The 53931-nt window shown below is 63.8% G+C and carries 59 protein-coding genes (2 of these 59 cut by a window edge); 30 read left to right on the top strand and 29 right to left on the bottom strand.

Translation table 11 applies throughout. The annotated features are described in order from the left end of the window. Window positions 1–209 carry the final stretch of an ABC transporter ATP-binding protein gene (locus FJ950_RS04230; protein ID WP_140615266.1) on the top strand. The gene continues 514 nt to the left of window position 1, outside the view, so the window shows 209 of its 723 coding nt (coding positions 515–723); the start codon falls outside the window, past its left edge; it ends in the stop codon at window positions 207–209. Here FJ950_RS04230 and FJ950_RS04225 read toward each other — a convergent pair whose 3' ends face one another. After that, complete coding sequence (locus FJ950_RS04225; RefSeq protein WP_181171071.1) at window positions 210–1592, bottom strand: sodium:proton antiporter; 1383 nt, start codon at window positions 1590–1592, stop codon at window positions 210–212. A gap of 66 nt (window positions 1593–1658) precedes the next feature. Beyond that, on the bottom strand, window positions 1659–2273 hold the full coding sequence (gene pncA, locus FJ950_RS04220) for a bifunctional nicotinamidase/pyrazinamidase (protein WP_140615262.1): 615 nt from the start codon (window positions 2271–2273) through the stop codon (window positions 1659–1661). A gap of 362 nt (window positions 2274–2635) precedes the next feature. Here pncA and FJ950_RS04215 point away from each other — a divergent pair, with 362 nt between their 5' ends. From FJ950_RS04215 to FJ950_RS04190, 6 genes are read left to right on the top strand one after another with little or no spacing between them, the layout of a single operon-like run. Then, window positions 2636–3490, top strand: coding sequence for a xanthine dehydrogenase family protein subunit M (locus FJ950_RS04215; RefSeq protein ID WP_140615445.1), 855 nt, complete (start codon window positions 2636–2638; stop codon window positions 3488–3490). Further along, window positions 3487–6240, top strand: coding sequence for a molybdopterin-dependent oxidoreductase (locus FJ950_RS04210; RefSeq protein WP_140615260.1), 2754 nt, complete (start codon window positions 3487–3489; stop codon window positions 6238–6240). The genes FJ950_RS04215 and FJ950_RS04210 overlap by 4 nt, the downstream gene beginning before the upstream one ends. Then, entirely contained in the window at window positions 6237–7778 is a 1542-nt protein-coding gene (locus FJ950_RS04205; protein ID WP_140615258.1) for a 6-hydroxynicotinate reductase, read from the top strand. Before FJ950_RS04210 ends, FJ950_RS04205 begins: the two co-directional genes overlap by 4 nt. Next, window positions 7778–8662, top strand: a complete 885-nt coding sequence (locus tag FJ950_RS04200; RefSeq protein ID WP_140615256.1) for a UPF0280 family protein — start codon at window positions 7778–7780, stop codon at window positions 8660–8662. The genes FJ950_RS04205 and FJ950_RS04200 overlap by 1 nt, the downstream gene beginning before the upstream one ends. Next, window positions 8655–9239, top strand: a complete 585-nt coding sequence (locus FJ950_RS04195; protein WP_140615254.1) for an amino acid synthesis family protein — start codon at window positions 8655–8657, stop codon at window positions 9237–9239. The genes FJ950_RS04200 and FJ950_RS04195 overlap by 8 nt, the downstream gene beginning before the upstream one ends. Continuing rightward, window positions 9236–9697 carry a MarR family transcriptional regulator gene (locus FJ950_RS04190; protein ID WP_023781829.1) on the top strand — a complete coding sequence of 154 codons (462 nt, stop codon included), beginning with the start codon at window positions 9236–9238 and terminating at the stop codon, window positions 9695–9697. The genes FJ950_RS04195 and FJ950_RS04190 overlap by 4 nt, the downstream gene beginning before the upstream one ends. A gap of 116 nt (window positions 9698–9813) precedes the next feature. On the opposite strand, the gene FJ950_RS04185 is transcribed toward FJ950_RS04190, so the two are convergent. From FJ950_RS04185 to FJ950_RS04175, 3 genes are read right to left on the bottom strand one after another with little or no spacing between them, the layout of a single operon-like run. Next, a complete protein-coding gene (locus tag FJ950_RS04185; RefSeq protein ID WP_015314453.1) occupies window positions 9814–10782 on the bottom strand; it encodes a substrate-binding domain-containing protein in 969 nt (322 codons plus the stop codon). Next, window positions 10779–12092, bottom strand: coding sequence for an ABC transporter permease (locus tag FJ950_RS04180; RefSeq protein WP_140615252.1), 1314 nt, complete (start codon window positions 12090–12092; stop codon window positions 10779–10781). The genes FJ950_RS04185 and FJ950_RS04180 overlap by 4 nt, the downstream gene beginning before the upstream one ends. Beyond that, window positions 12089–13675 carry a sugar ABC transporter ATP-binding protein gene (locus FJ950_RS04175; RefSeq protein ID WP_140615250.1) on the bottom strand — a complete coding sequence of 529 codons (1587 nt, stop codon included), beginning with the start codon at window positions 13673–13675 and terminating at the stop codon, window positions 12089–12091. Before FJ950_RS04175 ends, FJ950_RS04180 begins: the two co-directional genes overlap by 4 nt. 221 nt (window positions 13676–13896) lie before the next feature. On the opposite strand from FJ950_RS04175, the gene FJ950_RS04170 reads away from it, so the two are divergent. After that, window positions 13897–14916 (top strand): LacI family DNA-binding transcriptional regulator, encoded by a 1020-nt coding sequence (locus tag FJ950_RS04170; RefSeq protein ID WP_015314450.1) that lies wholly within the window; start codon window positions 13897–13899, stop codon window positions 14914–14916. A gap of 47 nt (window positions 14917–14963) precedes the next feature. On the opposite strand, the gene FJ950_RS04165 is transcribed toward FJ950_RS04170, so the two are convergent. The 5 genes from FJ950_RS04165 to FJ950_RS04140 form a co-directional block, all read right to left on the bottom strand. Next, window positions 14964–15758: an inositol monophosphatase family protein gene (locus tag FJ950_RS04165; RefSeq protein ID WP_140615248.1), complete on the bottom strand. Its 795-nt coding sequence runs from the start codon at window positions 15756–15758 to the stop codon at window positions 14964–14966. Between the two features lie 77 nt (window positions 15759–15835). Next, window positions 15836–16837 (bottom strand): LLM class flavin-dependent oxidoreductase, encoded by a 1002-nt coding sequence (locus FJ950_RS04160; protein ID WP_140615246.1) that lies wholly within the window; start codon window positions 16835–16837, stop codon window positions 15836–15838. Beyond that, a complete protein-coding gene (locus FJ950_RS04155) occupies window positions 16834–17667 on the bottom strand; it encodes an arylamine N-acetyltransferase (protein ID WP_140615244.1) in 834 nt (277 codons plus the stop codon). The genes FJ950_RS04160 and FJ950_RS04155 overlap by 4 nt, the downstream gene beginning before the upstream one ends. Before the next feature lie 70 nt (window positions 17668–17737). Then, the gene (locus FJ950_RS04150; protein ID WP_015314446.1) at window positions 17738–18907 is read right to left on the bottom strand and encodes an AI-2E family transporter; all 1170 of its coding nucleotides are present in this window, start codon (window positions 18905–18907) and stop codon (window positions 17738–17740) included. 393 nt (window positions 18908–19300) lie between these two features. Then, complete coding sequence (locus FJ950_RS04140; RefSeq protein ID WP_140615242.1) at window positions 19301–20362, bottom strand: LLM class flavin-dependent oxidoreductase; 1062 nt, start codon at window positions 20360–20362, stop codon at window positions 19301–19303. A gap of 339 nt (window positions 20363–20701) precedes the next feature. Between FJ950_RS04140 and FJ950_RS04135 the strand changes: the two genes are divergently transcribed. Beyond that, a complete protein-coding gene (locus tag FJ950_RS04135) occupies window positions 20702–21130 on the top strand; it encodes a DUF6481 family protein (protein WP_015314444.1) in 429 nt (142 codons plus the stop codon). Window positions 21131–21286: 156 nt separating this feature from the next. On the opposite strand, the gene sugE is transcribed toward FJ950_RS04135, so the two are convergent. Both sugE and FJ950_RS30050 read right to left on the bottom strand, forming a co-directional pair. Continuing rightward, window positions 21287–21601 (bottom strand): quaternary ammonium compound efflux SMR transporter SugE, encoded by a 315-nt coding sequence (gene sugE, locus FJ950_RS04130; protein WP_140615240.1) that lies wholly within the window; start codon window positions 21599–21601, stop codon window positions 21287–21289. 197 nt (window positions 21602–21798) lie between these two features. Then, on the bottom strand, window positions 21799–21924 hold the full coding sequence (locus FJ950_RS30050; protein ID WP_015314442.1) for a hypothetical protein: 126 nt from the start codon (window positions 21922–21924) through the stop codon (window positions 21799–21801). 211 nt (window positions 21925–22135) lie between these two features. On the opposite strand from FJ950_RS30050, the gene FJ950_RS04120 reads away from it, so the two are divergent. The 3 genes from FJ950_RS04120 to FJ950_RS04110 all read left to right on the top strand — a co-directional run bounded on the left by FJ950_RS04120 (window position 22136) and on the right by FJ950_RS04110 (window position 24545). Then, the gene (locus FJ950_RS04120; RefSeq protein ID WP_140615238.1) at window positions 22136–22945 is read left to right on the top strand and encodes a transglutaminase family protein; all 810 of its coding nucleotides are present in this window, start codon (window positions 22136–22138) and stop codon (window positions 22943–22945) included. 118 nt (window positions 22946–23063) lie between these two features. After that, window positions 23064–24017, top strand: coding sequence for a cation diffusion facilitator family transporter (locus FJ950_RS04115; protein ID WP_140615236.1), 954 nt, complete (start codon window positions 23064–23066; stop codon window positions 24015–24017). Window positions 24018–24140: 123 nt separating this feature from the next. Beyond that, on the top strand, window positions 24141–24545 hold the full coding sequence (locus tag FJ950_RS04110) for a GFA family protein (protein ID WP_140615234.1): 405 nt from the start codon (window positions 24141–24143) through the stop codon (window positions 24543–24545). Window positions 24546–24548: 3 nt separating this feature from the next. On the opposite strand, the gene FJ950_RS04105 is transcribed toward FJ950_RS04110, so the two are convergent. After that, on the bottom strand, window positions 24549–25805 hold the full coding sequence (locus tag FJ950_RS04105; RefSeq protein ID WP_015314438.1) for a DNA recombination protein RmuC: 1257 nt from the start codon (window positions 25803–25805) through the stop codon (window positions 24549–24551). A gap of 103 nt (window positions 25806–25908) precedes the next feature. On the opposite strand from FJ950_RS04105, the gene def reads away from it, so the two are divergent. Genes def through truA form a run of 4 tightly spaced genes read left to right on the top strand, consistent with a single transcriptional unit; the run spans window position 25909 to window position 28675 of the window. Continuing rightward, a complete protein-coding gene (gene def / locus FJ950_RS04100) occupies window positions 25909–26439 on the top strand; it encodes a peptide deformylase (protein ID WP_015314437.1) in 531 nt (176 codons plus the stop codon). A gap of 4 nt (window positions 26440–26443) precedes the next feature. Next, window positions 26444–27397 carry a methionyl-tRNA formyltransferase gene (fmt, locus tag FJ950_RS04095; RefSeq protein WP_140615232.1) on the top strand — a complete coding sequence of 318 codons (954 nt, stop codon included), beginning with the start codon at window positions 26444–26446 and terminating at the stop codon, window positions 27395–27397. After that, the gene (locus FJ950_RS04090) at window positions 27394–27900 is read left to right on the top strand and encodes an N-acetyltransferase (protein ID WP_015314435.1); all 507 of its coding nucleotides are present in this window, start codon (window positions 27394–27396) and stop codon (window positions 27898–27900) included. The genes fmt and FJ950_RS04090 overlap by 4 nt, the downstream gene beginning before the upstream one ends. A 22-nt stretch (window positions 27901–27922) precedes the next feature. Then, window positions 27923–28675, top strand: a complete 753-nt coding sequence (gene truA, locus FJ950_RS04085; RefSeq protein WP_140615230.1) for a tRNA pseudouridine(38-40) synthase TruA — start codon at window positions 27923–27925, stop codon at window positions 28673–28675. A 31-nt stretch (window positions 28676–28706) separates the two neighbouring features. Here truA and FJ950_RS04080 read toward each other — a convergent pair whose 3' ends face one another. Further along, window positions 28707–29339 carry a transporter gene (locus FJ950_RS04080; RefSeq protein ID WP_140615228.1) on the bottom strand — a complete coding sequence of 211 codons (633 nt, stop codon included), beginning with the start codon at window positions 29337–29339 and terminating at the stop codon, window positions 28707–28709. A gap of 5 nt (window positions 29340–29344) precedes the next feature. Further along, a complete protein-coding gene (gene dapE / locus FJ950_RS04075; protein WP_140615226.1) occupies window positions 29345–30538 on the bottom strand; it encodes a succinyl-diaminopimelate desuccinylase in 1194 nt (397 codons plus the stop codon). Between the two features lie 125 nt (window positions 30539–30663). Between dapE and FJ950_RS04070 the strand changes: the two genes are divergently transcribed. After that, entirely contained in the window at window positions 30664–31707 is a 1044-nt protein-coding gene (locus FJ950_RS04070; protein WP_140615224.1) for a 2-dehydropantoate 2-reductase, read from the top strand. Here the strand turns inward: FJ950_RS04070 and FJ950_RS04065 are convergent. From FJ950_RS04065 to dapD, 4 genes are all read right to left on the bottom strand, one after another. Then, window positions 31607–32383 (bottom strand): hypothetical protein, encoded by a 777-nt coding sequence (locus FJ950_RS04065; protein WP_140615222.1) that lies wholly within the window; start codon window positions 32381–32383, stop codon window positions 31607–31609. The two genes, FJ950_RS04070 and FJ950_RS04065, sit on opposite strands and share 101 nt — an antisense overlap. 69 nt (window positions 32384–32452) lie before the next feature. Next, a complete protein-coding gene (locus FJ950_RS04060; RefSeq protein ID WP_027143826.1) occupies window positions 32453–32836 on the bottom strand; it encodes a DUF805 domain-containing protein in 384 nt (127 codons plus the stop codon). Continuing rightward, window positions 32829–33191: a DUF805 domain-containing protein gene (locus tag FJ950_RS04055; RefSeq protein WP_140615220.1), complete on the bottom strand. Its 363-nt coding sequence runs from the start codon at window positions 33189–33191 to the stop codon at window positions 32829–32831. Before FJ950_RS04055 ends, FJ950_RS04060 begins: the two co-directional genes overlap by 8 nt. Window positions 33192–33262: 71 nt before the next feature. Continuing rightward, a complete protein-coding gene (gene dapD / locus FJ950_RS04050; RefSeq protein ID WP_015314427.1) occupies window positions 33263–34117 on the bottom strand; it encodes a 2,3,4,5-tetrahydropyridine-2,6-dicarboxylate N-succinyltransferase in 855 nt (284 codons plus the stop codon). Window positions 34118–34259: 142 nt separating this feature from the next. Between dapD and FJ950_RS04045 the strand changes: the two genes are divergently transcribed. Continuing rightward, a complete protein-coding gene (locus FJ950_RS04045) occupies window positions 34260–35108 on the top strand; it encodes an LOG family protein (RefSeq protein ID WP_140615218.1) in 849 nt (282 codons plus the stop codon). A gap of 84 nt (window positions 35109–35192) precedes the next feature. Here FJ950_RS04045 and FJ950_RS04040 read toward each other — a convergent pair whose 3' ends face one another. Beyond that, the gene (locus FJ950_RS04040; RefSeq protein WP_015314425.1) at window positions 35193–35897 is read right to left on the bottom strand and encodes a pyrimidine 5'-nucleotidase; all 705 of its coding nucleotides are present in this window, start codon (window positions 35895–35897) and stop codon (window positions 35193–35195) included. Window positions 35898–36060: 163 nt separating this feature from the next. On the opposite strand from FJ950_RS04040, the gene FJ950_RS04035 reads away from it, so the two are divergent. The 3 genes from FJ950_RS04035 (at window position 36061) to FJ950_RS04025 (ending at window position 38628) form a co-directional block, all read left to right on the top strand. Further along, a complete protein-coding gene (locus FJ950_RS04035) occupies window positions 36061–36822 on the top strand; it encodes a GGDEF domain-containing protein (RefSeq protein ID WP_140615443.1) in 762 nt (253 codons plus the stop codon). Window positions 36823–37006: 184 nt separating this feature from the next. Beyond that, entirely contained in the window at window positions 37007–37192 is a 186-nt protein-coding gene (locus FJ950_RS04030; RefSeq protein ID WP_140615216.1) for a hypothetical protein, read from the top strand. After that, window positions 37189–38628, top strand: a complete 1440-nt coding sequence (locus FJ950_RS04025; protein ID WP_140615214.1) for a GMC family oxidoreductase — start codon at window positions 37189–37191, stop codon at window positions 38626–38628. The genes FJ950_RS04030 and FJ950_RS04025 overlap by 4 nt, the downstream gene beginning before the upstream one ends. Before the next feature lie 64 nt (window positions 38629–38692). Here FJ950_RS04025 and FJ950_RS29445 read toward each other — a convergent pair whose 3' ends face one another. After that, window positions 38693–38860 carry a hypothetical protein gene (locus FJ950_RS29445; RefSeq protein WP_015314421.1) on the bottom strand — a complete coding sequence of 56 codons (168 nt, stop codon included), beginning with the start codon at window positions 38858–38860 and terminating at the stop codon, window positions 38693–38695. Between the two features lie 94 nt (window positions 38861–38954). Here FJ950_RS29445 and FJ950_RS04020 point away from each other — a divergent pair, with 94 nt between their 5' ends. Continuing rightward, window positions 38955–39446, top strand: coding sequence for a MarR family transcriptional regulator (locus tag FJ950_RS04020; protein WP_140615212.1), 492 nt, complete (start codon window positions 38955–38957; stop codon window positions 39444–39446). A gap of 17 nt (window positions 39447–39463) precedes the next feature. Here the strand turns inward: FJ950_RS04020 and FJ950_RS04015 are convergent, their stop codons facing one another. The 3 genes from FJ950_RS04015 to FJ950_RS04005 form a co-directional block, all read right to left on the bottom strand. Continuing rightward, window positions 39464–40432, bottom strand: coding sequence for an amino acid ABC transporter permease (locus FJ950_RS04015; protein WP_015314419.1), 969 nt, complete (start codon window positions 40430–40432; stop codon window positions 39464–39466). Then, on the bottom strand, window positions 40429–41733 hold the full coding sequence (locus FJ950_RS04010) for an FAD-binding oxidoreductase (protein ID WP_140615210.1): 1305 nt from the start codon (window positions 41731–41733) through the stop codon (window positions 40429–40431). Before FJ950_RS04010 ends, FJ950_RS04015 begins: the two co-directional genes overlap by 4 nt. A gap of 79 nt (window positions 41734–41812) precedes the next feature. Continuing rightward, on the bottom strand, window positions 41813–42577 hold the full coding sequence (locus FJ950_RS04005; protein ID WP_083883137.1) for a transporter substrate-binding domain-containing protein: 765 nt from the start codon (window positions 42575–42577) through the stop codon (window positions 41813–41815). A gap of 419 nt (window positions 42578–42996) precedes the next feature. Here FJ950_RS04005 and FJ950_RS04000 point away from each other — a divergent pair, with 419 nt between their 5' ends. After that, window positions 42997–43443 carry an Lrp/AsnC family transcriptional regulator gene (locus FJ950_RS04000; protein WP_210161497.1) on the top strand — a complete coding sequence of 149 codons (447 nt, stop codon included), beginning with the start codon at window positions 42997–42999 and terminating at the stop codon, window positions 43441–43443. 135 nt (window positions 43444–43578) lie between these two features. Here FJ950_RS04000 and FJ950_RS03995 read toward each other — a convergent pair whose 3' ends face one another. Next, window positions 43579–44211 (bottom strand): TetR/AcrR family transcriptional regulator, encoded by a 633-nt coding sequence (locus tag FJ950_RS03995; RefSeq protein ID WP_015314415.1) that lies wholly within the window; start codon window positions 44209–44211, stop codon window positions 43579–43581. Window positions 44212–44315: 104 nt separating this feature from the next. Here FJ950_RS03995 and FJ950_RS03990 point away from each other — a divergent pair, with 104 nt between their 5' ends. Continuing rightward, on the top strand, window positions 44316–44720 hold the full coding sequence (locus tag FJ950_RS03990; RefSeq protein ID WP_015314414.1) for a VOC family protein: 405 nt from the start codon (window positions 44316–44318) through the stop codon (window positions 44718–44720). 66 nt (window positions 44721–44786) lie between these two features. Here the strand turns inward: FJ950_RS03990 and phhA are convergent, their stop codons facing one another. Continuing rightward, on the bottom strand, window positions 44787–45623 hold the full coding sequence (phhA, locus tag FJ950_RS03985) for a phenylalanine 4-monooxygenase (RefSeq protein ID WP_140615206.1): 837 nt from the start codon (window positions 45621–45623) through the stop codon (window positions 44787–44789). Between the two features lie 134 nt (window positions 45624–45757). Between phhA and FJ950_RS03980 the strand changes: the two genes are divergently transcribed. Both FJ950_RS03980 and bchE read left to right on the top strand, forming a co-directional pair. After that, window positions 45758–46234 (top strand): Lrp/AsnC family transcriptional regulator, encoded by a 477-nt coding sequence (locus FJ950_RS03980; RefSeq protein WP_140615204.1) that lies wholly within the window; start codon window positions 45758–45760, stop codon window positions 46232–46234. Window positions 46235–46343: 109 nt separating this feature from the next. After that, window positions 46344–47909: a magnesium-protoporphyrin IX monomethyl ester anaerobic oxidative cyclase gene (bchE, locus tag FJ950_RS03975; RefSeq protein ID WP_140615202.1), complete on the top strand. Its 1566-nt coding sequence runs from the start codon at window positions 46344–46346 to the stop codon at window positions 47907–47909. A gap of 9 nt (window positions 47910–47918) precedes the next feature. Here the strand turns inward: bchE and argB are convergent, their stop codons facing one another. From argB to FJ950_RS03960, 3 genes are all read right to left on the bottom strand, one after another. Then, window positions 47919–48812 (bottom strand): acetylglutamate kinase, encoded by an 894-nt coding sequence (gene argB, locus FJ950_RS03970; RefSeq protein ID WP_023772298.1) that lies wholly within the window; start codon window positions 48810–48812, stop codon window positions 47919–47921. Window positions 48813–48966: 154 nt separating this feature from the next. After that, complete coding sequence (locus FJ950_RS03965) at window positions 48967–50466, bottom strand: amidase (protein WP_140615200.1); 1500 nt, start codon at window positions 50464–50466, stop codon at window positions 48967–48969. Window positions 50467–50566: 100 nt separating this feature from the next. Beyond that, entirely contained in the window at window positions 50567–50998 is a 432-nt protein-coding gene (locus tag FJ950_RS03960; RefSeq protein WP_140615197.1) for an SgcJ/EcaC family oxidoreductase, read from the bottom strand. Between the two features lie 181 nt (window positions 50999–51179). On the opposite strand from FJ950_RS03960, the gene FJ950_RS03955 reads away from it, so the two are divergent. The 4 genes from FJ950_RS03955 to msrB form a co-directional block, all read left to right on the top strand. Further along, the gene (locus FJ950_RS03955; protein ID WP_140615195.1) at window positions 51180–51719 is read left to right on the top strand and encodes a sigma-70 family RNA polymerase sigma factor; all 540 of its coding nucleotides are present in this window, start codon (window positions 51180–51182) and stop codon (window positions 51717–51719) included. Continuing rightward, window positions 51716–52438, top strand: coding sequence for an anti-sigma factor (locus tag FJ950_RS03950; RefSeq protein ID WP_140615439.1), 723 nt, complete (start codon window positions 51716–51718; stop codon window positions 52436–52438). The genes FJ950_RS03955 and FJ950_RS03950 overlap by 4 nt, the downstream gene beginning before the upstream one ends. Before the next feature lie 222 nt (window positions 52439–52660). Continuing rightward, window positions 52661–53218 carry a fasciclin domain-containing protein gene (locus FJ950_RS03945; protein WP_140615193.1) on the top strand — a complete coding sequence of 186 codons (558 nt, stop codon included), beginning with the start codon at window positions 52661–52663 and terminating at the stop codon, window positions 53216–53218. Window positions 53219–53443: 225 nt separating this feature from the next. Continuing rightward, a protein-coding gene (msrB, locus tag FJ950_RS03940; protein ID WP_015314404.1) for a peptide-methionine (R)-S-oxide reductase MsrB crosses the window boundary here: on the top strand, window positions 53444–53931 show its 5' portion. 16 nt of this gene lie beyond the right edge of the window; 488 of the gene's 504 nt are visible here — the first part of the coding sequence; it begins with the start codon at window positions 53444–53446; its stop codon lies beyond the right edge, outside the window.

Genomic DNA, 53931 nt, shown 5'->3' with positions numbered 1-53931 from the left:
CGTCGATGATCGCCAGGATCCGCGACACGGTGTCGAAGCTGCGCGAGATGAATGTTTCCACCATCCTGGTCGAGCAGCGGGTCGATGCCGTGCTGTCGGTCGCCGATCGTGTCTGCTTCATCGAAAACGGCCGCAACCGCGAGACGGTCGATGTCGAGGCCCTGCGCGTCGACCCCTCGGCGGTCCGGCGCTATGTCGGCGTGGGCTGATCAACCGAAAAACAGAAAACCCGCGACCAAGAAGGTCGGTACCAGCACCAGCCCGGACCACAGCATGTACCCAAAGAAGCCCGGCATCTTGACGCCGCGATGTCTGGCAATCGCATAGACCATGAAGTTGGGTGCGTTGCCGATATAGGTGTTGGCGCCCATGAACACGGCGCCGGCCGAGATTGCGGCAAGCGTCGAGGCGAACTCCGTCATCAGGTGGCGAGGATCGCCGCCCGCCAGCTCGAAAAACACCAGGTAGGTCGGTGCATTGTCGAGGAAGGACGACAATGCACCGGTCAGCCAGAAATAGGCGAGGTCGTTGGGCGTGCCTTGCGCCGAGGTGACGAGCGCGACCAGCGGCGCCAGCGCACCGTTGTGGCCGGCCCTCAAAATGGCGACGACCGGGACGATGCAGATGAAGATGCCGGCGAACAGTTTGGCCACTTCCGCGATCGGACCCCAGTTGAAGCCGTTCGCCTCGCGGTGGCTCTTGTAGGAGAGCGGAAGCGATAGCAGGGCCAGCGCGAGGATGATCGCGTCGCGGACCAGGTTCTGCAGTTCGAGACCGACGCCGAACACGGAAAAACTCACGCCCGGCTTCCACGCCGCCGACAGCAGGATGGCCCCGATCACGCCGGCCAGCAGCGGGAGGTTGGCCAGGCCGCGCAGGCGCACCTTCGTATCGGGTGTCGGATCCTTGATCTTCGGTGCGCCGGCCTCGCGCCGGTGCAGGATGAGGTCGATCGCCAGGAACGCCGCCAGCACGACGACGCCAACGAACAGCGTCTCCCGGTAGAGGTTGGTGGTCGTCCAGAAGAAATCGACACCGCGCAGGAAGCCGACGAACAGCGGGGGGTCGCCGAGCGGCGTCAGCGAGCCGCCAATGTTGGACACAAGGAAAATGAAGAAGATGACGACATGGGCATTGAAAGGCCTGTTGTCGTTGGCGCGCAGGATCGGCCGGATCAGTATCATCGAGGCGCCGGTCGTTCCGATCACCGAGGCCAGCAGCGCCCCGACGATCAGCAGCCCGGCATTGACCAGCGGCGTGCCGTGGATGTTGCCGGCAAGCAGGATGCCGCCTGAAATCGTGTAGAGCGCAAACAGCAGGACAATGAACGACATGTATTCGGTGAGCAGCGCGTGCAGCACCGCCTCGGTCGCCGCGGGAGCACCGAAGGCAATCGCGAGCGGCACGATCACCAGCGCCGCCCACAAGGCCGCGATCTTGCCGTAGTGATGTTCCCAGACATGGTGGAACAGCAGCGGACCGGTCGCGATCGACAACAGCAGCCCGGCAAACGGCAAGGCCCACCACAGCGACATGGCGCCGCCAGGCAGGCCGTGCTCTTCGGCCGCGAAGGCCTGTGCCGGAAACAGCATCGCGACGATGATCGCGCCGCCCGCCCCGGTCGCTATCGGCAAGTATCCCCTTCTACCCCCCACGAGTCAGCCCGAAGTGCGATCTTCGAGCGTCACGCCGGCATCGCGCATCTTCGCCAGCATTGTCTCGAGCGATCCGTTGAGATCGATGCCACGGCAGGCATCGAGCCTGACCGTGGTTCTAAACCCTTGTTTGACCGCATCCAGCGCCGAGAAGGCGACGCAGAAATCCGTCGCCAGGCCGACCAGGGTCAGTGTGTCGATGCCGCGCTCCCGCAGATAGCCGGCGAGCCCCGTGGGCGTCGCGTGATCATTCTCGAAGAAGGCGGAATAGCTGTCGATGGCGGAGCGAAAGCCTTTGCGGATGACGAGTTCGGCCTTGGTCCAGGCAAGTCCGGAATGGAAATCCGAGCCGAGACTGCCCTGGATGCAATGGTCCGGCCACAGCGTCTGCGGACCATAGGGCATCTCGATCGTCGAATAGGACTGCGACCCCGGATGGCTGGAGGCGAAGCTGGAATGGCCGGCGGGGTGCCAGTCCTGTGTCAGCACGACATGGTCTGTTCGCCGGATCATGTCATTGACCAGCGGCACGATCTCGTCGCCGCCGGCAACGGCCAGCGCGCCGCCCGGGCAAAAGTCGTTCTGCAGGTCGATGACAACGAGCGCTTCGTCGGCCATGGGCTTCCTTCCTGTCAGGCTGGGGTCGGGCTCCGAACGAGGCACCCGGCGAAAGAAAAAGCCGCTGGCGCGACTGGAGGAGAAACTTGACCAGATGGCGGTCCGCGTCAACCTCCAGCGGCATAACAAATGCGTGGCGATGCCAGCCGGACGTATGCCGGCGCAAACTCTGGCTTTGACAATTTCCGCCGTCTTGATATCATTTGCATACGAATGAATTTACCGGTCGGAGCCGGTAAAGACTTTCCTTGGGCAAGCGCCTCGGGAGGGCCAGTTTCGGGCAAAGCCCATTTTATCGGGAAGCCCCACCTTATCGGGAAGCCGACCTTATTGGGAAGGCCCACCTTATTGGGAAGGAAAGCGTGATCCGTTACGCGAAACCCACCACGGTCGACGAAGCGCTCGCGCTGCTTGGCGGGGGCGTCTGGCGTATCCTTGCGGGCGGTACGGATTTCTATCCGGTGCAGGGCAGCAAACCATTTCGTGACAATGTCCTCGACATCAACGGCCTGACAGCGCTGCGCGGCATCGCCGAGACCGGCAGCCACTGGATCATCGGCGCGCGCACGACATGGACCGACATCATCCGCCATCCCTTGCCACCGGCCTTCGAGGCGCTGAAACAGGCCGCGCGGGAAGTGGGTTCACCACAAATCCAGAACGTCGCCTCGGTCGCCGGCAATCTCTGCAACGCCTCGCCGGCCGCCGACGGTGTGCCGGGGCTGCTGGTCCTTGATGCCGAGGTCGAGCTGCGCTCGGCGGCGGCGACGCGCCGTCTGCCCTTGTCGGCGTTCATCCTCGGCAATCGCCGTACGGCCTTGCGGCCTGGCGAGATGCTGACGGCCATCCACGTGCCGAAGCCCGCCGGCACATCGGCCTTCGTCAAGCTCGGGGCGCGGCGCTATCTCGTTATTTCCATTGCCATGGTGGCGGTGCGTCTGGTTGCCGAGAATGGCACCGTCGCGCAGGCGGCCGTCGCCGTCGGCTCGTGTTCCGCCGTGGCGAGGCGGCTTGCCGGTGTCGAGGCGGCGCTGCGCGGGCTTCCCCTGGACGCCGGGCTTGTTGCCGCGGTCAGGTCTGCGCCGATGGCTGAGCTGCAGCCGATCGCCGACGTGCGCGGCAGCGCCGAATACAGGCTCGACGCGGTGCGCGAAATCGTTGCGCGCGCCGCCCTTGAGGCCGCGGGCAAGCCCACGGACGACAAGGTGGCCGCATGAGCATGGAACGCGCCGATATCGCCTTCGCGGTCAATGGCGCCGCCGTCTCGGTCAACGTGCCACCGCTGCGCCGGCTGTCCTCGGTGCTGCGTGACGAATTGCGGCTGACCGGAACAAAGGTCGGCTGCGACGCCGGCGACTGCGGCGCCTGCACGGTGTTGGTCGACGGCGCTCCCGTCTGCGCCTGCCTGATGTCGGCGGCCTCCGCTTCCGGCACTATGGTGACGACGGTCGAGGGCCTCGCCAATGGGCGCCTGTCGGCGCTGCAAGCCTCGTTTCTGGCGCATGGCGCCGCGCAATGCGGCATCTGCACGCCGGCGCTGCTGGTCGCGGCGTCAGCGCTGCTGGACACGAAACCCAGGCCGACCGAGACCGAGGTACAGGATGCGTTGGGCGGCATCCTCTGCCGCTGCACCGGCTACCGCAAGATCATCACCGCGGTGATGGAGGCTTCCCTCCAGACCGCGAGCCTGGACTTCCGTCTGCCTCGGTCCGGCCAGGCCATCGGCGCGTCGCCGGTCAGGCTCGACGGTGTGCCAAAGGTGACCGGTGCCGAGAAATTCGGCGGCGATTCCTTTCCGGCCGATGCGCTTGCGGTGCTGGTGATCCGCTCGCCGCATCATCATGCCGGCTTCGCCTTCGGCGACATCGATGGCTGGGCAAGCAGCCATCCCGGTATCAAGGGTGTTTTCACGGCAGCCGATATCCCGGGAAAAAACTGTTTCGGCGTTATCGGCCCGTTCGCCGACCAGCCGGCGTTGGCCGAGGGCTTTGCCCGGCTTCGCGGCGAGGCTGTCGCGCTGGTCGCCGGCGAACGCGAGGCGATCCTCGATCTCGATCTGTCGGATTTCCCTGTCCGCTGGATCGAACTGCCGCATGTTCTCCAGCCCGGTGATGCGCAGGCCGAAGGTGCGGCGCTGATCCATGAAAACCGACCGGCCAATTTGCTGACCAAGGGCTTCGTCGAACGTGGTGATCCCGAGTCGGCACTTGCCGATGCGGCGTTCATCGCGAGCGATGCGATCGACACCTCCTATGTCGAGCACGCCTATATCGAGCCGGAAGCCGGCTATGCATATCTCGACGGCGACACGCTCGTCGTCGTCGCCTGTACGCAGGCGCCTTACATGGATCGTGACGACACGGCGAAAGTGCTCGGCCTTGCCGTCGACAAGGTGCGCATCGTGCCGACCGCGACCGGCGGTGGCTTTGGCTCCAAGCTCGACGTTTCCCTGCAGCCGCTGATCGGCCTTGTCGCGCTGAAGACCGGGCGGCCAGCGGCCCTCGCCTACACCCGCAACGAATCCATGATGTCGACCACCAAGCGCCATCCGGCGCGGATGAAGGCCTCCGTCGGCGCGGATGCCGAGGGCCATGTCACCGGTATGATCTTCGAAGGCGATTTCAACACCGGCGCCTATGCGAGCTGGGGGCCGACGGTCGCCAACCGCGTGCCGGTGCATGCCTCCGGTCCTTATTTCACGCCGAATTACCGCGCCGAGGGCCGCGCCATCCACACAAATGGGCCGATTGCCGGCGCCTTCCGTGGCTTCGGTGTGCCTCAGGCGACGATCATGCAAGAGACGCTCTATGACGAGCTCGCCGGCAAACTCGGTATCGATCGGCTCGATTTCCGGCTGAAGAACTGCCTTCGGAACGGATCCGAAACGGTTACCGGGCAGGTCCTGGAGTCCGGAGTTGGCATCGCCGAATGCCTCGAAGCGTTGCGACCGCATTGGGCGCGGGCGACAGCCGATGCCGACGCTTTCAACAGCGCCAACCTAGACAGAAAACGCGGCGTCGGCGTCGCTTCGTGCTGGTATGGCTGCGGCAACACCTCGCTGCCCAATCCGTCGACCATCCGGGTCGGCATCGCGGCTGACGGCGCGGTCATCCTGCACCAGGGTGCGGTCGATATCGGTCAAGGGTCCAACACCGTCATCACGCAGATCTGCGCCGACGCGCTCGGCCTGCCGCTGGAAAAATTCCGGCTGAAGAGCGCCGATACGGCGATCAGTCCCGATGCTGGCAAGACCTCGGCCTCGCGCCAGACCTTCGTCACCGGCAAGGCGGCCGAGAAGGCAGGACGCGCCCTGCGCGAAAAGATCCTGCGCTTTGCCAATGTCTCGGACAAGGCTTCGCTTGAACTGGATGGCCCGGCGATCGTCATCCGCGAAGGCGAGGCGACACGAAGCATCGATGTTGGCTTACTCGACGTGGATGCGCACGGTTTCGTCTTCCACGCCGAGGAGACATACGACCCGCCGACGCTGCCGCTCGATGCCAAGGGCCAGGGCAAACCCTATGCGGTCTATGGCTATGGCGCGCAGATCGCCGAACTTGAGGTCGACCTCAGGCTCGGCACGGTCACGCTGATCAGGATCATCGCCGCGCACGACGTCGGCAAGGCGATCAACCCGCTGCTGGTCGAGGGCCAGATCGAGGGCGGTATCGCGCAAGGCATCGGCATGGCACTGATGGAAGAATACATCCCCGGCCGCACCGAGAATTTGCATGACTATCTCATCCCGACCATCGGCGACGTGCCGCCGATCGAGACCATCCTTGTCGAGGTGCCCGATCCCGAAGGGCCGTTCGGCGCCAAGGGCCTGGGCGAGCACGTGCTGATCCCGACGGCGCCGGCGATCCTCAATGCCATTCGTCACGCCACCGGCGTGCTGGTCACCAAGGTGCCGGCAACGCCAAGCCGCATCCTGGCGGCCATCCGCGAGAAGGAGGCACGCGCATGAGCGAGCTTGCCGAGCGTTTCGAAACCCATGATCCCGGCGAGAAGCTGGTGGCGGAAAAGATCCGCTGCGATGCCTGTCCCGTCATGTGCTACATCGCTGACGGACGCACCGGAGCCTGCGACCGCTATGGCAATATCGCGGGCCGCATCGTGCGCATGGACCCGCTGACCATCCTCGACCATGCGGCCGAGACCGGGGCCGCCATCGTCCCCTTTGTCGCCGAGGGCGAGCAGTGGGATGGAGAACTCATCAACACCGGCCGCCGCTTCGTCACGGCAATCGGCGCCGGCACAACCTATCCCGACTATAAGCCCGCTCCCTTCATCGTCAGCCAGGAAGTCGAGGGCGTCGATCTCGTCACCGTGGTGACCGAAGGCATCTTCTCCTATTGCGGCGTCAAGGTGAAGATCGATACCGACCGTCATATCGGACCCGAAACAGCTGTTGTGCGGGCTGAGGGCGAAGCCATCGGCCATGTCACGACGGGAGAATATGGCTCGCAGATGCTGTCGCTGGGCGGCGTGCATCATCTGACCGGCGGCTCCAAGGCGGAAGGCCGCGCCACCTGCGATGCGCTGCTCAACCTGTGCAACCGCAAACCGGTGGAACTCACCATCGACGGCGGCGCCACGGTCATTGTCGAAGCCGGCAAACCACCCGTCATCGACGGCAAGCAGGAACATCGCATGCGCGTCGGCTGCGGCTCGGCCACCATCGGCATGTTCGCCACGCAATGGCGCGGGCTGGTCGACGAGGTGGTGGTGGTCGACGACCACATTACCGGCGTCGTTTCCGAACACCAGGCCGGCAAGGTGCTGGGCTGGCAGGATACCGGTATCAAGATCGTCGGCCGCCGCTCGACGCCGGGCCGCTATTTCAAGGTCTCCGAGCCCGGCCTCGGCTGGGGTGGCACCAGCATTTCAGATCCGCTGTCGATCCTCGGCGAATGGAACGCCAAGAAGGGCGCGCGGCCGGGCCTGTCGCTGCTGATGGTTTCGACCACCGGCGAGCAGTTCGCCTATTACGAGCTCGACGACGACTTGAAACCGGTCGAAAAACCGTTTCCGGAGCGGCTGCAAAAATCGGTCAACCTGATCGAGGACAATTGCGAGCCGGCTTTGTGCACCGTGCTGTTCATCGGCGGCGCCGGCGGCTCACTGCGTGCCGGCGTCACCGAAAACCCGGTCAATCTCACCCGTTCCGTGCAAGGCCTGAAAACCTACGTCACCGTCGGCGGCGCGCCGGTCTATGTCTGGCCGGGCGGCGGCATCACGCTGATGGTCGATGTCACCAGGGTTCCACCAGGCGCTTTCGGTTATGTGCCGACGCCGGCGCTGGTGGCGCCGATCGAGTTCACGCTGCGTCGCGACGACTATGTCAGGCTTGGCGGCTACGAGGCCGAAATCCGCAGCGTCGCGGATATTGTCGCCAAGGGCGGGGAGTACCTCAATCCCCGGCGCGGCACGGGTGCCCTGGCCAGCAATCCATGGCCGCCGCTGGCGCAGTTGCGCCGCGCGGGCTCGGATGGGGCCGGCTGATGGAAGGCCCGCAAGCGCATTGGCTGCAGGATGGCAAGCGGCTGCATCTCAACCATGGGCCGATCGACCTGATCGTCGAGGCCTTTGGCGAGGCTGACGAGTGTCGCGCCGCCTATGCCCAAGCCGTCGCGCGCTTCCAGACGATCCTGATCGAGTTGGTCGAGGAGCTTCCCGAACTGCGCCTCCCGGCATTTTTCTTGGCGCCGCGAACCTTCACCGGCCCGACGGCGCGCCGCATGGAAGCAGCCGTCATGCCCCTGGCGGAATGCTTCATCACGCCGATGGCCGCCGTCGCCGGATCGGTAGCCGACGAAATGCTTGCCGCGTTGCTTGCCGGCCGCAAGCTCGACCGCGCCTATGTCAACAATGGCGGCGACAGTGCCCTCCATCTCGACAAGGCCACGTCGATTGGCTTGGCGGTCGCCGGGACCGGCAACGGCATGGCCGACCGGATCACGATCCGCGCGCAAGATGGGGTGCGTGGTGTCGCAAGCAGCGGCTGGCGTGGCCGCTCCTTCTCGCTTGGCATTGCCGATGCCGTCACCGTGCTCGCGCGCACCGGCGCCGAGGCAGATGCGGCGGCGACGCTTATCGCCAACGCCGTCGACCTGCCCGGCAATCCCGCGATCAGGCGCACTCCCGCAAGCGACCTATCGCCCGACAGCGATCTTGGCGCACGGCTGGTGACACAAGGCGTCGGCACGCTTGCCTCTGGCGAGGTGGCGCGGGCGCTGGACAATGGCCTCGCCGTCGCCGAAGATTTTCGCCGGCGCGGCCTGATTGCCGCATCGGCGCTGTTTCTCGGCGGGGAGGCCCGCATCAGTGGCTCCGTTGCACTCGGCCCGCCCAACAAGCATGAACCGGAGGAAGTTGCCCATGCCTGAGTTTCCGATCCGCAAGATCGCGGTGCTGAGCGAAGAGATTTTTCACGACGGCGGACCGGTCGCTGCGGTGCCGCGCCGGCGCGCCGCTGCCATGGCGGTGGTCAAGAACCCTTTCGCCGGGCGCTATGTCGAGGAGCTGCAGAGCGCCATGGACCATCTGAAGCCGCTCGGCCTGCTGCTTGCCGACCGGCTGATCGCGGCGCTCGGCGGCGACGTGAAACAGATCGACGGCTACGGCAAGGGCGCCATTGTCGGCAGCGCAGGCGAGCTGGAACACGGCGCGCTGTGGCATGTACCCGGCGGTTACGCGATGCGCGAGCGGCTGGGCGATGCCAAGGCGATCGTGCCCTCGGCCAAGAAGGTCGGCGCCTTCGGATCAAAGCTCGACGTGCCGCTCGGCCACATCAACGCCGCCTATGTGCGCAGCCATTTCGACGCCATGGAGGTCGGCATCAGCGACGGCCCGCGTCCTGACGAGATCCTGTTCTGCCTTGCCATGACCTGCGGCCCGCGCGTCCACAACCGCATGGGTGGCCTCGCTGCGGATGACATAAAAGCCTGGGACGGGCTGCGGTGAGCGGCGAGGACAACCTGCTCAAGCTGGTCGAGGCCGAAGAGGCCGACGATCACGACTACCTCCTGCAGGAACAGGTCGGCTTCATCCTGCGCAAGGCGCACCAGCGCCATGTCTCGATCTTCGCCGCCCGTATCGCCGATCTGACGCCGCCGCAATTCGCCGCACTGGCCAAGCTGCGCGATGTCGGCGAGACCTCGCAGAACCAGCTTGGCACGTTGATCGCCATGGATGCCGCGACGGTGAAGGGCGTCATCGACCGGCTGAAGGCGCGTGGCCTGGTCGAGCTGTCCCGGCATGAGGTCGACAAAAGGCGGCTGCTGGTCAATCTGACGGCCGAGGGTCGCGACGCGATCGAGCGGCTGATCCCGCTTGCCCGGGAAATCACACAGGAAACGCTGGCGCCGCTCACGAACAAGGAAATCGCCACCTTCATGAAGCTGCTGGCGAAGCTGGCGTAGAGCGGCGGCGGCGAAGTCCTTTCCTCTCCCCCGATCGACGGGGGAGAGGAAGGTGCCAAGCTGTCCCTCGGACGAAGAACCTGGACCTTGGGCCGGCGCTTATCTCCGGCGAAAACTCACAGGCCGTTGTCTTTCAGCACCTGGGCGGCGTTTTCCTTGGTGATCTTCTGCGTCGGCAAGGTGATGGTCTTTTCCACCTTCTCGCCGTTGAGGAACTTGATCGCCTGGCGCAAGCCTTCCGCGCCTGGGGTCACATAGGTGAAGGTCGCCGTCAGCTCGCCCTTGTTCACCATCTGCACGCCTTCGTTGGGCAGGCCGTCGATGCCGATGAACTTGATGTCCTTCTCGCGGCCGACGTCCTTGGCGGCCAGATAGGCACCGTAGGCCATCGGGTCGTTGTGGCCGTAGACGAGATCGATCTTCTCGTTGGTCTTCAGCGCGTTGGCCATCAGATTGTAGGCCTGGTCCTGCTTCCAGTCGCCCGACTGCTGGTCGAGCAAATATTTGATGCCCGGTTCCTTGTCGGTGAATTCATGGAAGCCGTCATGGCGGTCATGCGCCGGCTGGGTGCCCATGCCGCCCCAGATCTCGACAACATTGCCCGCTGCCTTGCCCTTGCCGCCGAGCAGTTCGACGGCGTATTCGCCGGCCGCGCGGCCGATCAGCTTGTTGTCGCCGCCGACGAACTGCGTGTAGTCCTTGGTGTCGACATTGCGGTCGAGCACGAAGACCGGGATCTTGGCGTCGATCGCCTGCTGCACGACGCCGGTCAGGCCGGCGGATTCTTTCGGCGAGACCAGCAGCGCGTCGACTTCCTGGCGGATCAGGTTCTCGACGTCGGCGACCTGTTTCTCCGTCTTGTCCTCGCCGTCGGTGATGATCAGCTCGACCTCCGGATGCTTGGCGGCCTCGGCAATGATGTCCTTGTTGAACTGGGCGCGCCAGGGCTCGATGGTGGTCACCTGCGAGAAGCCGATCTTCCACTTCTTGTCCTGGGCGAAAGCATGGCCGGTGGAGAGCAGTGCCGTGGTGGTCAGCAATGCCGCGCCGAGTGCGGCAAGCTTCAGCATGTCACGTCGTTTCATTTCTTGTTTCCTCCGAGATTGAGAGACGGTGTCTCTTGCGACGGCCGTTTTGCGGCGGCCGTTTCCTTGTGCGCCGCCCCGGGCAGGCGCAGATAGGCCATGAGATCGCCGGCATTGCGCTCCTGCACGAGCACGGTGCCGATGATGATCATCCCCTTCAGCACCAGCTGAAGGTTCGAATTGATGTTGTGGAGCTGCAATATGTTGGACAGCAGCCCGAAGATCAGCACGCCGCAGAAGGTGCCTGTCAGGCTGCCGCGTCCGCCCATCAGGCTGGTGCCTCCGATGACCACGGCCGCGATGGCGTCGAGTTCCAGCCCGGCGCCGGCATCCGGCTTGCCTTGCCGGTACTGCGCCACGTAGAGCACCGCGGCGATTCCGGCGAGCAGGCCTGATATGGCATAGGTGGCGATCTTGACGCGGCCGGCGGCGATGCCGGAGAGCCTGGCCGCCTCCTCGTTGCCGCCGATCGCATAGACATAGCGGCCGAAGGGCGTGAAGCGCAGCACCGCGCCATAGATGACAATGGCGCCGAGGAAGAACAGGCCGGGCATCGGGATGACGCCGAACACCAGCGAGCGCAGCAGCTCGAAATCGGCGGTTGCGTTGGAACCGGTATAGACCGGCAGCACGGCATTGTTCTGGCCGGCGGTGAGCCGGGCGATGCCGAGCGCCGTCACCATCATCGCCAGCGTGACGATGAACGGCTGCAGCCGCCCGCCAACGATGATGAAACCGTTGATGGCGCCGAACAGCAGGCCGACGCAGGGCGCCACCAGCAGCACGCCGAGAACGCCGAATTTGGGCTCGATCTGCGGCAACAGGTACCACAGCGAAAGACAGCACAGGACGACGCCGACGGTTGCCGGCGTGACCAGCCCGCGAACGGTGTCCAGCCTGACATCGCGAATGGCGGCATCCGCGCCGGCGCGGGACTTCTCCACATTGAGGAAGATGAAGCGCGTGACGACGAAGCCGAGGCACAGCGCGACCAGGGCGACGGTCGGCACGCCCAGCACGACGCCGGGCGTCACGCCCGGAACCGTCAGCAGCATGGCGCACACCACCGAGCAGATGGCCATCAGCGACCCGACGGAAAGGTCGATGCCGCCGGTGATGATGACAGCCGTCATGCCGGTGGCGATCAGCCCGGTGGTCGACACCTGGCGCAGCACGTCGAGCAGATTGCCGTAGGAGAGGAAGATGTTGTTGCCCTTGGAACTCACCGGCGAACCCAGCACGCCGATCAGGAAGATGGCGATCAGGCCCCAGTAGAGCTTGGTGCGGGACAGGAGTTTCAGTGCGGTCATGCGGCGGGTCTCGATAGGGTCCGGCGCGGTGCCGCGAGGCGCATGATGGCCTCCTCGCTCGCCGCGTCGCGCGAAAGGATGCCTGTCTGGCGGCCGTCGGCCATCACCAGGATGCGGTCGGAAAGATGCAGCAATTCCGGCAGCTCGGAGCTGATGACGGCGATGGCCAGGCCATCGCGCGCCAGCCGGAAGATGAGGTCGTAGATTTCGCGCTTGGCGCCGACATCGATGCCGCGCGTCGGCTCGTCGAGCAACAGCACCCTCGGCCTGGTCGCCAGCCACTTGCCGATGACGACCTTCTGCTGGTTGCCGCCCGACAGCGTGCCGGCGGGCTGGTCGATGTCGCGGCAGCGTATGCCGAGCGCCTTGACCGCCTGCCGCGCCAGCCCCTGCTCTCCGGCGAGCGAGCGGATGCCGAAGCGCGCCAGCGCGCCGACCAGCGGCAGCGCCACATTGTCCGATATCGAGGCCTGCAGGTGCAAGCCTTGCGTCTTGCGGTCCTCGGTCACCAGCGCGATGCCGAGGCGTCTTGCATCGCGCGGCGAACGGATATCCACCGGCTGGCCGTCGAGCCGGATCTCGCCGCCGGCGCGGCCATCGCTCGAGCCGAAGATAGCTTCCATGATCTCGGTGCGGCCTGAGCCCAGCAACCCGCCAATGCCGAGGATTTCTCCGGCGGCCAGATCGAAGCTGACGCCGCCGATCACCTGCCGCCAGCCCTGGCGGTCGGGCTTCGACAGCGACAGGTCGCTGACCGAAAGCACGGTCCTGCCGCCGGGATCCCGCTCACCTTGGGAGGATGCGAGCAGGTCCCGTCCGACCATCGCCGAAATGATGGTGTTTTCGTCGAGTTCGGCCATCGGCCGCGTCAGCACATGGCGTCCGTCGCGGAAGACGGTGACGCGACCGGCCAGATGCATCACCTCGTCGATGCGGTGCGAAATGTAGACGATGGCGACGCCGCTATCGGCAAGCTGGCCGATGATGCGGAACAGCCGCTGGCATTCGGCCGGCGACAAGGCCGAGGTCGGCTCGTCCATGATCAGGATGCGCGCCGACATCGACAGCGCCTTGGCGATCTCGACCAACTGCTGTTCGCCGACGCGCAAGGCGCCGACGCGAGCGTCCGGATCGAGTTCGATGCCGAGCCGCTGCAGCAGGGCGCTTGCCGCGCGGCTGCTCGCCTTGCGGTCGACGATCAGCCCGGCGATCAGCTTTTCACGGCCGAGAAAGATGTTGTCGGCGACGCTGAGTTCCGGCACCAGGTTGAGTTCCTGGTGGATGATGGCGATGCCGGCATCCTCGGCATCGCGCACGCCGGCGAACCCGACCGGCCGGCCATCGACGCTGACCGTGCCTTCATAGCCGGTATAGGCGCCGGAGAGGATCTTCATCAGCGTCGATTTGCCGGCGCCGTTCTCGCCCATCAGGGCATGGACCTCGCCGCGTCGCAGTTCGAAGCCGACATCGACGAGCGCGGCGATGCCGCCAAAGCTCTTGGAAATGTGCTCGGCGCTCAGAACGATGTCCGGCCGATCCGATGCCGCATTGCGCGTCGAAGAAGGGGAACTGCTCTCTTGCATGACAATGGCGGCCTCCCTTCCGTCGTCGTCAACTCCAGGCAAACGCTAATCTAAACGTTTCGATAGTGTCAAGCCGATATCAGGTGCCAGAAGTTTGATGCATTTCGATTCTTGCTTAAAAAGACAGGATTCCGTAGGTATTGGCGGCAGAGGGGTGACGAAACGTTTCGAAAATGACAGCGTCAGGGCGAAAAAAACAGCGCAAATCCACCGCGCCCACCATGCTTCACGTGGCGGAGGCCGCGCGTGTCTCGGTCGCCACCGTGTCGGCGCTGATCAATGGTACGGCGACCGTCAGCCCGGAACTCAGCCAGCGTATCGAACAGGCAATCCGCGATATCGGCTACAAGCGCAACGCCATCGCCCGCAGCCTGAAGATGGGCACGACCCGCACCATCGGCCTGACCGTCCCGCACATCACCAACCCATTCTTCACCGCCGTCGTTTCGGTGATCCAGCAGGCCTTCGACCGCGCCGGCTATGCCGTCATGCTGTGCTGCACCGACGAGGATTTGAACACCCAGGACGACCAGATCAGGCTGCTGCTCGACCGCATGGTCGACGGGCTGATCGTGGCGCGCGTCGGTGGCGGTGCGATCCTCGAGCGGATTGTCGTCGACGCCAATGTGCCGGTCGTGTTGCTGGACCGTCTGTGCGAGGGCGTCGACACCGACGCCGTGGTTCTCGACAACCAGCGCGCGGTGTTCGACGCCATCAGCTATCTGATCAATCTCGGCCATCGGCGGATTGGCTACATTACCGGCACCTCGGATATTTCACCCATGCATGACCGGATGACCGGATATTGCGAGGCGCTCCAGGCCGCCGGCTTGCCGGTGGCCGAGGAACTGGTTCGTTCCGGCAATTTCCACGAGATCGACGGCTACAACGCGACCATGCAGCTGCTGTCGCTGCATGAGCGGCCAAGCGCCATCTTCTCGGCCAACAACCCGATGGTGATCGGCACGATGAAGGCGATCCGCGACATCGGCCTGTCCTGTCCGGAGGACATTTCGGTAGCCTGCTTCGACGATTTTCCCTGGTCCGACGTGTTCCAGCCGCAACTGACGACGGTGGCGCAGCCGGTGCAGGCGATCGGCGAACAGGCGGCCAATCTGCTGCTCGACCGTCTCGCCGGCAACAGGGACGCGCCGCCGCGCAAGCTCGTCCTCAAGGGCCGTTTGATGATCCGCAATTCATGCCGCCCGCTGGGGACAGTGGTGCAGAGCGTGAGCGCCTGAGCATGCCGAAAGTGTGAAGCGGTTTTCGGGCAATTCCCGGGATTTGATCAGGGCGTGAAGACACCGGAACACAGTTCCTGCAGCTTCGAAAAGACGCCTTTGCCGCCGGTGATAATCTGTGTCCCTTTCTGCAGCACTGTCTTCGGATCCGCCTTCAGCACAGTGCCGCCGGCCTCCTCGATCAGCAGCATGCCGGCGAGGCAGTCCCAAGGGTTCATGTGTTCCTCCACATAGCCAAGCAGCCGGCCCGAGGCGACATAGGCAAGCATCAGCGCGCCTGACGCGTTGCGGAAGAAGACGCCGCCCTCGGCCAGGATCTTCTTGATCAGCACGGCGATGTTCTCGGCTTCGGCCCGGTTTGAGAAGCCGGTGCCCACCGAGCCCTCTTGCAGGCTGGTGGCCGCGCTCGTTTCGATCGGCTTGCCGTTGACGAAGGCGCCGCCGCCCAGCCTTCCGTGGAAGGTCTCGCCGGTCGACGGCTCGTGGATGACGCCGACGATCGTCTCGCCATTCCTTGCGCAAGCGATCACCACGCACCAGGCCGGAATGCCGCGTACGAAATTGGCGGTGCCGTCGATGGGGTCTATGACCCAGGCATGGCCGGTCGAGCCGGCGACCGAGGCGTGCTCTTCGCCGATAATGCCGTCTTGCGGATAGTCGGCGGCGATTGCCGCGCGGATGAACAGCTCGACCTCGCGGTCGGCCTGCGAGACCAGGTCCTGATGGCCCTTGCTCTCGATGGTCAGGCTGTCGAGATCGCGGAAATATCTCAGGCCGAGTTCGCCGCCGCGCCGCGCCAGGTCGATGGCAAACTGCTCGCGTCTATCGAGATCATGGGGCAAGGCAGGGCTCGCTGTTGCGAAGGATACCCCGCACTTAGCAGAGCATCGACGTCGGCAAAAGCTCCAGGCCGCCTGTTTCAGGCCGCTTGCGACAACGATCTGTGCGCCTCGGCCAAAATCTCGAAGGAGCGCACGCGGGCGGCGTGGTCCGATATCTGCGCCGTGACCATCAACTCGTCGGCGCCGGTGCGTCGCACGAACGCATCGATGCCTTGCCGGACTGTTTCCGGTGAGCCGACGACGGCGCAGGACAGCGCCTGGCTGAGCATGGACTTGGCCATCGGGTCGAGATCCCGGTCATAGTTCTCGACCGGGGGCGGCAATTTTCCGGGCCTGCCGGTGCGCAGATTGACAAAGGCCTGCTGCAGCGAAGTAAACAGCAGCCGCGCCTCTGCGTCGGTGGGTGCCGCGAAGACGTTGAGGCCGAGCATGACATGCGGCTTTTCGAGCTGCTCCGACGGCTGGAAGCGCGAGCGGTAGATGTCCAGCGCATGATCGAGTTCCGCCGGCGCGAAATGCGAGGCGAAGGCGTAGGGCAGGCCGAGCATGGCGGCGAGCTGCGCGCCGTAGAGGCTCGACCCGAGAATCCAGATCGGCACCGTCTGGCCCTCGCCGGGCACGGCACGCAGACGCTGGCCGTCCTCGGCCGGCAGGAAATAGCCCATCAGTTCGACGACATCCTGCGGGAAATTGTCGGCGCCAGCCTCGAGATTGCGGCGCAGCGCGCGCGCCGTGTTCATGTCGGTGCCGGGAGCGCGACCGAGGCCAAGGTCGATGCGGCCGGGAAACAGGGCGGCGAGCGTGCCGAATTGCTCGGCGATCACCAGCGGCGCATGGTTGGGCAGCATGATGCCGCCGGCGCCGACACGAATGGTTTTGGTGCCGCCGGCGACATGGGCGATGACGACCGATGTGGCCGCGCTGGCGATGCCCGGCATATTGTGATGTTCGGCCAGCCAGTAGCGCTTGTAGCCCAGCCGCTCGGCGTGGCGGGCGAGATCGAGCGAATTGGCGAGCGATTGCGAGGCATCGCTGCCTTCGACGATCGGCGACAGGTCGAGAACGGACAGTTCGGTCATATACTGGTCTCCACGATCTTCTTCTCGCGCACCCGGGCCTCGAAGGCCTTGCGGTCGGGAATGGTGATGCCGAGCTGGCCTTCCAGCGTGTCGGCAAGTTCGGCGGCGGTGGCGATCTGCTTCTGCTCGGTGCGGCCATCGACGTGATGGATCGATAGGCGATCGCCGCGCAGCGCATAGCGCCGGTCGGGCGCGGCGCGGGCCGCTATGACGGAGGTGAGGAAATGCGATGCCGGGTTGGTCGACAGGAAGTAATTGGCGACGGAATAGTCCACCTCATAGTGCGGCTGCAGGTCGAAGCGATACAGCGAGCGCCAGTCGCCGCCGATCAAGGCCTGCAGGCGGAAATGATCGCCGGCCTCGATGATGCGGAATGTCTCGTGCGGCGTTTTTTGTTCCCGGCCGGGCTTCAGCAGCAGCGGCGCCGTAAGCGTCAGGCCGCCGAATCCGACGTCGGCGATATAGGTGTGGCTGTCAAGCTCGACGCACAAAAGCATGTGGCTACGCGCCGTGATGGCGTCCTCGCTCTGCCCCCAAAGCACACGCGCGGCAAGGCCGCCGACCTTGAAGCCGAGCGCCTTCAGCGCGTGCATGAAGAGGAGATTGTGCTCGAAGCAATAGCCGCCACGCCCACCAAGGACGATCTTGCCCTGCAGCGAGGCGACATCCAATCCGACCGGGCGTCCCAGAAACGGATCCATATTCTCGAACGGGATCGCCTGCGGATGCAGGAAATGGAGCGTCTTCAGCGTGTCGAGCGAAGCTTGTCCGGAACCGGCATGGCCGATCCGGGCGAAATAGGCGTCGAGGTCGAAGGGAACGTCATTCATCGGGAAGGGCACCGGGCACTGATCGGCCGGATATAGGCATTCGATCCCGCCGTCGCAAACCGTGCGCCGGTTATCCGGCTGCCGCGGCGTCCTGCTCGTCGGCTTCGTCCTCAACGACCGCCGTATGTTGGGCGGCGAGAAAATTGCCGACATGGCTAAGGCTCTCGAAATGATCGCAGAACACCTTGACGACGACCAGCAGCGGCACCGCCATCAGCGCGCCGACGAAGCCCCACAGCCATGACCAGAATGCGATGGCGATGAAGATCGCCACGGCGTTGATCTCGAGCCGCCGCCCGACCACCATCGGCGTCACGAACTGGCCTTCGATGATGTCGCACAAAACCAGGAAAGCAGGCGCCAACAGCGCATAGGCGATCGTGTCGAAGGTGATGAGCGCGATGACGGTGACCAGGACAAGCGTGATCATGGCCCCGACATAGGGCAGGAAATTGAGCAGGGCGGCCGCCGCGCCCCAGACCAACGGATTGGGCATGCCGAGCGCCCACAGGCCGAGGCCGATGACCGTGCCGAGGCCGGTGTTGATGATGGTGACGGTGAGCAGATAGTGCGAGATTTCCCGCTCGACGTCGTAGACGACGCGCAGCGCCCGCTTCTTTTCGGTGAGGCTGGCGAAGGACTGGATGATCTTCTCGTAGAACATCGTGCCCGAGGCGAGCAGGAACAGCGACAGCACGAAGATGATGGTCAGGCTTGTTCCAGCCGACAGGATGTTGCTCGCCGCCGACGAGAAGAAGCCGGACTGCGCTACCGCGACCTTTTGCACACCCGGTTCCTGCGATGTCTCGGTCAGCCCCTCGATTTGGTGCGCGATGTCCATGATCCTCTCGAGCGGCCGTCGCAACTGCGCCAATCGCTCGGTCAGCTGCTGGCCGATGGACGATGTGTTGTTGATGAGATCGATGACAGGCCCACTGAGCACATAGCCGGCGCTTGCGAAGACGAAGATCGACACAAGCACCAGAAGCGTCGCCGAAACCACTTCGGGAATGCCGCGCTTGCGCAGCAGCCGCACGATCGGGGTCAGCGTCAGCGCCAGCAGGAAGGCCAGAATGACCGGCATGAAAAAAGCGCGCGCGAAATAGAGCGCATAGACGGTCATGAACAGGAAGATACCGATGAGCAACGAGCGCATGAGACGCGTATCGGCACGCGCCGCCACTCGCGATTCTTCGGCTTCGGCAACGCCTGCGCCCAAAGCGGTGGGTTCGGCCTTCATCGCGATCCCCTCGGCGGGCACATCACAACTGATGCAATCCGCAGACGGAAACGCCAGCGCGGCTTCAAGGTTCCGTTAGCCGGCACTGACGGCGTGGCCGCCGCCGAGCGGGCGCCGTCAATATAGCTCAGACCGACGGCTCGGCTGCGAGCGTTCCACGATTACATGCCGTGTAATTGAGTCCGGGCAGCTGGCGGGCCTGGCACGGGAGCAGGCCAGTCGGCACGCCCCAAACCGTCGCCGCCCAGGAACTGCGCATCGAGTGCCTGTTCCCAGCCGACGAGGCGACCGAAATCCATCATGCCGCGATGATGGATGCGGCCCTACACCGGGCAACGCGATAAGCATGCTCATCCAGGGCTCATGGAATGAGGCTCGCGGGCCTCCTTAAGTTCACGCGACAGGCGCCGCCACGGTCGGCGCGGATTTCGCGGTTTCCTTGCGTACGATCGGCGCCACCTTGGTGCCGTAGAGCTCGATCGCCTTCATGATCTTGGCGTGCGGCATGGTGCCGATCGCCATCTGCAGCAGGAAGCGGTCATTACCGAACACCCTGTGCTGGGTCACGATCTTTTCCGCCACCTGCTCCGGATTGCCGACGAACAGCGCGCCGTCGGGATCACGCGACTGGTCGAAATGCGCACGCGATGTCGGACCCCAACCGCGCTCACGGCCGATGCGGTTCATCACCTCGGCCTGGGGGCCGTAGAAGTCGTCCGCCGCCTGCTCGGTCGTGTCGGCGATGAAGCCATGCACGTTGATGCTGGTCGCCAACCCCGTCGGATCGCCGCCAGCGCGCTTGGCGGCCTCACGGTAGAGGTCGAACAGCGGCGCGAAGCGCGCCGGTTCGCCGCCGATGATGGCAAGCGCCAGCGGCAGGCCGAGCGCGCCCGCCCGAGCGGCCGATTGCGGCGTTCCGCCAATGGCGATCCAGACCGGCAGCCTGTCCTGGAAGGGCCTGGGATAGACGCCGCGATCGTTGATCGGCGCGCGCAGCCTACCCGACCAGGTAACCTTCACCTGATCGCGGATGGCCAGCAGCAGGTCGAGCTTTTCGGCGAACAGCTCGTCATAGTCTTCGAGGTTGTAGCCGAATAGCGGGAAGGATTCGATGAACGAACCTCGCCCAGCCATGATCTCGGCGCGGCCGCCCGACAGAAGGTCGAGCGTGGAAAACTGCTGGAAAACGCGCACCGGATCGTCGGAGGACAATACCGTCACCGCACTGGTCAGCTTGATGCGCTTCGAACGCTCCGCCGCCGCGGCCAAAGCCACGACCGGTGCCGAGGCGGCATAGTCCGGCCGGTGGTGTTCGCCGAGGCCGAAGACGTCGAGCCCGACCTGGTCGGCAAGTTCGATCTCCTCGATCAGGTTGCGTAGCCGCTCATGCGGACCGATGGCGCCGGGACCCGGCACAGGGCTCACATCGGCAAAAGTGTAGAGGCCGAGTTCCATTTGGATGTCATCCCAGTGTGTTGATTGTTGCGCTAGGGTCGGATGATTTTAGCTCTGTTCGACCTGAAATCTGAATCCGACCCTAAATCGAAGAGATAGATAGAGCATGATATCGTCCGAAAACCGCTTTCCCCTTTTCGGCATCATGCTCCAGAGGTAGCGACGCGTCCGTCGCGCCGCCAGAGGCTGGCTGGTGAACAGTGCATGTCGATTTCGGCGGAAAATGCGTCTCCCGGGTGCAACATCCCGGAATTTCATGGCTGGCATGCCGTTTTGGCGCTTGAACTCCCGGTTTTCGCGCGTATGTAAGCGTCGCGAATAGACTTCAAGGAAGTGGACTTGGCTATCTACAGGGAAAAAGACATTTTCGAGCGGCGCAATGCCGCGACCGAGGCAAAGAAGGCGCTTCTGGAGCGCTTCAAGTCAAAGCCGGCAGCAGACGATCCCGCGGTGCTGGCACGACAGGCCGAACGCAAGGCGATCCTTGCGGCTCGTGAGATCCGCGAGGCCGAGAAGGCCAAGCTGAAGCAGGAAAAGCTGGCACGCGAGGCGATTGAGAAAGCCGAGCGTGAGGCAGCAGCCGAAGCTGCGCGCATTGCCGCCGAAGAGGCAGCGCAAGCGGATGCCAAGCTTCGGGAAGCTGAAGAGAACGAGCGTATCGCTCGTTTGCTTGCCGATGAAGCAGAGCGCAAGGCAAAGCGCGACGCACGCTATGCGGCACGCAAGCAGCGCACCGGCAGGACACCGCCCGGCTTTACGGGTCGCTAACAGCGCACTCGCCTCGATGGATGATGAATGAGGGACGCGCCAAGGCGCGGCCCTTTTTCGCGTGTCGGTGTTGCCCACGGGGAGCCTCCCTGCATCCAGGGACGTCGATTCATGATGTCAGCTCGGTCGATAGCGCCAGTCGGTGGACAGGGCCGTTCAGGCCGCGAGTTTCAGCCCCATGATGCCGCAGACGATCAACGCGATGCAGCCGAGCCTGATCGCCGTCGCGGGCTCGCCCAGCAGCCAGACGCCGAGCAGCGCCGTGCCGACGGTGCCGATACCGGTCCACACCGCATAGGCTGTGCCGACAGGCAGGGTCTTCAGCGCCAGGCCAAGCAAGGTCAAACTGACGATCATCGACGCGACCGTGAGCACGGTCGGAACAAGCCTGGTGAAGCCGTCGGTGTATTTGAGCCCGATCGCCCAGCCGATTTCGAACAGGCCGGCGAAGAACAGAAGAATCCATGACATCGGAACGCTCCATCCAGAACATCCGGCCGAAAGGTCTTCGGATGCTCAATCAAACAATGGGCGGGCCGTCCCAACCGGATTTCGGGAATGCGAGGTCGTCCCCGCATCGTCGATATAGGGTGTCTGAACGCCCAATCAACAATTCGCCGGCGGCATGTCGGACGCCGCCGGTGAAATCCATGCACGCTTGGCGATATCTACTTTTCCTTGATCCTCGTCGCCTTGACCGGCGGCGCCTTCAGGGCCGGAGCGGCTACAGGCTTCTTGGCGTCTTTCTTTGGTTTGCGGGCTTCCTTGCCTGCCTTCATCGCACCTTTAGCCATGATTCGTTCCTCCAGTTGCGGGAAACGAAGTGAAACAAGACAAACGCCAGACTGCAAGAGGCGAGTGCCTGCTGCCAGCGCCGGCAGGCCGCTTTCAACCGGTTTCTAATTTGCTCGTAAACCCCGGCAGTCCATGCCATGCTTGTCTTCGCACTGCAGCATCGACCCGTGCACCGCCGGGTGATCGTCAGGCAGGCCCGTCAGGACGACAATGCGGATCCATATCGGCTGCGAGATGAGCTTCGACTTTCCGCAGGAAACGCCGCTCATCGCAATGCTCAATGTCCACTATTCCCGCGCCTCCGATCTTGAGCGCCCGGATTTCCTGACCTCCAACCCGCCAGTGCCGATTGAGAGTTATCGCGACAGTTTCGGCAACTGGTGCAACCGGCTCGTCGCCCCGCCCGGGCGTTTCACTTTCGGTACGGATGCGGTGATCCGCGACTCCGGCACGTTCGAGATGGGCGAGTTGATGGCGTGGCAGCATGAGGTGCGCGACCTGCCGGCTGAAACGCTGCTGTTCCTGCTGCCCAGCCGGTTTTGCGAAAGCGACCTCTTGGCAAGCGAGGCATGGCGGCTGTTCGGCCATATGCCATCAGGCATCCCGCGCGTGCAGGCGGTGTGCGATTTCGTCCACAACCACATCGTCTTCGACTACGGCAACGCACGGGTGACGCGCACCGCCGCGGAAGCCTGGCGCGAACGGAGCGGCGTGTGCCGCGATTTCGCGCATCTTGCCGTCACGTTTTGCCGGGCACTCAATATCCCGACGCGCTACTGCACAGGCTATATCAGCGACATCGGCATGCCGAAGCCTTGGGCGAGCATGGATTTCTGCGCCTGGATGGAGGTTTATCTCGGCGGCCGCTGGCACGCTTTCGATCCGCGCAACAACGCGCCACGCATCGGCCGCATCCTGATCGCCTCCGGCCGCGACGCGGCGGATGTGCCGCTAACCCATATCTTCGGGCCAGGGTTGCTTGCGGGCTTCAAAGTGTGGACCGACGAGATCCAGGAATAGCTGGCCTTCCCGCCAGCAGGTTTCGAACACATTGAACGACCCGACGATTGGCGCGTTGTGATGACTGTGCAACTCCGCGGCAGAGCCGCTACACTGCCTCGAAGAGGATAAAACCTGCATGGCTGGGCACGGCGGCTCCAGAACGGTCATCTACGCGGCGCTCGCCGGCAATCTCGCCATAGCGTTGACCAAGTTCGCCGCCGCCTTTTTCACCGGCAGTTCGGCCATGCTGTCGGAAGGCGTGCATTCGCTGGTCGATACAGGCAATGGCGGCCTGCTGCTCTACGGCATGCACCGGGCGGCACGCCCCGCGGACAGCTCGCACCCGCTCGGCCATGGCCGTGAACTCTATTTCTGGAGCTTCATCGTCGCCCTTCTGGTCTTCGCGCTGGGCGCCGGCGTGTCGTTCTACGAGGGCATCATCCACATCATGGCGCCGGAGCCGGTCGCCAACGCCAGAATGAACTACATCGTTCTCGGCCTGTCCTTCCTGTTCGAAGGCAGCTCCTGGCTGGTGGCGCTGAAGGAATTCCGCAAGCAGAAGGGCAAGCAGGGCTGGCTGCAAGCCGTGCAATCGAGCAAGGACCCGAGCGTCTATACGGTGCTGTTCGAAGACAGTGCAGCCCTTCTCGGCCTGGCCGTCGCCTTTGCCGGCATATTGGCTGCGGAGATTTTCAAGATGCCCGAACTCGACGGCGCCGCCTCGATCGGCATCTCACTCATCCTCGGCACGACCGCAATCTTCCTGGCGCGTGAAAGCAAGGGCCTGCTCATCGGCGAGCCGGCCTCACCCGAGGTGCAGAGGAAGGTGCTGGCGATCGTCCAGCAGGATCCGGCGGTGCAGCGGGCGAACGGTGTGCTGACGGTGCATATGGGCCCGGAAGAAATCGTTGCCGGCCTGAGCATCGAATTCGAGGACCATTTGTCGGCGCCGGAGATCGAGGCCTGTGTCGAGCGCATCGAGGCGCGGTTGAAGAAGGAGATGCCTGAGATCACGCGGCTGTTCGTCAAGCCGCAGACGTCAGGCACCTGGGAAAAGCGGCGCAAGCTGATCGAATCCGCGTCCGGATAGATTCGAGTACGAACTTTGCGACACCGCGGTCCACTTTTCGGTTTGGCCTCTGGACCAGCGCCCCGCCGTTGCCTCGTGTCTCCGTGCCGCTAAAATCGGCCGATCGAAGTTGGAGGAATGACGATGAAGATCGACGGCGGCTGCCATTGTGGCGCCATCACCTACGAGGCGGAGGTCGACCCGGAGAAGACCTCGATCTGCCATTGTACCGATTGCCAGCAACTGACCGGTACGGCATTTCGCGTTACCGTTCCTGCGACGGAGGATCACTACCGGATCACCAGCGGCGAACCGAAGATCTACATCAAGACCGTGGCGAGCGGCGCCAAGCGAATGCAGGCTTTTTGTGCCGACTGCGGCTCGCATCTCTATGCGACATCGGTCGGCGACGGTCCGAAGGTCTATGGGATCAGGGTCGGGACCTCGCGGCAGCGCCAGAACCTGGTCCCGAGACACCAGAAATGGCACCGGTCGGCGCTGCACTGGCTTCCGGAATTCGAGGGTATGACGACAATCGAAGAGCAGTAGCGTTCAGTCGTCGCCTTCGACGACCCTCAATCTCAGCTGCCCGGTCTTTGAATCGGCAGCGCGCGGTGCGGCCTCCACCTTGGCAGGGGCGCCGCCGCGCGGGGCGTCGGGCTCGCCTTCTCCGAATTCCAGCGCCTCGATCTTCTGGCCACGCTTGGTCACTTTCGAGGTCGAGACGAGTATGTCTTCGATGTCCTTGGCCGACTGGCCGAAATGGCCCTGCAATTTGCGCACCCGCTCGTCGACACGCTGGACGTCTTCCATCAGCCTGATGACTTCGCCCTGGATCAGATGCGCCTGCTCGCGCATGCGCGCATCCTTGAGGATCGCCTGGATGACCTGGATCGACAGCATCAAGAGCGAAGGCGAGACGATGATGACGCGGGCACGGTGCGCCTTCTGGACAACCGCTTCGAAATTCTCGTGGATTTCGGCGAACACCGATTCCGACGGCACGAACATGAAGGCGGTGTCCTGCGTTTCGCCCTGCAGCAGGTATTTTTCCGAAATGTCGCGGATATGGACCTCGATATCGCGGCGGAAGGCCTGGGCCGCGACCTTCTGCAGGTCGGCGTTATCGGCGGCGCGGATGGCATTCCACGCTTCCAGGGGAAATTTGGCGTCGATGGCAAGCGACGGCGCGCCGTTCGGCATTTTCACCAGGCAGTCCGGCCGGCTGCCGTTCGACAGCGTCGCCTGGAATTCGTAGGCGCCGTGCGGCAGGCCGTCGGCGACGATCGCCTCCATGCGCGACTGGCCGAAGGCGCCGCGCGTCTGCTTGTTGGAGAGGATCGCCTGCAGCTGCACGACCTGGCCGGCCAGCGACTGGATGTTGCCTTGCGCGGTGTCGATGACCGCCAGCCGCTCCTGCAGTTTCGCGAGGCTCTCATGCGTGGACTTGGTCTGCTCGGTCATGGTCTGGCCGATGCGGCCGGTCATGGCGTCGAGCCGCTGGCCGATCGACTGCGTCAATTCGGCTTGGCGGGCGCCGAACACTTCGGCGATGGCGCCCATGCGGCCCTGCATCTCGGCCTGGGATTGCAGAATGCCGGCCATCCGCGCCTCGGCGTCGCGGGCATGGTCGGCGGCTTCCGCTGCGGCGACCGCGCGCGCCTTGGCCGAGCGCCACAGCGCGATGACGAGCGCCACGAACAAGCCGAGAAACAGCAATGTGGCGACGGCCAAGACGTGGCCGAGCGTGATAGTCGAGGCGCCGAGCCGTGCGGCGGGCTCCGAAAGGATGGTGCTCAGATCATTCATGTGGACAGCATAGCCGATTCGGCGGTCTGGCACAGATCAAAGCGTGAACGAGGCGCAGGCGCACCGGTTGACGCCTTTCTATTGAGGTCTTAGGTGAAACGCCATGCCGATCAAGCCGCTTATCATTCTTCCCGATCCCATCCTGCGCCAGGTCTCCAAGCCGGTGGAGCGCGTCGACGCGCCGGTACGCAAACTGGCCGACGATATGCTGGCAACCATGTATGACGCACCCGGCATCGGGTTGGCGGCAATCCAGGTCGGCGAGCCTCTGCGCATGCTGGTGATCGATCTCGCCAAGGAAGACGAAACCCCGGCGCCACACGTCTTCATCAACCCGGAAATTCTCGAAAGCGCCGACGCGCGGTCCGTCTACGAGGAAGGCTGTCTGTCGATCCCTGATTACTATGCCGAGGTCGAGCGCCCGGCTTCGGTGAGGGTCAAATATCTGGACCGTGACGGCAAGCTGCAGGAGATCGAGGCCGAGGGGCTGATGGCAACCTGCCTGCAGCACGAAATCGACCACCTCAACGGCGTGCTGTTCATCGACCACATCTCGAAGCTGAAGCGCGACATGGTGGTGAAGAAGTTCAAGAAGCTCGCCAGGGACAAGGCGCCAGGCAAGCTGGTGGGATAGGGCAATGCCCCTTCGCGTCATCTTCATGGGCACGCCGGAGTTTTCGGTGCCGACGCTGCGCGCCATCGCCGAGGCTGGCCACGAGATTTCAGCCGTCTACACGCAGCCGCCGCGCGCCGCCGGCCGGCGCGGGCTGGAACTGACGCCGTCACCGGTGCAGCTCGAGGCCGGGCGGCTTGGCATCGAGGTGCGTGCACCGGCATCGTTGAAAAGCGAGGCCGAGCAGGCCGCTTTTGCCGACCTGGGCGCCGATATCGCCGTGGTCGTCGCCTATGGATTGCTGTTGCCGAAGGCAGTTCTGGAGGCACCCCGGCTTGGCTGCGTCAACGGCCATGCGTCGCTTTTGCCGCGCTGGCGTGGCGCCGCGCCCATCCAGCGCGCCATCATGGCGGGAGACACCGAGACCGGCATGATGGTGATGCGCATGGAGGCGGGGCTGGATACCGGCCCGGTGGGACTGGTTGAAAAATGCGCCATCGGCCCCGATATGACAGCCGGCGATCTGCATGATCGGTTGATGAGTGTCGGCGCTGCCCTGATGGTGGAAGCGTTGGCGCGGCTGGAACAGAACACCCTGGCATTTACCGCGCAGGCGGCCGAAGGGGTGACTTACGCCAGGAAAATCGATAAATCCGAGACGCGCGTGGAGTGGACACGGCCCGCGGCCGAGGTTCACAATCATATTCGTGGCCTGTCACCGGTTCCCGGCGCCTGGTCCGAGATTGAAATTGGCGGCCGTATGGAACGGCTGAAACTGCTTCGCTCGACGCTATCCGAAGGCGTGTCGCCTTCGGAAGATTTGGGCGAGTCGGGAGGAATTCTCGATGACCGGCTGACAATCGCCTGCGGAAAAGGCGCGGTCAGGCTGGTCGAAGTTCAACGTGCGGGCGGAAAGCCCGCCGCCGCGTCGGAATTCCTGCGCGGAGCCAAGATCGAAAAAGGACTGAAATTCTCATGAGCATGATGTCGATACGCGCGGCGACGCCGCGGGACCGCGAGGCCATCCGCCTCGTCGAGGAACACGCTTTCGGCCAGCAGACGGAGGCCGGACTGGTCGACGCGTTGGTGACCGGCGGTGACGCCGTCGTCGAACTGGTGGCGGAAGAGGACGGCCAGGCCGTCGGCCATATCCTGTTTTCGCGGCTGTTCGTTCAGAGCGGCGGTAAGAGTTTTGCCGCCGTGGCGCTTGCGCCGCTGGCGGTGGAGCCTTCCTTCCATGGCAGCGGCATCGGCGGCGCGTTGATCCGCGAGGCCCATATTCGGCTCAAGGACGCCGGCGAGACACTGGCCGTCGTGCTGGGCGATCCGGCCTATTACGGCCGTTTCGGCTATAGCCACGCCCGCGCAGAAAAGTTCGAAAGCGAATACCAGGGCGAGGCGCTGCAGGCGCTGGCCTGGGGCGAAGCTCCCGAATCCGGCAGGCTGGTCTACGCCTCCGCCTTCACCGCTCTCGCCGCCTAGGCGGGGCGTATAGCCGACCGGCATGCCGCGTTTTCGCCTCGATATCGAATATGACGGCAGCCTGTTTGCCGGCTGGCAGCATCAGGCCGACCAGCCTTCGGTGCAGCAGGCGATCGAGCAGGCGATCGAGAAATTCTGCGGCGAGGCGGTCCGGCTGCGCGCCGCCGGCCGCACCGATGCCGGCGTGCACGCGACCGCGCAGGTGGCGCATGTCGACCTTGCCAAGGCGTGGCCCGACGACAAGGTGCGCGATGCCGTCAATGCACACCTGCAGGCGGCCGGCGCGCGCATAGTCATCCTGAAGGCCACGATCGTCCCGGACGATTTCGATGCCCGTTTCTCCGCCATCGGCCGGCACTATCTCTACCGCATCCTCAACCGGCGGGCGCCCTCGGCGCTGGACAAGGGTAAGGTGTGGTGGGTGCCGAAGCGGCTCGATGCCGCCGCCATGCACGAAGCGGCGAAGCTCCTGCTCGGCCGGCACGACTTCACCACCTTCCGCTCGACGCAGTGCCAGGCTAACAGCCCGATCAGGACATTGGAGCGGCTCGATGTGAGCCGGGCGGGCGATGATCTGATCGAGGTGAGGGCATCGGCACGATCCTTCCTGCACAACCAGGTGCGCTCGATGGTCGGCTCGCTGAAGCGGGTCGGCGACGGCGGCTGGACATCGGGCGACCTCAAGGCGGCGCTCGAGGCGCGAAACCGCGCCGCCTGCGGCCAGGTGGCGCCGCCCGACGGGCTTTTTCTCATTGGCGTCGATTATCCCGGGTAGAACCCTGGTTCTCCCGGGTAGAATCCTGGTTCTATCCGGGATAAAGCCCGGAAAGGCTCTGGCCCCCGACATCGTCCGGCACGGAGATGCCAAGCAGCATCTGCAGTCCGAACAGCACCAGCAGCGAAGCGACGAACATGCCGACGAAAACGGCGGTGCCGAAGGCAGCGCCCCTGCCGATCGTCGCGTTGGTCATGCGCCAGGTCAGCACCATCGACAGGGAAAATAACAGCAGCGACACAAGGCTCGAGACCTGGCTTGCCGAGGACAGGAAAAGCCTGATCAGCGCCGAAGGCAGCATCAGCCAGGCAGTGATCGCCGAGGCCCAGTTGCTGGCCACGACATAGTGGACGAAGCGCCCGCCGATGCCGGCGCGCCGCGCCACCAAGGCGAGCGCCACCAGCGGCAGTACCCAGGAGCCGATATCGACCGTCGCCAGTCGCACCAGCATGCTGAAGCGGCCGGCGAAGGCATCGGGATCGCCGATCTCGTTGGCGATGCCGACCCAGCCGACGATCAGCGCCGGTGCCGCGACGATGATGGCGAAGAACGAATTCCAGAAGCCGTCGGCCGTGAGGTCGAGCAGGCGCAGGCCGTCGGCCTTGCCGAGCATCAGCCGCCAGGCGCCGGTCAGCGAAGCTTGGGTTTCGTCCGCCGAAAGCATGCTGATCAGCCCTGTCCGAACCAGTCGTCGATGAAGCGCTGGTAGATCCGCGTCAGCGTTTCCAGATCGGCGATGGCCACGCGCTCGTCGACCATGTGCATGGTCTTGCCGACCAGGCCGAATTCGACCACCGGGCAATAATCCTTGATGAAGCGCGCATCCGATGTGCCGCCGGAGGTGGATAGCGCCGGCTTTTTGCCGACCACCGCCTTGACCGAGCCGCTCAGCGTCTCGACCAGCCTGTCGTCGCGGGTCAGGAAGACATGGCTCGGCCGGTCGCGCCAGACCAGCTCATAGTCGACTGGCGTCTTCTTGCCCTGTCGGTATTTCTTGCGCCCAGCCGCCTGATCGAGGCGGTTGTGGATTTCCGCCTGGACCGTCTCGGCCGTCCAGCTGTCGTTGAAGCGGATGTTGAAGGTGGCGGTTGCCTTGGCAGGAATGACGTTGGTGGCCGGGTTGCCGACATCGATGGAGGTCACCTCGAGGTTGGTCGGCTGGAAATCCTTGGTTCCCTTGTCGAAGACGGGATGCAGCAAGGCGTCCACCAGGCTCATCAGGCCGCGCACCGGGTTGTCGGCAAGCTGCGGATAAGCGGCATGGCCCTGGCGGCCATTGACGGTGATGCTCCCCGACATCGAGCCGCGCCTGCCGATCTTGATCATGTCGCCGAGCGTGTCCGGATTGGTCGGCTCGCCGACGATCGAGGCGTCCCATTTCTCGCCTTTGGACGCGGCCCATTCGAGCAGCTTGACCGTGCCGTTGATGGCAGGCCCTTCCTCGTCGCCGGTGATCAGCAGCGAGACCGAGCCCTTCGGGCCGCCATTTGCCTCGACGTGGCGCGCCACCGCGGCGATGAAGCAGGCAATGCCGCCCTTCATGTCGACCGCGCCGCGGCCATACATTTCGCCATTGGCGATATCGGCGGCGAAAGGCGGATGCGTCCAGGCGGCTTCGTCGCCGACCGGCACCACGTCGGTATGACCCGCGAACATCAGATGCGGGCCATTGCCGGAGCGCCGTGCATAGAGGTTCTCGATGTCGGGCGTGCCGTCTTCGGAGAACACCGGCCGATCGACCAGGAAGCCGAGCGGCTTCAGCATCGCCTCCAGCGCGCTCAGCGCGCCGCCTTCGGCTGGTGTCACCGAGGCACAGCGGATGAGAGAGGCAAGGTTTGCGGCGGGGTCAGTCGGCAGCGTCATGGCAAAAGCGATAGTCGAAAGCGAATGGCCTGTCACGGCCAGACATAGGGCCAAGCCAATGGCCGACGATACCGCCGACATTATGGTTTTCATGTCGTATAGTTCTGGCTGATGCGGAGTAAGAGATGGCAAACGGCGAAAAAAGGATCGTCATTGCCGGCGCCGGCAGCATTGGCTGTTATGCCGGCGGCTGCCTGGCGCTCGCCGGGCGGCGGGTTGTCCTGCTTGCCAGGCCGCGCATCGAGGCAGCGCTGCGGCAGGGCGGATTGCGCGTCAGCGACCTCGAGGACCGCGATCGCCTGATCAAGCCGGCAGAGCTTGCCGTCACCGCCGATCCGGCCGCGTCCTTGCCGGGGGCCGATGTGATCCTGGTCACCGTCAAGAGCGGCGCGACGCGGGAAATGGCGGCACTCATCAAGGCCCATGCCCGTCCCGATGCCGTGGTGGTAAGCCTGCAGAATGGCGTCGACAACGCCGACAGGCTGCGCGCGGCGCTTGGCCCGCGAACGGTGCTGGCTGGCATGGTGCCGTTCAATGTCGTGCAATCAGCCGATGGAGAGCTGCCGTTGCGCGTCCACCGCGCCAGCGACGGCAAGGTTATGGTCGAAGAAGGCAATGTCGGCCTTGCCGACCTTCTCGACACCGAAGGCCTGGCTGTCGAAACGCGTGGCGATATGAAGGCCGTGCTGTGGGGCAAGCTTCTGATGAACCTGAACAATGCGCTGGTGGCGCTGTCGGGCCTGCCGCTGGCAACTGAACTCGCTGACCGGCGCTGGCGGCTGATCCTGGCCAGCCAGATCGACGAGGCCTTGCTGGCGATGAAAGCCTCCGGCATCGAGCCGGCGCGGATCGCCGGCCTGCGCCCGACGCTGCTGCCGAAGGTGCTCAGGTTGCCCGACTGGCTGTTCAAGCTCCTGGCCCGGCGCATGCTGGCGATCGATCCCGAGGCGCGCTCGTCGATGTGGGACGATCTGCAGCGTGGGCGGTCGACCGAGATCGACGACTTGCAGGGCGCTGTTTTGCGGCTCGCTGAAAAAGCCGGTACGCCGGCGCCGACGGTCCAGCTTATCAGCGCGCTGGTGCGCGCGGCGGAAGCCGAGCGGCTTGGCTCGCCAAGCCTGGTGCCGGAGAAGGTTGTGCCGCCGCCGTCCGGCCGTCGATCAACGTGATCTTCTGCCAGATCTTGCGCGACAGGTTGGACGCCAGGTTCTCGATGTCGTTGACGCCGTCGATGACGACGGCGTCATTGACGGATTGCGCGAACAGCGCCGCGATCTTGCCGGTGATCGACAGCATTTCGGAGCAATAGTCGAGATAGCGCGCGAGATCCGCGGCATTGGTGAGACGGGCCGGCGAATGCGCCGTCGGCTTGAAGCTGGCCGACAGCGCCGCCGGATCCTTGGTCAACTGGTGCATGTCGATGACATGGATCAGCGATCTGAGGCCGTGCAACTGGCGAAACACCTGCTTGCGCTTGATGCGCTCCTCGGTGCGGATCAGGGCCAGGAAGCCGAGCACGGCGAGGATGATCATGTTGATCGTGGCTTCGATGCCTTGCACCGACTGGACCGCGTCGTCGGCCTGGGAGATGTGAATGAGCGGCAGGATGGTGCCGACGAACAGGAAGATCAGCGCGCCCGCGATGACGGCGGCGACGATGATGCCACGCAGCCACCAGATAGGCGCTTCCAGGGCCTTGGCGGCCTTGGCCAGATCGCGCGACAGCGACACAAGTTCGGCGGCAACGCCGCGCAACCCGGCCTCCGGAAAACGGTCGGCCACACGCCCTTCCAGCCGCTCGGCGGTTTCGATGATCAGTTTCGGATCAAGCGTGCGGTAGCGCATGGCGATCCGATCGGCCCCCTAGGGCATGATGCCGAAAAGTGTGAAGCGGTTTTCCGACGACGTCATGCTCTATTTCTTTGATTCTGCCGGCTCGTTGGTGCGCCGGCCATAACGGTTGGGTCCAGGCTGCCCTGGAAACAGGCACAACACAAGGAAGGCGACGATCGAGACGACCGGCACGAACAGGATCAGCGCTGCGATACCCGGCTTGTCGAGGTCGTGCAGCCGCTTCACCGCCAGCGCGATGTTCGACCACAGCGAGGCGATGAAGGCGATGAAGAAGATGAACGACCACATGTTGCTCTCGGCCGAACCCTCCGGCACCAGCGTGAAGCGGTACAGCGGAAATGCCTGGATGATGGCGACGAGCAACCCGCCGAGAAAATAGGCCGCGCGGCTGACGCGGCCCGAGGTCTTGAAGAAAAGCCAGTTGAGATCCGATCTTTCAGGCAAGCGGGTCCGATCCATATTGATTGGCACCCCTGGTGCCTTCGAGAATGCCGAGTTCGACCAGCAGCCAGATGCCACCGATGACGGGTACGAAGCCGATCAGCGTCCACCAGCCCGACTTGTTGCGGTCGTGCCAGCGTTTGGCATAGAGGGCAATCGCGAAATAGATCGATGCCAGCGCGAAGAGGATGCCGATGATGCCGATCTGGGCACCGCTGGCCGTGGTGAAACGCGTGCCGAGGATCGCATCGAGAATGAAACCAATAATGCCGATAACGATGAATACGCCGATGCCAGCCCAGAACTTGCCCCGGTTGATGCGGCCATCAAAGCTTGTGAGCAGATATTTCCAGTCCATGTCACCCCTCCAGTTGAACCAGCGCGACCGATTGTCGCGCCGGCGGAAGGTGCGCCTGCCCGGCGGAAAGATCAATCGCGCAGCAATTCGTTGATCGAGGTTTTGGACCGGGTCTTGGCGTCGACCCGCTTGACGATGACGGCGCAGTAGAGACCTGGGCCCGGCTCGTTGTTTGGAAATGCCTTGCCCGGTAGCGAGCCGGCGACGACCACGGAATTCGGCGGCACCTCGCCATAGAAGATCTCGCCGGTGGCGCGGTCGACGATCTTGGTCGACTGGCCGATGAAGACGCCCATGCCCAGAACGGAGCCTTCGCGCACGATGCAGCCCTCGACCACTTCGGAACGCGCCCCGATGAAGCAATTGTCCTCGATGATGGTGGGGCCGGCCTGCATCGGCTCCAGCACGCCGCCGATGCCGACGCCGCCCGAAAGGTGCACGTTCTTGCCGATCTGGGCGCAGGAGCCGACCGAGGCCCAGGTATCGACCATGGTGCCGCTATCGACATAGGCGCCGACATTGACGAAGGACGGCATCAAAACCGCGCCCGGCGCGACATAGGCCGAACGGCGCACGATCGACGACGGCACGGCGCGGAAGCCCGCCTTCTCGAAATCGACGGCGCCCCACCCGTCGAACTTGGACGCCACCTTGTCCCACCACACGGCCTCGCCGGGGCCGCCCTTGATGATCTCCATCGGATTGAGCCGGAAGGAGAGCAGCACCGCCTTCTTCAGCCACTGGTTGACATGCCACTTGCCGTCGGCCTGCCGCTCGGCGACGCGGGCGGTGCCGCGGTCGAGCAGGTCGAGTGCCGACTGGATGGCGTCGCGCACCTCGCCGCGGGTCGCGGTCGAAATGGCGTCGCGTTCCTCGAAGGCCCTGTCGATGGTCTTTTCGAGGCTCGCCAGATCGGGCTTCGACATGAATTTGCTCCATTACCAAGCTGTTAAGGGCTGCGCCTTAACCTGTTTAAAAGTCGCGCGGACCCTATGTTAAGGTGGAATGGGGGTCAATCGCGCCAGCGTCATGGGACGGCGCAAGTAAAGGAATGGACGGGTGGATTCGATGACTCCCATGGAAAAGGCGGGATGGACGCCGCTGCCGCACTCGGATGAGGATCTGGAGCGGTCGAAAAGCGTGCCGGACACGCCGCAAACGCGGGCCGAGACCTACCGCCTGGCCTGGAACGATCCCGACTTCATGACCCGGCGCGAGCTGCGCGCCGTCAGGCTGCAACTGGAACTGCTGAAGCCGGAAATGATCCTCGCCGAGCGCGGCATTCGTTCGACCGTGATCCTGTTCGGCGGCGCGCGCCTGCCGGAGCCCGGCGGCGAGGCCTGGGCGGCCAAGAACGAGACGCAGAAGAAGAACCTCGAGGAAAACAGCAAATATTACGAGGAGGCGCGCAAATTCGCCCGCCTCTGCTCGCAGCAGTCGGCCACGTCATATTATCGCGAATATGTGGTGGTGACCGGTGGCGGTCCGGGCGTCATGGAAGCGGGAAACCGCGGCGCCGATGATGTCGGCGCGCCGTCGATCGGGCTCAACATCGTGCTGCCGCACGAGCAGGCGCCGAACCCCTATGTGACGCCGGAGCTCTGTTTCAACTTCCACTATTTCGCCATCCGCAAGATGCACTTCGTCATGCGCGCCAAGGCCGTGGCGGTGTTTCCCGGCGGCTTCGGCACGATGGACGAGTTCTTCGAGACGCTGACGCTGATCCAGACCGGACGCATGGAGCGCGTGCCGGTGATCCTGTTCGGCAAGTCCTTCTGGAAGCGGGCGATCGACCTCGACTTCCTCGCCGAGCAGGGCACGATCAGCCCGGGCGACCAGGACATCATCGATTTCGTCGACACAGCCGACGAAGCGTGGGGCATCATCAGCCGCTTCTACAAGCTAGGGAGTGAGTGAGTGAGTAGGCAGTGGGAATTAGTGAGTAGGGATTAGTCAGTAGTGAGCGAGCGAAAGGTGTGCTCCTCCACTACTCACTACTCACTACTCACTACTCACTATTCCCGTCAAAAATTCCGCGAGATCGTCGGTGACGTAGTCGACGTCGTCTTCCTGCGCCGGGTCGCGTTCCCAGATTTCCGAGAAGGTCGGCTCGAAATTGCGCGGCACCACGAGAACCGTCGTCATGCCCAGCGACTTCGGCACGGCCAGGTTGCGGGCGAGGTCCTCGAACATCACCGCATTGTGGCCGGTGACGGCGTGCAGTTCGGCGAACTTCTCATAGGTCTGACGCGCCGGCTTGGGATTGAGGCCGGCAGCGACGATATCGAAAATGTCGTCGAAATGGTCGAGGATGCCAAGTTGGCGCGCGGTGCGCTCGGCATGCCTGCGGTCGCCATTGGTGAAGATGAATTTGCGGCCGGGAAGCTGGCGGATGGCGGTGCCGAGAACAGGATCGGGCACCAGCCACGAATAGTCGATGTCATGGACCTTCTCCAGAAAGTCGTCGGGATCGATGCCGTGGCGCGTCATCAGCCCGTTCAGCGTCGTGCCGTATTCGCGATAGAGCTCCTTCTGCAGCTTGCGCGCCTCCTCGCGCGGCAGCGCCAGCAGTTCCCCGACATAGGCGGTCATCTTGACGTCGATCTGCGAGAACAAATTCGAGTGATGCGGGTAGAGCGTGTTGTCGAGGTCGAACACCCAGTCGGTGACATGGGCGAAGCGGGCGGGATCGGGAAGCGTGGTCATGCGCTCCTTATGGCATGAAACAGGGATTCTGAAAGGGACTTTATCCACAACTTATGCGCGTCGAGAGTGGCGGAAATGGCCTCACGATTCAAATTTTAGCCATCCCGGAAAGGTGGCCTTCAGGGCTTGCTGGCACAGAGACAAGTCCTGTGGGGAGCCCGCGATGAATAGCATTATTCTCAAATCCGCCGCCATCGCCTTCGCCTCCGTCGCTGCCTCGCTCCTGCTGACATTGATCATCGTCCCAGCGATGGGATTCCCGGTCACGCGCACGATCTGGCTGACGTCGACGGTCTGTCCGCTGGTCCTTGCCTGGACGGCATGCGCCGGCACGTTCTGGCAGAGCGACAGGTTGAAAAATGCCCATCGCGAATTGGCCCGTGCCCATGCCCAACTCGCCGCGGCGCACCGCCGCCTGGCGGAAAAGGCGAGCCGCGACGACATGACCGGCATGCTCAACCGGGAAAGCTTCTTTGCCGCGCTGGACGGCTCCCGGCGCAAGTCCGACCGCGGCGCGCTGCTGATCATCGACGCCGATCATTTCAAGAAGATCAATGACAATTTCGGTCACCTGACCGGGGACGACGCGCTGCTGTTGATCGCCAGCGCCATCGAGCGCGGCGTGCGCAGCGGCGACGTGCTCGGCCGGATCGGCGGCGAGGAGTTCGGCGCGTTTCTGACCGGAGCCACGGAACAGGAGGCCAAGCGCGTTGCCGAACGGATCCGTCGCGAGGTCGAGCTGATCCGCTTCCGACCCGTCGATGAGCGAACCATTCCGTTGACCGTTAGCATCGGCGGCACCGTGTGCGGCGAGGATGTCAACGTATCGGACCTGATGCGCGCTGCGGACCGGCGCCTCTACCAGGCCAAGCATGCGGGCCGCAACCTGACGATCCTCGATACCGACATTTCCGAAGCCGCATGAGCGGGTTGGCCAGCACACCCGGCCGGTTAAGAAATCTCTAACCCTGTTTGCATCCGGTTGTGCCGCTTGTCAGGCTTTTTACCGCCTTGAGGCCATGCTTGGCACGATACTGGCTTCCGTGACGATGCGTGTGCCGTTCGGGGAATGTCATACGCGCATCGAAGTCCCAGCCGAGAGGCCTGCCATGAGTTTCTTGATCAAAAAAATGTCGCGCCGCACGCTCGTGCAGGCGCTGATCGCCCTGCCTGCCCTGTCCTTGTTCCGCAAGCTGCCTGATGCCGACGCCACCCATGCCGGTTCATCCCGGGCCAATCCCGACGAGATCGTCGAGGTTAATGGCTGGATCCTGAAGCGGAGCGACCTGGCATGATCTTCGACAGCTACGACGCGTATCGCGCCGCCAATTTCGCGCCAAAGGTCTGTGTCCTTGGTTCCGGCCCCGCCGGCACCACGATCGCCAGGAAACTTGGCGCGGCCGGCATCCCGGTCGTGGTGCTGGAAGCCGGCTCGCGGGAATTCAGCGACGAGTCGCAGGATTTCTACCGCGGCACGACGGTCGGCGATTCCTACTTCGATCTCGATATCACGCGGTTGCGGTTCATGGGCGGCAGTTCCAATCACTGGGCCGGTTGGTGTCGCGTGCTCGACAAACAGGATTTCGAGCCGAAAGCCTGGGCACCGGACACCGGCTGGCCTATCCGGCGCGCCGACATCGAACCCTATCTTGCGGAAGTGCGCGATATCCTCGACCTTCCCGATTTCCGGCCAGATGTGCCGATCTCGGACGACATTCGCTGGGTGCAGCTGATCAAGAGCCCGGCGGTCCGGTTTGCAGAAAAGTTCGGCGACCAACTCGACCAGAGCAAAAACATCGCCGTCGTGCTCAACACCTACGCCACCGAGCTTGCCGGAGATGGCAAACGCGTGACCGGCGCCAGATTATGGTCCAACGGGCAGGACGCCGGCTCGTTCAGCGCCGACTATTTCATCGTCTGCACCGGCGGACTGGAGAATTCCCGGCTGCTTTTGTGGTCCAACCGGCGCTCCAACGGCGGCGTCGTGCCGAACGCGACGGCGCTTGGCCGCTACTGGATGGAGCATCCGACCTTCGAGGGCGGCAATGCCATCCTGGCCGACGACGGCGCGTTCGAGGTCGATGCCGTCAAGGAGGCCTTCTTCTCGCCGATGGCTGCCGCGATGGAACGGCTCAGGATCATGAATTTCGGCATCAGGCTGATCGAGACTCCCTATCCGGGCGTCAAGAGCCTGATCGCTGATCTTGCCTGTACGGCGCCGCACATGGCGGAATGGGTGTCGGGCAAGCTCGACCAGAACCTGCGTTGCGCCGCTCAGCTTTATGTCGCCTGGGAACAGGCGCCGCTGGCTTCGAACCAGATCGAGCTGTCGAAAACCGAGGTCGACCATGCCGGCGTGCCGCGCATCGAACTGCACTGGAAGAAATCGGAACTGGAACGCCGCACCCTTCTCGAAGGCTTAAGGCTGTTCGGCACGACGCTTGCCCAGAAGAACCTGGGCCGGGTGCGCATTGCCGACTGGATCTCGAAGGGCGACGATTATCCGACCAACGAAGAGACGGCGGGCCACCATCATATGGGCGGCACGCGCATGGGCACCGACGTCACCAGGAGCGTGGTGGACGCCAACTGCAAGGTGCATGGCATGGACAATCTCTATGTCGGCGGCTCTTCGGTCTTTTGCACGTCGGGACAAGCCAATCCAACGACGACGATCACCGCGCTCGCCTGCCGGCTGGGTGAGCACCTGAGCAAGGTGATCACGGTCTGAGCGCAGTCGTCCTGCTCGGATCACGACCCGTTCTGCCGACGCCAAGGATGGCGCCGGCAGAGGCTCAAAAGCCGTAGAGGGCGATGCGCACCAGCACGGCGGCGGCGGCGAGCGACACCAGCAGGATGCCGAGGCCGATAGGCGATCCCCAGCCGTACCATTCCATCGCCAGCTTCGCGTATCTGAACTCTTCCTCATGCGAGAGAGGCGTACGCTGTTGGATCAGGCTCATTTTCCACTCCTCGTTGGCGGCCGCCCCTTGCCTATCGCAAGCCGTGGCCGCATATTGCTATAATAGTCTAAATGTTAGACAGATTGATAATTAGATGATCGAACTAAATTCGTCAAGCGGAGATCGCGCCGAACTGACCGCCGCGATCGGCCTTGCCATCATGCAGTGGCAGGACGCGACGCAGGCCTATGACAATGCGGTAGGCGCGAGACTCGGCCTCAACATGGCCGAGCGCCACTGTATCGGACTGCTGCATGGCGGCCCGCAATCGGCCGGCGCGATCGCGGCCGCGACCGGGCTGACGCCGGCCGCGGTGACCGCGCTGATCGATCGGCTGGAGGCGCGCGGTCTCTTGACGCGCACGCGCAGCCTCGAGGACAGGCGCAAGGTGGTTATCGAGGCAACGGAGACAACACGGGAGCTCTCGGCGCGCTATTACGGCGCCATCGCGCGGGAAGGTGAAAAGCTCATTGCCACGTTCGGCGACGCCGAGCTTGCCACCATCCGGCGCTTCGTCACCGCCGCGCTCGAGCTGCAGCGCGACCAGCTTGTGCGGCTGAAGGCCGAGGCACCGCAGCCGCGCTGATTTTAGGCGTCAAACCCCTAGCGGTCCGATCGGCCGAAGCGCCGTTCGAGATAGGCCTGGCCGAATTCCAGCGCGATCGACAGGATCCAATAGATCATCGAGGCGGTGATCAGCATCTCGATATGGCGGAACTCCGTCTGGCCCATCGTGCGGGCGAGATACATGATCTCCCAGACGCCGACGACCGACACCAGCGAGGAATCCTTCAGCATGGCGATGAACTGGTTGCCGGTCGGCGGGATGATGACGCGCATGGCCTGCGGCAGGATGACCAGCGCCATGGTCTGGCCGGGGCTCAGGCCGAGCGCAGTGGCGCCTTCGCTTTGGCCGCGCGGGATGCTTTCGATGCCGGCGCGGAAGATCTCGGTCATGTAGGCGCCATAACACAGCGACAACGCAACGATGCCGGCCGGCACCGCGCCGATCACATAGCCGACCTGCGGCAGGCCGAGATAGATGATGTAGATCTGCATCAGCAACGGCAGGCCGCGAAACAGCGACGTGTAGAAGGTGGCCAGCCCGTAGACGATGCCGTTGCCGGTCAGTTTGGCGATGGCCCCGATAAGCGCGATGGTCGTTGCGATGAGAATCGAGATCGCTGAAATGTAAAGCGTCGTGGTGACGCCCTGGGTGATCAGGAAGCCGACCTTCCTGGCAATGAAGGCAAAGGAGAGGTCGAAGGAATAGAAGAACAGCATCAGCAGCGCGAACAGCTCGATCCAGACGCCGGCGATCTGCTGGCGTCGGGGCATGAGCAGCAGCAGCTTGCAGTTCACCAGAACCAGGAGCGCGATCAACACGGCCGAGAGGGCGCGCGACAAGGCTGGATTGGCCTGCAACCAGTCGGATGCAAGCGGCATCACCGAGCCGATCCAGCTCGACTTGATGCCCATGGCGTAGAGGGCCGCGGCCAGCAGCGCGGGAAAAAGCGCGGCCGCCGCGTGGCGGGCAAGCCCTGGATGGGAGAGCATCAGCCTGCCGATCATGCCGTCACCTTGTCCTTGGTGGTGGCGCGGCGTTCCCGCCACCAGTCCTGCGCCTGCAATTTCCAGTAGGTGAGCTGCGCGGCGGCCAGGCCACCGGCGCCGCCGGCCCAGCTCAGTCCGAATGGCGCGAATTGCCGATACCGGTCCGAAGCGCCCAGAATGCCCTCGGCGACAATTTTTCCGGCAATCGCCGTGGTGTTGAGGCCATGGCCACCAAAAGCGGTGCAGTACCAGACGCCCGATTGCAGCTCCCCGATCTGGGGCATCAGATGCCGGGCATAGGACATCAGCCCCGACCAGGCCAATTCGGTCTTGAGGCCGGCGAGCTGCGGGTAGGTGCCGACCATTTCACGGCGCAATTCGCGCGCCAGCGCGTCGGCGGAAGCGGCACGCGTGGTGATGCGCCCGCCCCACAAAAGGCGATTGCCGCTCTCTACCAGACGATAATAGTCGCCGGCCCGCCTGTTGTCGCCGACGGCATCGGTGGTGGCGACGGCTTGCGCGATGAGGCGGGGAGCCGCCTCGGAAACCATCACATAGGTCGCGATGGGCAGAAAGGCGCGGTAGAGCTGGCCGAACACCGGGCCGGTATAGCCGCCGGTCGCGAGCACGATCTGGGGCGCCCGAAGCGTGCCCTGGCTCGTGCGCAGCATCTTTTGCGGTCCCGACAGGTCGCATTGCACGACCTCGGAACTCTCATGGATCTTGCCGCCCAGCCGCTCGATCTCGTCGGCCAGGCAACGCAGATAGTTGAGCGGATGGATGTGAAAGGCGTTCGGGTCGCGCAGGCCCTGGTGGTAGCGAGCCGACTTCAGCACCGCGCGCACATCTTCGCCGCGCAGATATTGAAGCTCGTAGCCGTGGTCGCGTGCCATCTGGTCGGCATAGGCCTTCAGCGCATCGCCGCCGTCGTAGCGCAAGACGCTGAGCAGGCCGGCACGCGGCTGGGCGGCCGATATTCCGAGCGCTTCGATGGTGTCGCGCACGAATTCCATGCCTTCGATCGACAGCCGGTGCAGGTCGCGCGCTGCCTCCTCGCCGACACGTGCGGCGATAGTGTCGCCGCCGGTGGCGAAGCCGGGCGTGACGAAGCCGCCATTGCGTCCCGAAGCGCCGAAACCGACGACCTGGGCTTCCAGCACCACGACGTGCAGTCCGGCACGCGCCAGTTGCAGCGCTGTCGTCAGCCCCGCCAATCCGGCGCCGACGACGGCCACGTCACATCGCGCCTCGCCTTTGAGCGGGGGCCGCGTCTTCCGGTCGGTCAGGGTGCGGGCGTAATAGGTGTCCGGATAGGCCATGGACGACTTTGCGGTGAGGGGCATTCATGAGGTGGGGTGACGCCCGCCGGCTGCCGAGGAGGCAGCCGGCGGAATGACTTTACTTGGCGCTGTAGTCCTTGCCGTACCACTTCGTGGTCAGCGCGGCGAGCGTGCCGTCCGTCTTCATTTCGGTGATGATGCCCCCGACCTTCGCGGTCCACTCGGGATCCTTCTTCTCGGCGATGACGACGAGCGGCTCGCGGAAGGCGTACTCGCCTTCCAGGATCTTCACGGGATAGCCGTTCTTGATGGCGTTCTGCGCCGTCTGTTCCGGCGCGATCACGGCATTCAGGCGCACGCCGTCGCCAAGCCGCAGGTCATCGAAGGGAAGCATGGAATCGGCGTAGGTGCGGATCTCGCCCGGCTCGAGCTTGTATTCGATGGGAGCCAGGCCAGGCGCGTCGATTTCGAGCTTGCGGCGGATGAAATCCTCCGAGGTGGTGGCAGTCTCGACGCCGATGATCTTGCCGTTGAGATCGGCGACCGACTTCGCGCCGCTGTCCTTGTGCAGGACATAGACGTAGGGGCTGTAATAATAGATGCCGACAAAGTCGATCACCTTGGAGCGGGCTTTTGTCGGCGTGACCGATCCGACGCCAAGGTCGTAGCGTCCCTGCCAGCGCCCGCCGGTCAGCGTCGCCCAGTCGGGCGTTTCGAACGAGACCTCGACGCCAAGCCGCTTGCCGATCTCGCGCGAGACATCGATGTCGAAACCGGCGAGCTCGTTGCTGTCGTTGAGAAAGCTCTGTGGCGGCCAGGCCGCGTTGGTGGCGATGACCATCGCCTTTTTCGACGTGACGCGGTCCAGGGTTTCACCGGCCATGGCTGTCGTCGTGATGGCGAATGTCGCGGCGGCAAGAACGGCTAAATTGAGCAGTTTTTTCAAAGTTATCCCTCCCTTGTGGTTGAACTGACAGGTTGAGTGACCGACGTCGAACCTCAGCACTTCAGCTGCAGGTTCGGATCGGTTTCGGACTTTGCCCATCACAGCCGAAGCTGATTCCCCCTGATGGACCGGCGTTCGTGACCCCAGACAGTCAGGTCGCAAAAAGAAGGGTTCCACCCGGCGAAATGCGGGATAATGGCGATCGCGCAGTCATTGCGTCCCTTGAGACGACAGAGTGCCGGATATGTTGGTCTTGTTCCGTTCGCCGCAGCCAGTATTGCGGATTGTCGCGGAGGCTGTTCAGCCGATAGGATCGCGCGGTGGTTACTAAGCGGATCGAGCGAGAGGTTTTGTTTGTGGAATTGACCGAGAAGGATCGTCAGTTGCTCGCGCTGATGCAGAAGAATGCGCGTGAGCCGGTCGCGTCACTGGCACGACAGCTCGGCGTGTCGCGGACAGCGCTGCAGGAGCGGATCCAGAAGCTGGAGGCCGGCGGCATCATCGAAGGCTATACCGTGCGGCTGGCCAAGACGGTGGCCCAGAACGCCGTCCACTGTTTCACCCTCGCCGCCCTGAACAACAAGAGCTATCCGGACGTCTCCAGAAGGATCAAGGCGATGCCCTCGATCCAGGCGGTCTATGCCATAACCGGTGAATGGGATCTGATCATCCACCTTGCCGCCGAGACGCTCGAGAAGCTGAACCGGGAGGTGAATGCCCTGAATGAAATCAGCGGCGTCGTCAAAACCGCTTCCCACGTGGTGATGGAGACGAAGTTCAACCGGACCATCTACGCTCTGTAGGAATGGCGGAATGTCCCGGCGGCCGGCCGTTCCACTGGAACTTGTCGATCTGGTAGCCGGTGCGCATCACTGTTTGCAGGTCGAAAGGCACATGGTGGTGTCCTCGACCCCTGCAAACGTGGGCAGGGGACGCGACTAGTTCGGCTGGACTCCGTAGACGGCCAGAAATGCCTCCACCGAGGCATCCGCGTGGCGTTCCAGTTCGGCCTTGGAGCGCCGGTTGCCTCCCGTGAACATGGCTTCATTCATGGGGATCCAAAGAAGCATTCCAAAAAGATGGCTGGCTGCCAGATAGGGATCACTTGTTTGTATCAGTCCTCGACTGGTGAGTTTTTGAAAGCAGGACGCCGTCGAGGCAAGCATGCGCTCAAACCCCTTTTCGTACCAAGCGCGGCCAAGCTGCGGCATTCGATCCGCGTTGGCGATGATCAAGCGCCGCAGCTTCAACAACTCTTCATCCATGAGAACCGCTATCAGGCGTCGGGCAAGCTGCTGCAGGCCGCCTTCCATGAATTTCGCCTCGGAAAGCAGCGTCGTCACGGACTCGATGATGTCATTGACCTGGGTAGCGGTTGACAGAACGACTTCGCCAAACAGCGTCTCCTTGTCGGTGAAATGCTTGTAGACGGTCTGCTTGGAGGCCCCCGCCTTGGTGGCGATTTCCTCCATGCTGGTCCCGTCATATCCCTTGCTGGTGAACGCCGCCGTGGCCGCCTGGATGATCTCACGATCCTTGCGAGCCGATCTGGTCTCACCGTCGATTTTCATGGCGCCCTCTTAACCAGTACTAGACGGTACCGTTCTCTCGTGGTAGCCCCATGAAACGGTACTGGACTGACTAGTACCTGTCAACGAAGGCAAGGCTTAGACCGATGACCAAGATGATCTTCATAAATCTGCCGGTGCGGGATCTGCAGGCAGCGACCAATTTCTATCTCGCGATCGGGGGCACGCTCAATCCGCAGTTCTCGAACGACCAGGCCAGTTCGGTCATGTTTTCCGACGCGATCGGGGTGATGTTGCTGACGCACCAGCATTACGGCCAGTTCACAACCCGCCAGATCGGCGACGCCAGGCGTGACAGCCAGATGCTGATCGCACTCACCGCGAGCAGCAAGGACGAGGTCAATGCCACGATCGAGAAGGGCGTCGCGGCCGGCGGCCGCGCCGATCCCAACCCCGCTCAGGATCTCGGCTTCATGTTCAACCGCCACATCGAAGACCCTGACGGCAACGTCTGGGAGCTCCTGTGGATGAACCCCGCTGCCATGCAATAGCCCAGCGCGATCAAAGCGTCCAAAGCGCGTCGCGTTGAGACAGATTCATGCGACGCGCTTTATGTTTTAGACCGTCGCCGGGTCGAGCGCCGGCTGGCTCTTGCGGCGCGCGACGATCGCTTCGAAATCCGCCGTCTGGAAGGCATCGCGCAAGGCGTCGAAGGACGGCAACACGAAATAGGCGCGCTGGAACTTGTCGATCTCGTAGCCGGTGCGCATCACCGTTTCCAGGTCGAACGGTACATGGTGGGCGTCCTTGCTCTCGACAGCGAACTGCAACTCGGTGAACGACGACATCAGACCGGCGCCAAACGCCTTCAGCTTCTGGCCGTTCTCCTGCATCAGGCCATATTCGGCCGTGTACCAGTAGAGCCGGGTGATCATCTCGTCGCCGCCCAGCGCAATGATGTCGCCGGCCTTCTTGCCATACATCTGCATGAAATCGGCAAACACCGGCTGCGAGAGAACCGGCACATGGCCGAAGAAGTCATGGAACATGTCCGGCTCGACGACGTAGTCGAGTTCCTGCTTGGTCCGCAGCCAGTTGGTGACCGGGAAGCGGCGGTTGGCGAGGTGGTCGAAGAACGGTGCGGCCGGGATGAGGCCCGGCACGGCGACGATTTCCCAGCCGGTCAGCTTGCGCAGTTTGGTGCTGACGTCCTCGAAATCGGGGATGCAGTCGAGCAGGCCGAGCTTCTCGACGCCGTCGAGATAGGAGTGATGGGCGAGCTTTTGCGTCAGCTTGGTCTGGCGGTCGCACAGCGTGCGCCACACCGCCTGCTCCTCGGTCGAATAGTCATAAGCCTGCGCCACGGTGAAATCCGCGCGGCACACCGAATAGTCCCCGCGCAACCCTTGCGCCGCGCAGTCGCGGGCGTATTCGGCAACGCTCATCGTCGTCATGGGTTTTCTCCTCGCATCAATGGTTGACGTGCCGCAAGGCTAACCCGATCTGCCGAGGCAATTCGGTTTTGATGGTGGCTCCTCCGCCACATTCGAGATACTATTCACTCACAATTCACGTGGGAGGAGTGAAAATGCCTCAATTCGACGATTTCGAGATCAAGATGCTGGATGTCCTGCAACGCAACGGTCGCAAAGCCGTTTCCGAGCTGGCGCAGGAGGTCGGCCTCTCCACCACGCCCTGCGCGCGGCGCTTCGAGGCGCTGCAGGAAGCCGGCATCATCAAGGGCTTTGCCGCGGTGATCAGCCGCCGCGCCGTCGGCCTGATGGTCGAGGTATTCATCCAGGTGCGCCTCGTCAGCCACAGCGACGGCTCGCCCGAGAGCTTCATTGCCGCCGTTCAGCGCATGGATGAGGTGTCGTCGTGCTGGACGATGACCGGCGACCACGATTTCCTGCTGCATGTCATGGTGCCATCGGTCGACGAGCTCAACGCCTTCGTCATGCATCGGCTGATGCGGCTCGACGGCGTGCGCGACGTCCACACGCAACTGGTGCTGCAGAACATCAAGGGACCCGGCCACACGCCGCTCGCCCATCTCAGGCGGTGATGCGCATCCGCGTTTCTGCGGAAAAGCTGCAAGCAAACTGCTGAAACGGGCCAATCGGGCGGCACTATCGCCGGCCAGCATTGCGCGGACCAACTCCATGAGGTCCGCCATGAAAATCGTCCTGATCAATCCGCCGCACACCGCCATCGGCAGCCGCGTGCCGGACGATCACCTGCCGCCGCTTGGTCTGCTGGCGATCGGCGGCCCGCTGCTCGACGCCGGTCATCAGGTGCGGCTCGTCGATGCCGAGTTCGGGCCGATGCCGCTCGCCTCGGTTGTCGCGGAAGCCCTGAAGGACTGTCCCGACTTCGTTCTGATCGGCCATTCCGGCTCGACCTCGGCACATCCGACCGCCTTGTTGATCGCCGGGATGGTCAAGGCGCGCGCGCCGGCGACGATCATCCTCTATGGCGGCGTCTTCCCCACCTATCACTGGCGCGACATCCTGGCGTCAACCGACGCCTTCGACTTCATCGTGCGCGGCGAGGGCGAGGCGACCGTGGTGGCGCTGGTCGAGGCGCTGGAGATGCGCCAGCCGCCGGCAAGCGTTGCCGGCATCGCCTGCCGCGACGATCTTGACCGTCCCTTCGCTACGCAAGCGGCGATGACCATCGCCGACCTCGACGCCTACCGCGTCGGCTGGGAGCTGATCGACCACCGCGGATACAGCTACTGGGGAGGCAAGCGTGCGGTGGTCATGCAGTTTTCGCGCGGCTGCCCGCATCTGTGCAATTATTGCGGCCAGCGCGGCTTCTGGACCCGCTGGCGGCATCGCGACCCAGTCAAGTTCGCCAAGGAGATCGCCTGGCTGCACCGCGAGCATGGCGTCGAACTGATCAACCTGGCGGATGAAAATCCGACAGTTTCTAAAAAGGCCTGGCGCGCCTTTCTCGAAGCTTTGATTGCCGAGAACGTGGCGGTGCTGATCGTCGGCTCGACCCGCGCCGACGATATCGTGCGCGATGCCGATATGCTGCACCTCTACCGCCAGGCCGGTGTCATCCGCTGGCTGCTCGGCATGGAAAACACCGACGAGCAGACGCTGCAATTGATCCACAAGGGCGGCAGTACCTCGTCCGATCGTGAAGCGATACGGCTGCTGCGGAAGCACGGCATCCTGTCCATGGCAACCTGGGTCGCCGGCTTCGAGGATGAGGGATTTCGCGATCTGTGGCGCGGCTTTCGCCAGCTCCTCGCCTATGACCCCGACCAGATCCAGGCGCTCTATGTGACGCCGCATCGCTGGACGCCGTTTTTCCGCATCGCGCGGGATCGCAAGGTGATCCAGACGGATGCCCGCCTGTGGGATTACAAGCACCAGGTGCTGCACATGACCCGGCTGAAGCCGTGGATGCTGTTCTTCTCGGTCAAGCTGATTGAGCTCGCCGTGCAGTCGAGGCCGAAGGCGCTGGCGCGCATCCTGTTCCACCCCGATCCCGAGCAGCGGCATTCGATGCGCTGGTACACGCAGATGGGTCGCCGCGTCTGGTTCCGCGAAGTCTGGGGTTTTCTGGTGACCGACCGCCGGGTGAAAGGCGGCCCGACGCTCGCCGAATTCTGGGGCACACCGCAGGACAACGAGGAGGAATCGATGGTTGTCCGGCGGCCGGTTACAAAGCCGGAGCTTCCCGCGGCCGTAAATCGCGGCCTGCCAGGCAGAAGGTTAGCCGGCTGACAACAAGCATTATGGCACGATCAGCGTGCCGGCGCCGTGTTCGGTGAACAGTTCGAGCAGCACCGAATGCGGCGTCTTGCCGTTGAGGATGACGACGCCTTCGACGCCACGCTCGATCGCCTCGATGCAGGTCTCGACCTTGGGGATCATGCCGCCGGAAACCGTGCCGTCCTTGATCAGCGCCTTGGCCTCGGCGACCGTCAACTCGTCGATCAGCTTCTTGTCCTTGTCGAGCACGCCCGGCACGTCGGTGAGGAACAGCAGGCGCGAGGCCTTGCATGCGCCGGCGATGGCGCCGGCGAAAGTGTCGGCGTTGATGTTGTAGGTATGGCCATCGCGGCCGGGCGCGACCGGCGCCAGCACGGGGATCATTTCGGAGCGCGCCAGAAGGTCGAGCAACGTGCGGTCGACCTCGACCGGCTCGCCGACGAAGCCGAGATCGAGCACGCGCTCGATGTTGGAATCGGGGTCGATCATCGTCTTGCGCGCCTTTTCGGCGAACACCATGTTGCCGTCCTTGCCGCACAGGCCGATCGCCCATTCGCCCTCGGCGTTGATCAGCGCGACGATCTCCTTGTTGATCGACCCGGCCAGCACCATCTCGACGATCTCGACCGTCTTCTGGTCGGTGACGCGCAGGCCGCCCTCGAACTTGGATTCGATGCCCATCTTGGCCAGCATGGCCCCGATCTGCGGTCCGCCGCCATGGACGACGATTGGGTTGACGCCGGACTGCTTGAGCAGCGCGATGTCGCGGGCGAAGGCCTTGCCGAGTTCGAGATCGCCCATGGCATGGCCGCCATACTTCACCACGACCGTCTTGTGCTCGTAGCGCTGCATGTAGGGCAGCGCGCGCGACAAGAGGGCGGCCTGCATTTCGGCGGTGGCGGCGACGTCCGTCATCGGCGTGGTTCCCTGGTATTTGGTTTTATGCATGTCGGTTCCCAAACCGCTGGGCACTTTTGGGCGACATGCATCAGGTAAGGACGGCGGCGTCTTAGCGGGAATTGACGCGAGCCGCAAATGGCATTGCTGTCATAGTCGGTTCACGGTGTCGTCATTGTGACGGCACCATCAGCGGCGCCCGCCGCGTCAGCCAGCCCGAGATTTTCTCCATCTGCGCGGCGAGCGACAAAAGCGTTTCCTCGTCGCCCGGCCGGCCGGCGGCCTGGATGCCGAGCGGCAGGCCGGCGTCCGTGACATGGACGGGGAGCGCGATCGACGGCTGGCCGCTGACATTGTGGATCGCCGGCCAATGCGTGAACCAAAGGCTCTTGTCCATCAACTGGCCGAACAGCGGTTTGATCCTGAGCAGCGCGGTGAGGTGCAGCTTGTCGAGCAGGTTTTCGATCAGTTCGTCGGCGCCTTTCGGATCCATGGCGCCGCAGGCGAGCGGCGGGTGCGCGATGACAGGCATCAGCACCGCATCAAAGCGCGCGGTCTCCGTGATCAGTTGCCTCGAGGTGGCATGCAGGCGCTGCAGGCCGGCATAGGTTTCGCCGGCCGAGATCATCTCGCCCAACCGGCCAAGCACGCGCGTGGCGCGCTCGATGTCGCCCGTCACCGAGCGGCCGACGCGCAGCGCTTCACCCCGCAACGAGCCGGCGACGGCGGAGGCGACCGTTGTGCAGAAATCGGCGAAGAAATCGCGGCCGATAAAAGGCAGATCGATGTCCTCGACCGAATGGCCGCCCTCGCGGGCGAGTGCCACGGCAAGGTCGAGCGCCTTCAGCGTCTCGGCCGAAATCGGCAAGCCCAGCGGCGACTTGCGGTACACCGCCAGCGTGAGCTTGCCGGGATCCCGCGCGGCAGCGGCGGCGAACGAGCTTTTTGGCGGGCGCGCGGCATAAGGCGCGAGCGTATCGGGACCATGGGTGAGGTCGAGCAGCAGCGCGCAGTCGCGCACCGAGCGAGTGACGGTGTGATCGACGACCATGCCGTACCAGCTTTCGCTCACCAGTGGGGACAACGGGACACGGCCGCGCGAGGTCTTGAGGCCGACAAGGCCGCTGCAGGCAGAAGGCACGCGGATCGAGCCGCCGCCATCCGACGCATGCGCCACCGGCACGACGCCGGCGGCAACCAGGGCTGCCGAACCGCCCGACGAGCCGCCGGTGGTGTGGCCGGTATTCCAGGGATTGCGGGTGACGCCAAAGGCCTTGGATTCCGTCATCAGCCGCAGCCCGTGCTCGGGTGATGTCGAGGTGACGATCGGAATCAGCCCGGCGGCGAGATAGCGTTCGGTCATCACCGAGTTGAAATCGGGCACCCAGGCCGGAATGCGGCTGCCGCCATGCGAGGGCACGCCCTTGATGGCGATGCCGAGATCCTTGATGGCGAAGGGGACCCCAGCCAGCGGCAGCGAACGGTCGATGCTCTTTGCCCGGGTCCGTGCCGCCTCGTAGAGCGGCTCGGCCGTGGCATTGATTTCGGGGCGGGTGGCCTCGGCACGGGAGATCGCCGCTTCGGTCAACTCGATCGCCGATAGTTCGCCCCTGCGCACCAGACCGGCAAGACCGGTTGCGTCTTCTTCCCAAAGGATTCGTTCGACCGACATGTGCGCTCCCCCATTGCTGCCAAGCTAGTCAGCGGCAATTCCCTTGGCAATCCAGGCTGATAGTGTCTCAGTTTGGAGTTTGGCGGCGACTTTTAAACGGCTATCTCCCGGCGTTGGAAGGGGGCGCAATCGCCCGCGGAACAATGTCGGTGTTTTGGGCAACCTTTATCCGCCAGCCCGACTGTTCTTCCTTCAAAACCAGAAGCAGAATGCCTTCTCGTTTTCCGGCGGATGAGCCGTCCGGAGCGGATGCGCCGGTCAGGATCCATGAATAGTGCACCGATGCAATGCCGGAAGACAATTCAACAACTGACGAGACAACACCCTTCAATCGGCTGTCACGAAACATGGTTTCATGAGTTGCGCGGTGCGCCCTTTCGATCTCGGTGCGGTTCTTCCACCACATGCCCACGACATTGACGAAATTGGCGTCGTCGGCGAACAACGCCGCGAAGTCGTTCATATCGTGTCTATTCCAGGCATCGGCAAAGGCAGTGGCGACATCCTCAGGTTTGGCGAGCACCAATCCCATGACAAATCTCCCTTGCTTCGGCTGAAGCGTAGCATGTCGGGGGAAGCGCCTCAAACGCGATTGCCAGCTTTTGACTTCAAACCGGGACACTGTCTCGGGGCAGGTGTGCGGACGCCGAACTTTAGGTGCACAGCATATTTCCGGCGTTGCAAATACAGCGCAATTGCCTAATTTGGCGCGCATGACGCCGCAGGACATTACCAAGCTGATCGTCCGGACTTCGATGAAAGATCGGGCAGCGTTCGATCTGCTTTACCGGCACACCAGTGCGAAACTTTTCGGCGTATGCCTTCGTGTATTGAACGACCGGGGAGATGCTGAAGAAGCGCTGCAGGAAGTCTTCGTCAAGATATGGACGAAGGCGGATCGCTTTGCTGTCTCCGATCTGAGCCCGATCTCCTGGCTGGTGGCAATCGCGCGCAATCATGCGATCGATCGCATCCGAGCGAGGCGCAAGCCCGCCGCCGATATCGATGCCGCGCTCGACGTGGCCGATCCGGCGCCGGGACCTGAAGCGATGGTGGTGGCGGGCGACGAGACCGAGCGGATCCATCATTGTCTCGATGAATTGGAGAAAGACCGGGCGGCGGCCGTCCGGGGCGCCTATCTCAAGGGCGAAAGCTATGCCGAACTGGCGGAACGCCATGGCGTGCCGTTGAACACGATGCGCACCTGGCTGCGCCGCAGCCTGATGAAACTCAGGGAATGTCTGGAAAGATGACGCTGGCAGAGGACAACGGACCGGAACGTGGAGGCGACGACCTGTTCGCCGCCGAATACGTTCTTGGCGTGCTGCCGGTCGAAGAGCGGCAGATAGCCTCCAGGCGCATCGACGCCGAGACCGATTTCGCGCGGCTGGTCGACGGCTGGGAAGTTCGCCTGTCGCCGCTGGGCGCGGCCTATCTTGAAATCGAGCCGCCGGCTTCGGTGAAGCCGGCGATCGACCGCCGGTTGTTTTCATCCGCCGCCACCACGCCTGCCGAGCCACGCGCCGGCCTGTGGTCCAGCCTCGCCTTCTGGCGCGGCCTTGCGGTGGCGGCTGTTGCCGCGCTGGCGCTCTACGTCGCCGTTCCTTATGTCAACCGGCCGGTTGAACAGCCGCAGGCGCGACTCGTCGCTTCGCTGGCCGCCGACGGCAGTGACGTCAAGTATCTCGCCGTCTATGATTCCGAACGGCATGAAGTCAGCCTTTCGCATGTTTCCGGCGTGCTCGCCGCCGGCAAGGACTTCGAACTCTGGATGATCGAGGGCAAGAACGCGCCGGTCTCGATGGGCGTCATCCCGGCGGGTGCGACGGCGCATATTGGCGTCTCGCCCACCACGCAGCGGAAACTCGCGCAGGGCGCCGTGCTGGCCGTCAGCCTCGAACCCGCCGGCGGTTCGCCGACCGGGCAGCCCACCGGGCCGGTGGTTGCCGCGGGCGATTTGAAGGGCATCTGATCGAGCCTTCGCACTGGCGGCGCGTGGATAGAACAGGCTCAGTCTATCTCCGTTCCATATGTCTAAATGGACCGGTAGCCGGCGAATTGCCGTGCCAGAAATTCCTTCCACAGCGAAAAATAAATCAAAAATCCACGAAATATTCTGAAACTCGCCCATCTGTGTTCCGTATCTTCTCGCGTCCCCAAAAATGGGAAGAGAAACCCGAGGAGTTTTAATACAATGCGTAGATTCGCCACCCTTTTGCTCGCCGGTACGATCGCTGTTTCCGCGCTTGCCACGGCTGCTTATGCTGAAAACCCGATGGTCGGCGGCGCCGCCATGTTGGCCAACAAGACCATCGTCGACAATGCGGTCAATTCGAAGGATCACACGACGCTGGTCGCCGCCGTCAAGGCGGCCGGTCTTGTCGAGACCCTGCAGGGCGCCGGCCCGTTCACCGTCTTCGCGCCGACCAATGAAGCCTTCGCCGCCCTGCCGGCCGGCACGGTCGAGACGCTGCTCAAGCCCGAGAACAAGGACAAGCTCGTCAAGATCCTGACCTGCCATGTGATTGGCGCCAAGGCGATGGCGGCGGATGTGGTGTCCATGGCCAAGGCCGATGGCGGCACGCACAAGGTCAAGACGGTCGGCGGCTGCGAGCTGTCGCTGAAGGCCGACGGTGGCAAGGTCACCGTCACCGACGAGAACGGCAATGTCGCCAATGTGACCATCGCCGATGTCGAACAGTCCAACGGCGTCATCCACGTCATCGACAAGGTTCTGCTCCCGAAGATGTGATCGGGCCGAAGATGTAACGAGGCGCTTGTCGCGGACGAACCTGCTGCAAGAGCTCTCCGTCGATCGCGCCGTCTCGCTCCCGTGATCCGCAATCGACACGCGTGCTCCGCGCCGCCCACGATCGAAAGTGGACGGCGCGGAGTGTCGTTTGGGGCAACCGTCACCGGCTTTTGACTTTCGGGCGGCGGCATAGTTTGGCAAAACAGACGACAGGAGGAACTGGTCATGAACCGTCGCGACTTTCTTTTGAGCGGTGCCGCCGCTATCGGCGTCATCGGAACCGCAGCAGCAATGCTGCGCATGGGCAGCCCGCAGGCCGCGCAGGCCGCCGAAAAATTCGAGGTCGCCAAGACCGAGGACGAGTGGAAAGCCATCCTGTCGCCGGCCGCCTTTAACGTCCTGCGCAAGGAAGGCACCGAATATCCAGGCACCAGCCCGCTGCTCAACGAACACCGCAAGGGCATCTTCGCCTGCGCCGGCTGCGACCTGCCGGTCTATCCCTCGGAGACGAAATTCGATTCCGGCACCGGCTGGCCGAGTTTCTGGCAAGAGATCGCCAATGGCATCGGCAAGACCGAGGACCGGTCGCTGGGCATGACCCGCACCGAAGTGCATTGCCGCCGCTGCGGAGGCCATCTCGGCCATGTCTTCGATGACGGTCCGGCGCCGACCGGCCTGCGCCACTGCATCAATGGGGTGGCGCTGACCTTCAA

The sequence above is a fragment of the Mesorhizobium sp. B2-3-14 genome (assembly GCF_006442175.1).
GTDB lineage: Bacteria > Pseudomonadota > Alphaproteobacteria > Rhizobiales > Rhizobiaceae > Mesorhizobium > Mesorhizobium australicum.
The sequence above is the reverse complement of the archived record's forward strand: the minus strand, read 5'-3'. Positions and strand labels throughout refer to the sequence as shown.

What these genes read in the sequence shown, in the direction of transcription:
- FJ950_RS04225 (WP_181171071.1), bottom strand. Translation starts at nt 1,592, where the DNA reads ATGCTGTTTCCGGCACAGGCCTTCGCGGCCGAAGAGCACGGCCTGCCT.
- pncA (WP_140615262.1), bottom strand. Translation starts at nt 2,273, where the DNA reads ATGGCCGACGAAGCGCTCGTTGTCATCGACCTGCAGAACGACTTTTGC.
- FJ950_RS04210 (WP_140615260.1), top strand. Translation starts at nt 3,487, where the DNA reads ATGAGCATGGAACGCGCCGATATCGCCTTCGCGGTCAATGGCGCCGCC.
- FJ950_RS04205 (WP_140615258.1), top strand. Translation starts at nt 6,237, where the DNA reads ATGAGCGAGCTTGCCGAGCGTTTCGAAACCCATGATCCCGGCGAGAAG.
- FJ950_RS04200 (WP_140615256.1), top strand. Translation starts at nt 7,778, where the DNA reads ATGGAAGGCCCGCAAGCGCATTGGCTGCAGGATGGCAAGCGGCTGCAT.
- FJ950_RS04195 (WP_140615254.1), top strand. Translation starts at nt 8,655, where the DNA reads ATGCCTGAGTTTCCGATCCGCAAGATCGCGGTGCTGAGCGAAGAGATT.
- FJ950_RS04185 (WP_015314453.1), bottom strand. Translation starts at nt 10,782, where the DNA reads ATGAAACGACGTGACATGCTGAAGCTTGCCGCACTCGGCGCGGCATTG.
- FJ950_RS04180 (WP_140615252.1), bottom strand. Translation starts at nt 12,092, where the DNA reads ATGACCGCACTGAAACTCCTGTCCCGCACCAAGCTCTACTGGGGCCTG.
- FJ950_RS04175 (WP_140615250.1), bottom strand. Translation starts at nt 13,675, where the DNA reads ATGCAAGAGAGCAGTTCCCCTTCTTCGACGCGCAATGCGGCATCGGAT.
- FJ950_RS04170 (WP_015314450.1), top strand. Translation starts at nt 13,897, where the DNA reads ATGCTTCACGTGGCGGAGGCCGCGCGTGTCTCGGTCGCCACCGTGTCG.
- FJ950_RS04160 (WP_140615246.1), bottom strand. Translation starts at nt 16,837, where the DNA reads ATGACCGAACTGTCCGTTCTCGACCTGTCGCCGATCGTCGAAGGCAGC.
- FJ950_RS04155 (WP_140615244.1), bottom strand. Translation starts at nt 17,667, where the DNA reads ATGAATGACGTTCCCTTCGACCTCGACGCCTATTTCGCCCGGATCGGC.
- FJ950_RS04150 (WP_015314446.1), bottom strand. Translation starts at nt 18,907, where the DNA reads ATGAAGGCCGAACCCACCGCTTTGGGCGCAGGCGTTGCCGAAGCCGAA.
- FJ950_RS04140 (WP_140615242.1), bottom strand. Translation starts at nt 20,362, where the DNA reads ATGGAACTCGGCCTCTACACTTTTGCCGATGTGAGCCCTGTGCCGGGT.
- sugE (WP_140615240.1), bottom strand. Translation starts at nt 21,601, where the DNA reads ATGTCATGGATTCTTCTGTTCTTCGCCGGCCTGTTCGAAATCGGCTGG.
- FJ950_RS30050 (WP_015314442.1), bottom strand. Translation starts at nt 21,924, where the DNA reads ATGGCTAAAGGTGCGATGAAGGCAGGCAAGGAAGCCCGCAAACCAAAG.
- FJ950_RS04120 (WP_140615238.1), top strand. Translation starts at nt 22,136, where the DNA reads ATGCGGATCCATATCGGCTGCGAGATGAGCTTCGACTTTCCGCAGGAA.
- FJ950_RS04115 (WP_140615236.1), top strand. Translation starts at nt 23,064, where the DNA reads ATGGCTGGGCACGGCGGCTCCAGAACGGTCATCTACGCGGCGCTCGCC.
- FJ950_RS04110 (WP_140615234.1), top strand. Translation starts at nt 24,141, where the DNA reads ATGAAGATCGACGGCGGCTGCCATTGTGGCGCCATCACCTACGAGGCG.
- FJ950_RS04105 (WP_015314438.1), bottom strand. Translation starts at nt 25,805, where the DNA reads ATGAATGATCTGAGCACCATCCTTTCGGAGCCCGCCGCACGGCTCGGC.
- def (WP_015314437.1), top strand. Translation starts at nt 25,909, where the DNA reads ATGCCGATCAAGCCGCTTATCATTCTTCCCGATCCCATCCTGCGCCAG.
- fmt (WP_140615232.1), top strand. Translation starts at nt 26,444, where the DNA reads ATGCCCCTTCGCGTCATCTTCATGGGCACGCCGGAGTTTTCGGTGCCG.
- FJ950_RS04090 (WP_015314435.1), top strand. Translation starts at nt 27,394, where the DNA reads ATGAGCATGATGTCGATACGCGCGGCGACGCCGCGGGACCGCGAGGCC.
- truA (WP_140615230.1), top strand. Translation starts at nt 27,923, where the DNA reads ATGCCGCGTTTTCGCCTCGATATCGAATATGACGGCAGCCTGTTTGCC.
- FJ950_RS04080 (WP_140615228.1), bottom strand. Translation starts at nt 29,339, where the DNA reads ATGCTTTCGGCGGACGAAACCCAAGCTTCGCTGACCGGCGCCTGGCGG.
- dapE (WP_140615226.1), bottom strand. Translation starts at nt 30,538, where the DNA reads ATGACGCTGCCGACTGACCCCGCCGCAAACCTTGCCTCTCTCATCCGC.
- FJ950_RS04070 (WP_140615224.1), top strand. Translation starts at nt 30,664, where the DNA reads ATGGCAAACGGCGAAAAAAGGATCGTCATTGCCGGCGCCGGCAGCATT.
- FJ950_RS04065 (WP_140615222.1), bottom strand. Translation starts at nt 32,383, where the DNA reads ATGCGCTACCGCACGCTTGATCCGAAACTGATCATCGAAACCGCCGAG.
- FJ950_RS04055 (WP_140615220.1), bottom strand. Translation starts at nt 33,191, where the DNA reads ATGGACTGGAAATATCTGCTCACAAGCTTTGATGGCCGCATCAACCGG.
- dapD (WP_015314427.1), bottom strand. Translation starts at nt 34,117, where the DNA reads ATGTCGAAGCCCGATCTGGCGAGCCTCGAAAAGACCATCGACAGGGCC.
- FJ950_RS04045 (WP_140615218.1), top strand. Translation starts at nt 34,260, where the DNA reads ATGACTCCCATGGAAAAGGCGGGATGGACGCCGCTGCCGCACTCGGAT.
- FJ950_RS04040 (WP_015314425.1), bottom strand. Translation starts at nt 35,897, where the DNA reads ATGACCACGCTTCCCGATCCCGCCCGCTTCGCCCATGTCACCGACTGG.
- FJ950_RS04035 (WP_140615443.1), top strand. Translation starts at nt 36,061, where the DNA reads ATGAATAGCATTATTCTCAAATCCGCCGCCATCGCCTTCGCCTCCGTC.
- FJ950_RS04030 (WP_140615216.1), top strand. Translation starts at nt 37,007, where the DNA reads ATGAGTTTCTTGATCAAAAAAATGTCGCGCCGCACGCTCGTGCAGGCG.
- FJ950_RS04025 (WP_140615214.1), top strand. Translation starts at nt 37,189, where the DNA reads ATGATCTTCGACAGCTACGACGCGTATCGCGCCGCCAATTTCGCGCCA.
- FJ950_RS29445 (WP_015314421.1), bottom strand. Translation starts at nt 38,860, where the DNA reads ATGAGCCTGATCCAACAGCGTACGCCTCTCTCGCATGAGGAAGAGTTC.
- FJ950_RS04020 (WP_140615212.1), top strand. Translation starts at nt 38,955, where the DNA reads ATGATCGAACTAAATTCGTCAAGCGGAGATCGCGCCGAACTGACCGCC.
- FJ950_RS04015 (WP_015314419.1), bottom strand. Translation starts at nt 40,432, where the DNA reads ATGATCGGCAGGCTGATGCTCTCCCATCCAGGGCTTGCCCGCCACGCG.
- FJ950_RS04010 (WP_140615210.1), bottom strand. Translation starts at nt 41,733, where the DNA reads ATGGCCTATCCGGACACCTATTACGCCCGCACCCTGACCGACCGGAAG.
- FJ950_RS04005 (WP_083883137.1), bottom strand. Translation starts at nt 42,577, where the DNA reads ATGGCCGGTGAAACCCTGGACCGCGTCACGTCGAAAAAGGCGATGGTC.
- FJ950_RS03995 (WP_015314415.1), bottom strand. Translation starts at nt 44,211, where the DNA reads ATGAAAATCGACGGTGAGACCAGATCGGCTCGCAAGGATCGTGAGATC.
- FJ950_RS03990 (WP_015314414.1), top strand. Translation starts at nt 44,316, where the DNA reads ATGACCAAGATGATCTTCATAAATCTGCCGGTGCGGGATCTGCAGGCA.
- phhA (WP_140615206.1), bottom strand. Translation starts at nt 45,623, where the DNA reads ATGACGACGATGAGCGTTGCCGAATACGCCCGCGACTGCGCGGCGCAA.
- FJ950_RS03980 (WP_140615204.1), top strand. Translation starts at nt 45,758, where the DNA reads ATGCCTCAATTCGACGATTTCGAGATCAAGATGCTGGATGTCCTGCAA.
- bchE (WP_140615202.1), top strand. Translation starts at nt 46,344, where the DNA reads ATGAAAATCGTCCTGATCAATCCGCCGCACACCGCCATCGGCAGCCGC.
- argB (WP_023772298.1), bottom strand. Translation starts at nt 48,812, where the DNA reads ATGACGGACGTCGCCGCCACCGCCGAAATGCAGGCCGCCCTCTTGTCG.
- FJ950_RS03965 (WP_140615200.1), bottom strand. Translation starts at nt 50,466, where the DNA reads ATGTCGGTCGAACGAATCCTTTGGGAAGAAGACGCAACCGGTCTTGCC.
- FJ950_RS03960 (WP_140615197.1), bottom strand. Translation starts at nt 50,998, where the DNA reads ATGGGATTGGTGCTCGCCAAACCTGAGGATGTCGCCACTGCCTTTGCC.
- FJ950_RS03955 (WP_140615195.1), top strand. Translation starts at nt 51,180, where the DNA reads ATGACGCCGCAGGACATTACCAAGCTGATCGTCCGGACTTCGATGAAA.
- FJ950_RS03950 (WP_140615439.1), top strand. Translation starts at nt 51,716, where the DNA reads ATGACGCTGGCAGAGGACAACGGACCGGAACGTGGAGGCGACGACCTG.
- FJ950_RS03945 (WP_140615193.1), top strand. Translation starts at nt 52,661, where the DNA reads ATGCGTAGATTCGCCACCCTTTTGCTCGCCGGTACGATCGCTGTTTCC.